The sequence below is a fragment of the Sphingomonas gellani genome, assembly GCF_900110035.1.
Classification (GTDB): domain Bacteria; phylum Pseudomonadota; class Alphaproteobacteria; order Sphingomonadales; family Sphingomonadaceae; genus Sphingomonas; species Sphingomonas gellani.
Genome location: NZ_FOCF01000004.1, coordinates 295,857 through 353,527, shown reverse-complemented (window position 1 = coordinate 353,527; position 57,671 = coordinate 295,857). Strand labels below are relative to the sequence as shown.

The following is a 57,671-nucleotide window of genomic DNA, read 5'->3' as shown; positions in this document are numbered from 1 at the left end:
CGGTACCTCGTTGCCGCCGAGCCAGCCGTTGTTGAATTCATACGCCTTGCGCGCCGCCGCCGCCTTTACGTCGAGGAAGCTGACCTGCTTTTGCTGTGCGTTGGCGATCGTCGTCCGCTCTGCCAACGGGTACAGATAGAAATCGCCCAGCCGCTGGCGGGTCCCCGATTCCGTGCCGGCCTGTTCGATGGCGGCGCCATCGCCCACCGATGCGAAGCGGTTGGCCGCACCCCCGACATTGCCCGCCACCAGCAGCGTGTCCGCCCTGGTGAAGGTCGTGCCGGTGTTGTTGGTCAGCGTCACCCAGCCCTGGACGTCGATCGTGCCCGCCTTTTCATCGAACATCGCGACGTAATCGCTCGTCCAGCCGAGCCCGGGGGTCAGGTAGGACAGCCGCACCGGTACCGGCCCGGCACGTGCCGCGTCGATCGTCACCGACAGCGTGGGCCGCGCGCGCAGATTGTCCGGCACCTTGTCGAAGACAACGCGCACGGGCAGGCCGTCGTCGCGCAGCACCTCGATGCGGTTCCCGATCTGCAGCACGATGCCGCCGTTCGCGGCCAGTACGCGCGCTTGCTCACGCGTCTCGACGCCGGTGGCCGGGTTGGTGCGAACGATGGTGATGACCTGACCGACCGCCTTTTCCATCAACTTGTCGGGCGACAGCAGGTCGAAGTCGAAATTCTGTTCGACGATGCCGATGCCCGGGCCGCTCAGGGTCACCGTCTCGGGCCGGATCTGCGCCGATACATCGGGGAACTCCTGGCGGCTGCGCCCCTGCGCCACGGTCAGTGTCCGCGCATCCTGAACCAGCGATACGCCGCTGTTGTAGATGGTGACCTGCACGTCGCCCTGCGTGCTCTGAGCCAGCGATGCCGCCGGCCACAGCGCGGCGCCCAGAACGAACCACTTCCGCATTGCGACTTCCCCTTTCCGCCGAAGCTAGCGGCTGCTTGCGCGAGGCGAAAGCCCGAGCGGCGACCCTGGCTTCACGACCGATTTTCTGCCGAGCGAAGAAAGTGCAGCGTACAGGTTGACCAGGCCCACCTTCGCGACTTGCGAGCGGACGGTCTTACCCTCAACGCAGGAACACGATGGAGCAAGAGGAAGTATGATGCTGTTGATCCGCGCGGCCATCTTCACAGCCGTTGTTGCCGGCGGCGCCTTTGCCCCAGCAGCCGTTCGATCGGCTCCGGCGGATCGCGCGAGCAGCCCCCTCCTCCCGCTGACCAACAGCGACGAGGAGTCGACGACCGAGACGGGCTGCACCTCGACCTTCCATGTCGCCAATCTCGACCATCTCCAGCTTGTCGGTACCGAACTCGTGCTTCGCGACACCCGCGGTCTTCACGCCTGCCGGCTTACGGAAGCGAACACCCGAGCGCTCGACGAGGGACAGCGCGCCATCGCTTGTTCGCAGTACCGGCTGCAGGTCCGCAGGGTTGGCCGAACCTCGACAAACGCGGCGTCCGATAGCAGCAGCACGAGGGCCTTCCTCACGATCGATCGCGGCGGCACTGTGGCCACAATGCTGGGCCGCTGGACCGTGGCATGCTGAGCCGGTCGGCCGCGCGCTCCCGGTGACGCCCTTCAAGGATGTCGGTCGTAGCGCCCTCGAACAGCACCGTTCAGCAGCAATGAACCATGATCGATCCGCAGCCGCAGCTGCCGAAACGCTGGCGAGGCGCCTGAACCCGGCTGCGCTTCCAGCAGCACGGCGCCGCCATCGACCCGCCACTTGCCCTGCACCTCCTGATCGACCGCGCCGTAGCTCATGATCCAGGCGAACCGTCCATCCGGGCGGAGCAGCAGTTCCGACGCGGTCTCCATCACGCCCGACAAATAGTAATGGCCGGCCAGTCGGCGCCGCTCCTCCGCGTCCGCCTCCGTCACCATGGGATCGTAGCGGGCGGTGCACTGAAGCTTCCGCATCTCGTGTGGCGACCCGTACAGGTACGACGTGAACGGATCGCCCTCCCCGACATCCTTGTGCACATAGAAGCTGCCGTCGCCCAACTGGAAGGTCATGAAGCCCTTCTTTGTTTGCAGCTCCGTGATCGCGCCCCGATCGTGCGGCGCCTGGTACGTCATCGCCGCCAGGTCGAAGCTATAGCTTTGCCCGACATCGCCGTCCGCGGACCGGCAGGCCTTCGCCTCCACGCACGCCGGGGATTTCACCACCTCGCACTGGAGGCTGACGACGGAAGGCGACGCGGCGGCACCTGCGGCGCAGATGATCGATCCGGCGGCGACCATCACGGATCCAGCCCACCGCTTTGCCAAGAGCCTCCCTGCCTGGCGGACGATCAGACCCTGTTCTGGCCTGGCGACGTCCCCGGATCCAGCTGTAGCACCAATGATTTGGTCAAGCCGCATGAGCATGGCTCAGCACCACAGCGCGCCCCGCTCCAGATGTGGCCGTGCGCATCCACCGTCGGGCAAGGGCAAGGGTTGTCCCTGCCGCCAGAGGCCAAGCTGCCGCACGATGTTCGGCATTTCGGAATCGATCACCGCCAGGCGATTGCCGTCGCCATAGGTCGTCGCGCTGCGGTACCGCAGCACCTGCTTGTAGCGTCCCGGCCGGACGAAGCGGTCCACCGTCACCCAGAAGGCGAAGGGTGCGTCGCTGGTCGGCTCCGCCGAGATGACGGCACCGCGCAAACTGCCCCTGGTGACGTAGCGAACCTCCTGATTGTTGTTCCTGCCGGTGACGTGCGCATAGACCCGCGAGACACGGTCCGCTGCGCGATCATAGCCGAACAACAGCGTTGCGGTTCGCTGGTCACCGTTCATGGCAGGCTGGCTGGCGATCTGCACGAGCAGCAGCGTCGTCGTGTCGCCCGGATGCACGAGCAAGGCCTTGTCGAGAAAATGCGGTTCGGAGAACAGGTCCGGGCCGGCCCGCAGGACCAAGCTGTCGGCGAGCCCCGCGGCGCAGGAGCGGCCCTTGTCGTTGCTGATGTAAAGGTTGATCTTGCCGTCCTGCGGTTCACCGGAAAGCCCCTCGACTGGGGGCCCCTGGGTCGCCGTGAACCGCCACGGCGAGCGTGCCGCGAACGGCCGGGCCAGATCGAGATCCGCTATGGTCTTCGTCGATGTCGGCGCGCCAAGCGCCACGGATGCGGCCAGTGCATTGAGGATCAGCGCGGGCAGTCCAAGGCGCAACGTCACCGCCATACGCGTCCTTCCTGATCGATCCCGAAGCGCCTCGATGCCAGAACCCCAGGGAATAGTTGCAGTCCGTCTTTTGTGCATGGAAGGAGGCACGATGATCAAGAAGATTGCGGTCTCGGGCTTCGTTGAGACAGCGGATCCACACCAAACCAACCCTGCTTGACGGACGCACTTAACCAAGACCTTGCACTGACCCGGTGTTCGGCGGAACCACCGGGTCAGTGCGATATGGCTCTACTTCGCGTCAGGACGGACCCGTTGACCGCAGCGCTCGACCCATTGGCGGATGGCCGGATCCGCAGGCGTCATATCGGCAAACCATAGGAACGGAGAACTGCACAGCATATCGGCCGCGGAGAAACGGTCGCCGAGCAGCCACGGCCCGCGACGGAGCGGCTCGGCCAGTCGCTCGACCATCGTATCGAAGTCGCGCAGGCTCGCGGTGAGCGCGGGATTGCTGACGTTCGCCCCTTTCAGGATCAGCAGCGGTTCCATGACGCCCTGATAATAGAATAGCCATGACAGATAGGCACCGCGCTGCGCCTCGCCCGACAAGGGCCCCAGACCTGCATCGGGATAGGCGTCCGTCAGGTAGAGCATGATGGCGCCGCGTTCGCGAACGGCGTCCTCGCCATCGGTCAGATAGGGTACCTTGCCCTCGGGGTGCGGGTTGGCGGGATCGCGGCTGCCTGACCCGTCCTGTCGCGCGATGGTGACCTCGCGCATTTCGAGGTCGGCGGAGAGCATGCGTGCGAGTGCGACGACCGTGTCGGACCGCGAATTGGGCGAGTAATAGAGCGTGCGCATCGGCTTGTTCCTTGCTTCGAGTGACGCAGTCGATCTACGAAGACGCTCCTGACAATTCCGGGCAGCAGGGATGGCACGATCGGACCGCCTGATGCGATTGCTCGAAGCGTTGCGGCGGCTTCCCAAGCCGGTGACGGCGATCCGGTTAGCGGCGGAGACGGAAGTCTCGACGCGGCAATTGTACCGCGACATCGCGACGTTGCGCGCGGGCGGGGTGCTGGTCGACGGGGCGGCGGGCTATGGCTACACGCTGACCGAGGATCCGGCTTTGCCGCCGCAGAGCTTCTCGCGTCTTGAAATCGAGGCGCTCATGCTGGGTGTGGCGAGCCTGGGCGATCTGGGCGACGATGCGCTCACGACCGCGGGACGCAACGCGCTTGCGCGGATCGTCGCCACCTTGCCGGATCGGCAAGCGCGGCAGGCGGCGCATGCGACGATACGGTCCTGGCGCCCGGCCGAACCCCGCGCCGTCGTCACGATCGATCTCGATCTCTTGCGCGAAGCCTGCTGGGACGAGTTCAGCGTTCGGATCGCCTATCGGGACACACATGAGCGGCGGACCGAACGCGAGATCCTGCCGCTCGGCATGTCCTACAGCCCCCGGACCTTGATGCTCGTCGCCTGGTGCCTGGTACGCGGGGCCTACAGGACGTTCGAGGTGCCCCGGATCGAAGCGCTGGAACGAGGTGCAAGCAACTTCCGCCCACGACGGGTGCAACTCCTACGGGAATATGTCACGCTGCGCACTGCGGAGTGGAAGATGAGGGAGCAACAGACGCGTCCGCCAACCTGATGATCCAGAAATCGCTCTTTCGGCCACCTTCTCCGCGTGCGAACCCGCACGCGAGCCGAGGCTGGCCTTCGCATCGCGCGTAGTGGGATCTACGATCGGCCGCACGCACCCACTCCCTTGCTCCGAGCTTCAAGCGGGTGCATCCCCCGCGCCGTACCCCGTTGATGGAGCATCCATGCGCTTTCTCGCCGCCGCTGCCACGATCATGCTGATGTCGACCACCACGCTCGCCCAGAACGCCGCGCCTGCCGCTGCGTCGCCTGCGCCGCTGCCCGCCTCTAGTCCATTCGCGCAGCCGAGCACGCTGCCGTTTCAGGCGCCACCGTTCGATCGCATCAAGAGCGCCGACTACGCACCCGCGCTCCTCGCCGGCATGGCCGCGCAAAGGGCGGAGATAAAGGCAATCACGCGCGCGCGCAGTGCACCGACGTTCGAGAACACGATCGACGCGATGGAGCGGTCGGGCCGCCTGCTGGAGCGTGCCAGCATGGCCTTTTACGGTGTGGTCGGCGCCAACACCGACGACACGCTGCAGAAGACGCAGGCCGATCTGGCGCCGAAGTTCGCCGCACACCAGGACGCGATCAACCTCGACCCGGCGCTCTTCGCGCGCGTGAAGACGCTGTACGACGAGCGCCAGTCGCTGGGGCTCGATCCGGAGCAGGTGCAGGTCCTTACCCTGACTTACGAGGGCATGGTGCGGGCGGGGGCGCAGCTCTCACCCGCCGACAAGGTGACGCTGGGGAAGTACAACGCGCAGCTCTCGACGCTCGAAACCGCCTTTCAGCAGAAGCTGCTCGCCGCGGCCAAGGCCGGCGCGCTGATCGTAAGCGATAAGCAGAAGCTGGCGGGCCTGTCCGATGCGGAGATCGCCGCAGCGGCCGACGCCGCCAAGGCACGTGGCCTGGCGGGCAAGTACGTGCTGACGCTTCAGAACACGACGCAGCAGCCCGAGCTCGCCACCCTGAAGGACCGTGCGACGCGTGAGGCACTGTTCCGCGCCAGCTGGACGCGCGCCGCGAAGGGCGACGCGAACGACACGCGCGACACCATCGCGCAGATCGCGTTCCTGCGCGCGCAAAAGGCGAAACTGCTCGGCTACCCGACTTGGGCCGACTACGTGCTCCAGGATCAGATGGCGAAGAACCCGAAGACCGCGCTTGGCTTCATGCAACAGCTCGGCACGCCCGTCGCGGCAGAGCAGCGCCGCGAGGCCGCGGAGTTGCAGGCGCAGATCAAGGCGACCGGCGGCACCTTTCCGCTCAAGCCATGGGACTGGGACTTCTACTCCGAACAGGTGCGCAAGGCGAAGTACGACCTCAATCAGGACGAGCTGAAGCCTTATTTCGAGATCAACAAGGTGCTGACCGACGGCGTCTTCTACGCCGCCAATCAGCTCTACGGCCTGAACTTCAAACGCCGCACCGACATTCCCGTCTATCAACCTGACGTGATGGTCTATGAGGTTACGGAGGCGAACGGCACGTCGGTCGGCCTGATGTACTTCGACTACTGGAAGAGGGACAACAAGAACGGCGGCGCGTGGATGTCGAATTTCGTCAACCAGTCGCGACTGAACGGCACCAAGCCGGTGATCTACAACGTCGGCAACTTCACCAAGCCGGCAGCCGGGCAGCCGGCGTTGATCAGCTACGACGACGTGATCACGATGTTCCACGAATTCGGCCACGCGCTGCACGGCCTGTTCGCGAACCAGACCTATCCCAGTGTGTCTGGTACCAACACCGCGCGGGACTTCGTCGAGTTCCCGTCGCAGTTCAATGAGCATTGGGCGCTCGATCCCAAGGTGCTGCCGCACTATGCCGTCAACTACCGGGATGGAACCGTCATCCCGCAATCGCTGGTCGACAAGATCAAGCGCGCCGGGACGTTCAACTCGGGCTATTCCTTCGGCGAAGCGCTGGCCGCAGCCGAAATGGACATGAGCTGGCACTCGCTGACCACGGCGCAAGGCAAGCAGAACCCCGATGCGTTCGAGGCGCAGGCGCTCGCCGCCACCGGGCTCGACGTGGCAGACGTCCCGCCCCGCTACCGCTCCAGCTACTTTCTCCACATCTGGGGCAATGGCTATTCGGCGGGCTATTACGCCTATAGCTGGACCAAGATGCTGAGCGCGAACGCATTCAACTGGTTCGAGCAGAATGGCGGAATGACGCGCGCAAACGGCCAGCGTTTTCGCGACATGGTCCTCTCCAAGGGCCACACTGAGGATTACGCGCCGATGTTCCGCAACTTCAACGGCGCCGATCCGCAGGTCGGGCCGCTGCTCAAGGATCTGGGCCTCAATGCCGATGGCTCACGCATTAGCACGGGCGACGCGGCAACCCCGGTCAGCGACGGTCCGGTGACGAGCGCGCCGTCCGGAAAGCCCGCAACGGCAGGCCGAACGGGGAGGTAGCATCTCCAGCAGGGCCGCAAGTCGAAGCTGAGTTGCTCCGCAGAGGCTTGGGCGCTGCGAACTAATGCAAGGTCGTCTCGCACCGAAGCGGGTCGGCCCACAGATCATCGACCGAAAAAAGGGCCCGGCATCGCTGCCGGGCCCCAGGTTACGCCGGGAGCTTCACCGCGCGTGTTCGAGTGATCGGTCGATCGTCCGGTTCAATTCGCAGTAGCCGCCGCGTTGGCAGCGCCTGCTTTGGCAAAGGCTTCGTTGGTAATAGGCGTGTCGGCGGACGTGTTGAGGTCGCTTGCGGCATCGTTGAAGTCGCTCGTCTCGTCGGTGACCACCGTGTCGTTGGTGGTGACGACATTGGCTGCGTCTTCGTGCTTCGCGCATGCGGCCGTCATCAACGCTGTCCCGAACAGCAAAGCGACACGCGATTTGACCATCTTCATCCCCGCCTCCTTCTTGCTGGATCAATGACCGACGTACCGGCCGCCCGTGAGCGGACGCGGGGTGCGAATGGCGGGCGTCACGGCGCGAGCCCGGCGGGCGCTATCGCCGACATGCGCGAAAAAGGCGCGGCTTGCCGGCGAGTTGCCGACGTCGCATTCCGGATGCCATTGCACCGCCAGCACCTCTGCCCCGCAGGCGGTGCCGCCGAAAGCCTCGACCAGACTGTCATGAGTCGCCACCGCCTCGACCTTCAGGCCGGAGCCCAGCCGATCGACGCCCTGCTGGTGGACGGAGCTGACCGACAACCGCCCGGCGCCCGTGATCCGCTCCAGCACGCCTCCGCCCGTCAGGTCGACATCGTGGCGATGTTCGAACAACCGATCGTACCCGTCCTCCCACGATCCGCCATGATGACCGCGCCCTGCCGCATCATCGGTCAGCGTGCCGCCGAACAGCACGTTCAGTTCCTGCATGCCGCGGCAGATGCCGAAGACCGGCTTGCCCGCCTCGATCATCCGTTCCGCCAGGCGCAGCGCCACCTCGTCGCGCTGCTCGTCGACCTGATCCGGCGGAGCGGTGACATCCGACCGGTAGCGGGAGGGTGCGACGTGCGATCGTGAGCCGGTGAGGAGAAGCCCGTCCAGCAGCGGCACGACCGCAGCCGGATCGGTCACCGCCGTCAGCGCCGGCACCAGCAGCACGGTCGCGCCGGCGATCGTCGCGAGGGGCTCCACGAAACGGCTTGCGACGACCTGCACCGCGCGGCCGGCGACCTCGTTGCAGCACAGCACGCCGATGACCGGGGAAGGAGTGGCGCCGATCATCGGCCCGTCTCCGCCAGCGTCTCGCGCACGATGGTGGCGTGCCTCGCAGACAGGCTGCTCGCCGCCGGTTGCACGACCACCGCGCCGGCCGCGACATCGTCGAGCAGCCAGACGTTGCCGCCGATGGTGGCGCCATTGCCGATCACGACCCGGCCGAGGATCGTTGCGCCGGCGTAGATCACGACATCGTCACCCACCACCGGATGCCGCGCATGGCGTTCACGCGGACCGACACCGGCGACCGCCGGCGGCGTGCGCGCGCCCAGCGTCACGTGCTGGTAGAGCCTGACCCGGTCGCCTACGATCGCGGTCTCGCCGATCACGACGCCGGTGCCGTGGTCGATGAAGAACGCCTCTCCGATCGTCGCACCGGGATGGATGTCGATTCCCGTCGCGGTGTTGGCGATGGCGGAAATCAGTCGCGCGACGATCGGCAGGCCGAGTTCGTTCAGCACATGCGCGAGGCGATGATGCAGCATCGCGATCACGCCGGGATAGGCGACCAGGATCTCGTCAACGCTCTGCGCCGCGGGATCGCCGATGAAGGCTGCATCGATATCGCCGTCGATCAGCCGACGGACCTCGCCCAGCGACGCCAGCAACAGCCGCACCACCGTGGACGCGTGATCCGGCTCGAAACGGACGCCCGGCCGTTCTTCCTCCCAGTAGCGCAGCTCGGCCACGACCTCATGCTCCAGGTCGGACGCGGCGGCGAGCAGCTTTGCGGCGACGAAGCCGTCCTCGTCCTCCACGCGTCCGCGCATGCCACCCAGCCGGCGCGGATAAAGCGCAGCCGCCAGCAGCGCCACAACGCGCTCCACGGCGGCGCGTGAAGGGAATCGCTCGACCTCCCGCCGCCCCGTCTGCGACCGAGCAGCCCGACGCGCGATCCCGAGCGCCTCGACGGCGTCGGCGATCGGCAACGAAGACGCGGTGGATGCCATGCCTCACCTCCAGGCAGGAAGCATACTCCATTAGCAGAGTAGGAATTGAAAGAAATGCTTCGTGCCGCCGCGTCTGTGGCTTGGATCGGCGGCCGAACGTTCGGTTGGGTGCAAGCAGCGGCTGGTCCGATCAATGGTTCGGTCTGGGCCTGCGGACAACACGCCGGATCGCACGAGCAGCGGAACCAACGCTCCACCCGGCGCTACGCTAGAGCACGCTACGCTCCGCTGCCGCCTTACAAAAACAGCAGCGGTGGGCTTGAGGCCTTCTGGGCCGTTCCTAGAGCGCCTCACGCAGAACATGCGGCTTGGTGTCGGCCAGATGCACGATCAGCTCGCCCAGAAGACCATTGGCCCAGGCGAACCAAGGCCTGGTGAACCGAGTGGCGTCGTCCTTGTGAAACGTCTCGTGGACGAAGCCGGTGTCGGCGTCGGTGTCGCGCAACGACTTCAGGCAGGCTCGGATCAGCCGGTCATCGTTGCTCGAGAACGCGCGCACGATGGTCGCCATCGGCCAGATCAGGTCGAAGCCGGCGTGCGGTCCCCCCAGCCCCTTCCCCGCGCGGCCACGCACGAACCAGGGGTTGCGCTCGCTCCACGCCGCCGCCTCCGTGCGCCGCCACACCGGATCATCCGCCGCGACGCATCCGAGAAATGCGAGGCCGGACAACGACAATTCACAGCAATCGTCCATGAAGATCGCGTTGCCGAACCCATCCACCTCGAAGGCCCAGACCTCCCCGCCATCGGCCAATCGCATCCGGCCGTGCGCCGCAAGCGCGGCCTCGATCTCTCCGGCCAGCGCCGCTGCGTCGGCGGCGAGTTCGCTGTCTCCGCGCGCCTGCGAAGCCACGTCAGCGAGTTCGCGAAGCGTCCGTGCCGCGAACATGTTGGCCGGGATCAGGAAGGGCAGGATCGTCGCATCGTCGGAGGGACGAAAGCTGGAATGGATCAATCCCACCTTCCGAGTGGGGTTGCCGACGCCCCACAACAGCGTCTCAGTCGGCTGCACGTCGCGTCGTTGGAAGCGATAGGGTCCTGCATCGCCCCTGCGCTGTTGCTCGCGAAAGGTGCGGATGATGACTCGCGCCGACTGGGCCCATTCGGCGGTGAACGGAGCGCGGTCCTTCGTCGCGCGCCAGTAGCTCGACGCCAGTCGAAGAACGTAACAAAGCGAGTCCACCTCCCACTTCCGCTCCGCCACCCCTGGCTTCATCGTCGTCTGGTCGTGCAAAGAGGATTCGAGGTCGGAGCGCGCGTTCGGGTTCTGCAGAAAGGCGTTGGCGTACGGATCGATCAGGACGCAGCGTGCGTGACGCGCGATCAGGCCGCGGAACAGTCGCGTCAGGTCGGGATCGGATGCGGCCAGGTGAAGATAGGGCCTGAGCTGGGCCGAGGAATCGCGCAGCCACAGGCACGGGATGTCGCCGGTGATCACGAACCCGTCGTCCCGTGTCACCGACAAAACGGTCGTGTCGAGTGTGTTGGGGAAGCAGTTCTCGAACATCCACGCCAGTTTCGGGTCGGCGATGATGGTCTTCACCCGGCTGATCTCACGCTCCGCCGCTGCGCTGTGGAAGCGCCGGTCGGCAGGCTTCGGGCGCTTCGACGCGAACGATGGGGTGGCGGCCCAAGTCGGCTGGACGGCCAGAGCCGCGGAGGCGGCGAGGATTGTGCGGCGGTCGATCATGAATACCGGGCCTGCTGCTGAGCACTGTGCCTGTGGTGCATGCCATCCTCTCCTCATCTGGTTCGGGCCCGCCGGCCCGGCAGGCTCGCGCGCGGTCGCTGCCGGCCTGCGTCGCGTCGACGCTAGCACATGCCGCCGTCAATCCTCTACTTACTTTGTTTTTGATTGCGGCGATGGGATACGCGTGCCACACCGACCATGTCACGGACGCAGCGAAGCCGTGACGTGCCAGGGAGAAGGATATGCAACCGACGCGTCGCGCAGTCATCGGGGGCGTCGCCGCGCTGACGGTTGCGGGCACCAGCGTGGAGCAGGCATCTGCCGCCACCTTCGTCAGCAAGCGGCCACCTGTGACCAAACGCAGGTTCGTCAGTGCCGCCGTCGAACGCGAATTGTTGCGCCTGAAGGCCCGGATCGCCGACCCCGAACTCGCCTGGATGTTCGAGAACTGCTACCCGAATACGCTCGATACTACAGTGTTCACCGGAGAGATCGACGGCAAACCCGACACCTTCGTCATCACCGGCGACATCGATGCCATGTGGCTTCGAGACAGCGCGGTTCAGGTGGAACCTTACCTGCATCTTGCCGGGACCGACCGGGGATTGCGGGTCATGCTGCACGGGTTGATCCAGCGCCAGGCCCGCTGCATCCTGATCGACCCCTACGCCAACGCGTTCGTCCGCGATCCGCAAGCGAAGTCGAACCTGGATTCCGCCACCCTGGACGCCACGGAGATGAAACCTGGCGTGGCCCAGCGCAAATGGGAGATCGATTCCCTGTGCTATCCGATGCGCCTGGCGCACGATTACTGGAAGATCACCGGCGACCGAACCCCCTTCGACGACGTGTGGAGCCGATCGGCCGCGTTGATCGTCGACACGTTCCGCGTACAGCAACGCAAGGACCATCCCGGACCGTACACATACCAACGGCTGACGAAGATCCCCACGGACAGCCTGATGCTGGATGGCTATGGGCCGCCATCGAACAAGGTCGGCCTTATCCACTCGGCGTTCCGACCCTCCGACGACGCCTGCGTCTATCCGTTCCTGGTGCCCGCCAACCTGTTCGCCGTGTCCAGCCTGCGCCAGGTCGCCCGCGTCCACCGCGAGGCGCGCGGCGACACCGCAGCCGCGGCGGCGGCAGAGGCGCTGGCGAGCGAGGTGGAGGCTGCGCTGCGCGCGCACGCGATCGTTCCCGATGGCCGCGGCGGCCAGGTCTGGGCGTATGAAGTGGATGGCTTCGGCAACTGGTTGTTCGCCGACGATGCCGGCAATCCCAGCCTGTACGGGTTGCCGTTGATCGAAGCGGCCGGAGTGGAAGATCCGCTCTATCAGCGGACCGCTGCCCTGGCGTGGAGCCCGCGCAACCCGTTCTTCGTGCAGGGTCGCGCCGCAAGCGGCATAGGCAGTCCGCACATGGGCCTGGACCAGGTATGGCCAATGGCAATCATCGCCCGTGCGATGGTGACGCGGGATGAGGATGTCGTTCGCGCGTGCCTGCGGACGCTGAAGGCGACCCATGCGGGAACGGGCTTCATGCACGAATCCTTCAACAAGGACGACCCGGCGATCTTCACGCGGTCGTGGTTCGCCTGGGTCAACGGCATGTTTGGCCAGATGATCGCCGCTGTCGCCGACCGCTATCCGAGACTGCTCACCGAACGCTTCTGACCCGCGCCGGCTCAGCCGCCCGCCGACAGGAAGACGAGGTCGTTGAAAGGCAGGATCGCCGCCCCGATCGCAGGCGCATCGGCGGCGAGTTGCGCCGTTATGACGGGGGCCGAAGGTACGATCGACTCGTCCACGGTCTGCGTGCGGCGAGCGACCGCCTCGGCCAGTTCCGCGATCAGCGGCACCGGCAGCCGGCCCCCGATGACGATGGCGCCCGGATCGATCAGGCAGTTGATCGTGGATACCGGCTCGGCCAGCGCATCCGCCGCACGCTCTATCCACTGCCGGATCACCAACATCGCGGCAGGCTCCGCGTTCGCCAGATCGGCAGGCGGGATGGGCGCGAAGCCATGCGACGCCAGGTCCGCTTTCAGCGCGGATAGCGACACGATGGACTGGAGCGAGCGACCCGCCGCATCCGCGAGGAAGCCGATGCGCCCCGCCCTGCCCGTCACGCCGTGATGATAGTTACCGGCGACCACGATGCCGCCGCCCAATCCCGCCGACAGCAGGATGTAGAAGAAGCTGCGATGGGCGACCCCGCTGCCGAACCTGGCTTCGCCGATCGCGGCGGCGGCGGCATCATTCTCCACCACGACCGGCCAGGGTCCGACCTGCCTCACGAGAGAGGTCAGATCGATCGTGTCCCATTCGGCGTATTCGGGGGTGAGCCCGGGCAGGTCGACGTGACCGAGCCCGCCGGGCAGTGCGACGCCCATCCCGATGATCCGGTCGCGCGCGACCGAACCGCTTGCCAGCAGCGATGCAACGGCATCGCCCATGAACGTCAGCACGGCCTTCGGTGAGGCGAAGTCGATCTCCTGCGTGTAGCGGGCGCGGACGGCGCCGGTGAGATCGAGCGCGACAAGGCTGACATGGTCGCGGTCGATGTTGACGCCGTAGCTGAAGCAGCCATCGGGGTTCACGGCAAAGCGGATCGCGGGCATGCCGCGAACCCCGGTGCGACGTCCCTTTTCAAAGATGAAGCCGCGATCCGCCAGCCGTTGCGTGATGTTCGCGATGGCGGCGGAGGAAAGTCCGGTCTGTTCGGCCAATTGCAGGCGGGTGCACTCCCCGGCGCGCAATATCGCCTCCAGCACCAGACGCTGATTCCGCTCCCCCGCTCGGGCCGGGTTCGTGCCGTGCAATGCGCGCGATCCCGATCCGCCCTCTCCTGCCGACGCGTGTTTATGCAGAGACAAGAGACTTACTCCGGAGGGAAAGGAGGCGCTGTTCGACAGTGCAGGTAACCCCCTCCCCGGCTTCACACAACGGCAACGCGACAGCCCCCCCGCTTAAACTTCTACTTACTTGTTTTTTGGATTGACCTAATCTGTCCTTGGGTCGATTGTGCCCTCCTTCCGCTGCGTCATGGCGCACCGGGCCGCGCGGCGTTGGTCACGCTGGAATGAAGCAAAACAAGCAAATGGCGGGCCGTCGGGACCACCGCCATGAGAACGGGAGAGGCGCGTGGTAAGCAGTGGAGCAGTACGCCCGCGCCTGTTGTTCACGGCATTTGCCGTATCGCTCTCGGGTCTGCTGTTCGGCTTCGACACCGCCGTGATCGCGGGCGTGACGGAGGCTCTGCGTCAGCAGTTCGGGCTGTCCGCCGCCGCGCTGGGCGTCACGGTGTCGTCCGCGCTTCTTGGCACAATGGTCGGCGCCGCCCTGGCCGGTGTCTATGGCGACCGCCGCGGCGCACGCGCCGGATTGCGGTTGGCGGCGGCGCTTTACCTGTTCTCCGGGTTCGGGTGCGCGTTCGCCTGGAGCTGGAGTTCGCTGATCCTCTTTCGGATCATGGCCGGCGTCGCCATCGGCGCGTCGTCGGTTCTCGCGCCGGTATATCTCGCTGAAATAGCGCCTGCAGAGCGTCGCGGCGCGGTCGTGGGAAGCTTTCAGATCAGCATCGTTGTCGGCATTTTGGTCGCCTATGTCAGCAATGCTGCGGTTGGGGCGACGGTCGGCGCCGGGGACGCCTGGCGATGGAAACTGGGGCTGACCGCGCTTCCTGCAATCCTCTTCCAGGTCCTGCTCGTCTTCGTTCCCGACAGTCCGCGTTCGTTGATGCTGCGCGGCCGACGCGAGGAGGCGGCACAGGCAGCGATGCTGCTGCACGGCCACCAATTGGTTGACGATCCTCATCCAGCTCCGGCCGCAACCGTGTCACTGTCCGCCCTGTGGACCGAAGCGCGCCGTCCTGCGATGCTCGCGATCGTCATCGGCGCGCTGAACCAGCTCACCGGCATCAACGCGATCCTCTATTATCTTAACGACATCTTCGCGGCGGCGGGCTTCAGGCAAGTGTCCGCCGACCTGCAGGCGGTTGCCGTGGGTCTTGCGAACCTCGTCTTCACTGCGGTCGGCATGCTGCTCATCGACCGGCTGGGCCGACGGCCGCTGTTGCTGGCGGGGGGCGCCGCGATGTCGGTGCTGTTGCTGGCCGCGACCGCGATCATGCTGGGCCTGTTACCCCGCTATCTGATGGTCGGCGTGCTCGTCGGCTTCATCGCGGCCTTCGCCACGTCGCAGGGTGCGGTGATCTGGGTCTATCTGAGCGAGATCTTCCCCGCGCGGTTCCGCGCCGCTGGACAGGCGCTGGGCGCGGGGACCATCTGGCTGTTCGACGCGCTGGTCGCCGCGCTCTTCCCGATCGCCGCCGCGGCATCGCCGGCTGCGCCCTTCCTGTTCTTTGCGTTGTGCATGGCGACGCAGTGCGTGCTGGTGTTCCGCTGGTTTCCCGAGACCAAGGGTGCATCGCTGGAGCAGATCGAGCGCGAGATGCATCCGGGTGCGAGGCTGGCGCGATGAAGGGCTATCTCGCGGTGGACATCGGCGGCTCGCACATCGCCTGCGCGCGCGTTCGCGGCTCCGCTGTCGAAGACCGCCGGGAACTGAAGGTCGGGTCGACCGGCTCGATCGCCGCGATGCTGCCGATGCTTGAAGCCGCCTTGGACGAAATGCGGCTGGGCGGCGCCGTGACGGGCGTCGCCCTCGCCTTTCCCGGGCTGATCGATCCGGCTTCGGGGCGCGTCGTGTCGACCCCGGCCGGTAAATATGAGGACGCGGTCGATCTCGATTTCGACGCCTGGGCACGCGACAGTCTCGATCTGCCGATCCTGCTCGAGGTCGATGGTCGCATGGCGCTTCTGGGCGAGCATCGCTTCGGCGCGCTGAGGAACGAGGACGACGCCGTCCTGCTGAGCCTCGGTACCGGCATCGGATCGGCGGCGTTGATGGGCGGCGCGGTGGTTCGGGGCAGAAGCGGCCACGCCTCCGTCCTGGGCGGCCACCTGACAATCGCGATGGATGGCCCGACCTGCCTGTGCGGCAATATCGGGTGCGCCGAGGCGCTTGCATCCAGCTGGGCCGTGCCGCGCCTGATAGAGGCCCTGCCCCGACCCAGCGCGCTTCACGACGTGGCCGCGCCGAACCTGAAGGCCGTATTCGATCTCGCGCGGACTGGCGACGATGGTGCGATCGTCGTTCGGGACATGTGCCTGACAGCGTGGGCGACGGCCGCGCTCAACCTGGTCCACGCCTATGACGCCACGCGCGTGCTGGTCACCGGTGGCGTCGCGGCGGCGGACGAGGTCGTGCCGTTCATCCAGGACCATGTGCGCCGCCATGCCTGGTGCCCGGGGGAGCCTCCGCGTGTGCTGCGCGGCACGCTTGGCGCCGACGCCGCGCTGCTCGGTGCCACCCCGCTTTGGGAGAGTGTGTCATGACCCGCTATGACAAGCGGCCGGTCGTTCGCGTGGACGAACGGTCGGACCTGTGTATTGGGGGATGGGACGCGATCCTGCCCCGCCTGGCCGGCGCCGGGGACCTGTGTGTCGAATGCTATCCGGGCGCGCCGGTCGCCGCCATTGTCGACGCGATGCGAGGCGCGTGGCCCGAGGCCGAGATCGTGGACACCATGTCGTTGTTCCGGGAGCCGGAACAACTCGATGCGGACCTGCGCACGCTGCTGGGGGACGACCCGGTGTTCGCGCGCTTTCCCTCGATCGATATCCACGCGTTTCTCGACACCGCAGCGGTCGCGGCGTGGAGGGCATCGCGCGTGCCGGGCCGTCGCACCGTAGTCGTCGGGCCCGGTGCGGCGGTTGTCATGCCTGTGCGCGACATGCTGGTCCATGTCTCTATGGCCAGATGGGAACTGCAACAGCGCCAGCGCGGCGGAGCGATCGCGAACCTGGGGAGCCTCGACTATTCGGTCCGGCCCGCCGAGAAGTACCGACGCGCGTTCTTCATCGACTGGCGGATTGGTGACGAGATCAAATACGCGCTGCTGCCGGACGCGCACTTCGTCATAGAGATGAACGGGCCGGAACCGCGCATGATCGCGGGGGAGACGTACGTCCACGCGCTCGACATCGCGGCGAGCTGTCCGTTCCGCACCGTCCCCTTCTTCGACGCGGGTCCCTGGGGCGGTCAGTGGATGCGTGAGAGGTTCGACCTGCCTGACGGGCCGCCAAATTATGCCTGGTGCTTCGACTGCGTGCCTGAGGAGAACAGCCTGCTGCTGGGGTTCGGCGACCGGCAGTTCGAGATCCCGGCGCTCGATCTGGTCAGGCTGCGTCCCATGCCGCTGCTGGGGCGCGACATCGTGGATCGGTTCGGGGCGGAGTTCCCGATCCGCTTCGACATGCTCGACACGATGGGCGGCGGCAACCTGTCGCTTCAGGTGCATCCGCGTGCCGACTACGCGCGCAACGCGTTCGGCCTGACATATACGCAGGACGAAAGCTACTATCTGCTCGATGCCGGCGATGATGCGAGCGTCTATCTGGGGCTGACCGACACGGCCGATCCGGACATGGTGTCCCAGGCCCTCACCACGGCCCAGGCGGGCGGTCCGCCGCCCGACGTCGACGCCTTCGTCAACCGACTGCCGGCCAGACGCCACGATCACTTCCTGATCCCCGCTGGGACAGTCCATTGTTCCGGACGAAACGCCATGGTGCTGGAGATCAGCGCGACGCCGTACATCTTCACCTTCAAGCTGTGGGACTGGGGTCGGCTGGGCCTGGACGGTCGCCCGCGTCCGATCCATCTGGAACACGGTCTCGCCAACATTGACTGGACACGTCGCGAGGACTTCACGCGCGGCGAGTTGGTCAATCAGGTGCGCACGATCGATGCGGGGAGCGATTGGCGGCGCGAGCGGACCGGGTTGCATCCGCTGGAGTTCATCGAGACCGAACGAAGCTGGTTCGCCACGACGATCGAGCTCGACACCCATGGCACGCTCAACGTCCTCAACCTCGTGGCCGGCAATGCTGCCATCGTGGAGAGCCCGTCGGGAGCGTTCCCGGACTACGAGGTCCATTACGCCGAGACATTCGTGATCCCGGCGGTGGTGGGACGGTACCGGCTGCGCTCGCTCGGTCCGCCAGGCGAACAATGCGCCGTCATGCGCGCCTGGGTGCGCCCGCTTCAGAACTAAAACACCAACGACAAGAATACATGGGAGAGTGACGATGACGACATTGCAGGAGCTTGCCCGAGTCTCCGGCCTCGCGATCGCGGTTGCCTCATTATGGCCGGCGGCCGCCTCTGCGCAGGCCAACCCAGCGGCCGAGCCTCAGGACAGCACGCCAGCACAGGCCGCCGCACAGGCCGGGCCGCCCGCCGCTGCGGATGGTGCCGTCGCCGCGGCGCCCGACGCCTCGCCCGCCAACGGGGACATCGTCGTCACCGGTCTGCGCCGCAGTCTCCAGACGGCTCAGGCGCTCAAGCGCAATTCGGACCAGATCGTCGACGCGGTGGTGGCCGAGGATATCGGCAAGCTGCCCGACAACAACGCCTCGGAGGCACTGGCACGCATCACCGGCGTGCAGGTGAACCGCAGCAGCGACGAGGCCGGCGGCGTGCAGGTGCGCGGGCTACCCAACCTCACCACGACGTTCAACAGCCGCGAGATGTTCACCGCGGAACTGCGCAACGTCGCCTTGCAGGATTTCCCCGCCGGCGCGCTGGCCGGGCTGGAAGTATACAAAACCACCAGTGCCGATCAGATCGAGGGTGGCATCGCCGGCCTCATCAACGTGCGTTCGCGGCGCCCGTTCGACTTTGACGGGTTCCAGATCGCGGGCGCGGTTCGCGGCACCTATGGCGATCAGGCGAAGACATACGATCCCAATTTCAACGTGCTGGTGACGGATCGTTGGGACACCGCGATCGGCGAACTCGGCGCATTGGTGAACGTGTCCTACACCCAGCTCCATTACCTGACCTCGTCCCGCTACATCAACGGCAACATCGTCAGCCCGGGACAGAACCAGCCGGTCGACGGCGACCGCAACTTCGTGCTGCCGGAATCCGCCGGCGTCTATTACGATCGCGGAAAGCGCTGGCGGCCGTCGGTGAACGGAACGCTTCAATGGCGCCCGGCCGACAACCTGGAATTCTACATCGACGGCCTGTTCCAGGGCGCGCGCACCGATGTCGCCAACGACTTTGCGGGATTGAACCTGGTCAGTGACAATCCGCGGCTGAGCAACATCGTCCGCAACGCCGCCGAGCCCGGCACGCTGGAAAGCGTGACCGTCACGCCCGATTTCGCCAATGGCCGCGGCATCGACTTTTCGCGAAGCACGCGCGCCGGGCGCACCAACGCGTTCCAGGGCGCGATCGGGGGCTCTTGGAAGGGAGAGCGCGCGACGATTTCCACCGACTTCGCCTATACCGACTCCAAGGCCGAATATACCGACTACAATCTCGACTTCGCGCCGGGTAGCGCCCAGTCGGCGGACGTCGTGTTCGACATCGGGGGCAAGGATGGCGGCGCGGCATTCGGCCTGCCGGGCTTCAACGCGAACGATCCCAACAACTACATCCTGCGCGGCATCTACGACCGACGCTCGCTGGCCACGGGCAAGGGTATCCAGTGGCGGATCGACCTGAAGCTTCAGACCGAGTTGCCGGTCATCAACCAGATCGACGTCGGCTTTCGCCTGACCGACCGCGACGCGCGGCTGCAGAGCGGCGGGCGCTACGCCACGTTGCGGCCACTCAACCTGCGGCTGACCGACATACCCGGTGGCGACTCGGGTGAGCCGATCGACGCCGGATTCCGCGGCGGCCAGGCACCACCGCTCAGCCAATGGTATGCGCCCACGCGCGATGGGATCGTCGGCAATATCGAGGCGCTTCGCGATCTGGCACGCCGGGGCCTGGCGCAGATCGGCACCCCGGCGGCTCAGGCTGAACTGGCGCTATGGGCGTCTGACATCCCCGCCTATGTCCGCAACGAACGGCTCGACGCTCTGGAGCGCTCCTACGCCTTTTACGGGCAGTTCCACTATGGCTTCGACGTGGGCAGCACGCCGGTGGACGGCGTGATCGGCGTGCGACTGGTCAATACCGCGGCCAAGCTGACCGGAAATGCGCTGGTCGGGGGCGACGTGGTCACCAGCACATCGCGCCAGAACTATGTCGACGTGCTCCCCAGCGCGTCGTTCCGTGCCAAGTTCACCGACCAGTTGCAGCTGCGCCTGTCGGCCACCGAGACGCGCACCCGGCCGGAGTATAATCAGCTCAATCCCGCGATCACGATCGGCAACCCCAACGGCACGCCGCCGATCACCGGCAACAGCGGCAACATCAACCTGCAACCCATCCTGTCGAAGAACTACGATGCGTCGCTGGAATGGTACTTCTCGAAGACCGGCTCCCTGACCGGCGCGATCTTCCGCCGCGATGTGCAGGGCTTCATCACCAACCTCAACGTGCCGACCGATGTCCCGCCCTATGGCCAGATCGTCGTCAACCGGCCGGAGAATGGCGGCAAGGGACGGTTGCAGGGCGCAGAGGTCGCCTTCCAGACCTTCTTCGACTTCCTGCCGGGCTGGCTGAGCGGTTTCGGCACGCAGCTCAACGCCACCTATATCGATGCCTCGCAGGCGTTGCCGCTGTCGCTGGGTGCGACCGGACAGGACAGCGATATCCCCGGCGTGTCGAAGTGGAGCTACAACGCGGTCGGCATCTATGAAAAGGGGCCGGTATCGGCACGGCTGGCGTATAACTGGCGGTCGCGGGTCACCAATTTCTTCGCCACCGACAATGCCGGGCAGTTGATCGGTGCCGAGTTCAACCGCCCGATCGAGCGATTGGATTTCTCGCTGTCCGTCGCCGCGATCGAGGCGGTGACGCTGACCTTCGACGTCAGCAACATCACCGGCTCCCCCTATCGCGCCCTGCGCGCTGTGCCGGGGCTGGCGAACGCCAGCTATCCCCGCGACGTCCGTTACGAGAGCCGCGTGTTCGCCCTTGGCGCGCGGTTCCGCTTCTGATGCAGGCGCCCCTCCCCACGCGCCGCACCGTTCTGGGCGGTGCGCTGGCGCTCGCGGCGACGCCCGCGGGTGCTGCGTTAGCGCCCTCGCCCATGGCACGCGCACTGGCGTGGCACGGGGCGCTGGAGAAGGCGTTCGCGGTCAACGACGGCACCGGCCTGTACCGGGAATATCATCCGACACGGCCCGGCGACGAGCGCTATTCGACCGAATGGCCCTTCTCCCAGGCACACATCGCGCTGCTCGACCTGGCGATGATGCCGGACGCGGCGGGACGTCGTTTCTCGCCCGCGCTCGCCAAGGTGCGCGCGGCGCAGCAGCGGTACTGGTCGAAGACCTCGACCACCGGTGTCGCGGGTCATCTTGCCAAGGTGGTGCCGCCGCTCGGGCACGGAGACGACCTGTATTACGACGACAATGAATGGGTCGGGCTGGCGGAGGTGCAGCACCACCTGTTCCGAGGCGACGCTCCATCGCTGGCCAATGCCCGTGCGATCTTCGCGCTGATCCGCTCGGGCTGGTCCGAGGAGAAGGGACTGAAGTCGCCCGGCGGTGTGGTATGGACGCAGAAACGCGACAATGGCGACCGCAACACCGTGTCGAACATGCCCGCGGCGGAGCTGGGCCTGCGCCTTTACCTGCTGACGCGGGAACGCGGTTACCTGGATGATGCGCTGCGCTTTTACCGATGGACCAACGCGACGTTGCAGCGTCCGGATGGGCTCTACGCCGATCACATCAAGCGGGACGGCACGATCGAGGGCCGGGTGTGGACGTACAACCAGGGGGTCCCGGTCGGCGTCAACGTGCTGCTATGGCGCGCGACCCGCGACGCGCGCTACCTTGCCGAGGCGCGCCGCATCGCCGCAGCGAGCCATCGCTGGTTCGGTGCCGACGGACGGCTCGACGATCAACCCCCGCCGTTCAACGCCATATACTTCAAGAACCTGCTGCTGCTCGCCAACGCGACGCATGATCGCCGCGATGTCGAAGCGATGCGCGGCTATGCCGATCGCATGTGGCAGCGCCGACGCAACGATGTGGGGCTGGTGCAGTTTCCCGACCGTCGCGCCGAACTGATCGACACCGCCGCTTTGGTGCAGATCGAGGCGGTTCTGGCGTGGCGGGAAGACGACTGGAAGATGCTCTACTGAAGTTTGCCCGATGCCCGTCGAGGTGTGAGATGGCTCGCGAAGAGCCGCACAAGAGGGCGCGTTGATCGGCGACCGCTGGCCGTTCGGCCGTACGCAACCAAACGGAGCATTACAGCCTGTTTGGCACGGATTGCCCGTCCGGCCAGCGCCGTTGCGCTCGCATTCCACAAGACGCGCACGACAAAGCCCAGCCGCCATACGGGCTACAGTTGCGCTTCCGCGCCATCCCGTACGCTGCCCACCTCGCCCCGTTGGGACGGCCAGCCCATCATCGAAATCGCCGATAAGGTCATGATTGTTGGGAGATATCGTGAGTCACCTCACCCCGCGCACGGGTGAGTTGGAGGAGGGTTTCTGCTACCCTTCCCACCCTACTGCTAGCCTCGCCACTCTCTGAAAGCTTGCGCCCGCCACGGCCTATTTACCGCCAGTCGCGCCTGCCACCAGCTTGTCGAACTCGGCCTTGGTCAGGTCGATCATCAATCCTTTGGACCCCTTGCCGAACGCCTCTGCGGGCACGGCAACCGCGCCACCGTCGGCGGCGACGACGACGCTTGCGCCGCTGACCGCCTGGATCGATCCCACCTGCTTTCCGCGGCGATCGAAGACGGACGCGCCGGTGACCAGATCGGCCGCCGCAGCGACGCCGCCGTTGGACGCCTTGCCGGGCGCGCGGCTGGTGTTCTGGTTCTGCCTGGCGCGATCGACCTGATCCGCGATCCCGCCATCCCGGTCGCCGTCATGAGCCGACAGGCCCGATCCCAACCCCGCGCCGGTCGGCATCCCGCCGGGCGTGCCGACCGGGATCTGCGCCGAAACGCCTGAGCTAAATGCAAACATCACGCCCATTGCTGCACACGCGACGACCTTCACATGCCCCTCCCTTTTTCGTTGCGACCAGTATCAGCCCAAGCGGCCGTGCACCGCAACCTCTACTGCCAAGTGCCCACTGCTTCGACTTCGATGCTGGCTGTCACGAAGGCACGTGCGAGCCGCTTACCGGATTTGCATGCCGTCCGGTTCCACGCCGGCCGCACCCCGCGTTCGTGCCGCGAAGGAGGAAAGTTCGGGCATTGCCGGAGGCTCGTCGGCGCCCGCAACCCATTCCAGAAAGGCGCCGACCCGCTTCGCCCCCTTCGCCGCGTGGTTGTCCGCGATGTCGGACAAGCGGTGGTCAAGGAACGGGTTGTCGAACCGCGGCATGGTCTGTGCGACATAGGCCGACGCCGCCTCCCCCAACCTATGCGCGGCGAAACCCGGCACCACCTCCTGCCCGTAAAGCCGTTCGAGCGCAGCACGCGTCGCCGGATCGGCCACCATCTGGCGCACCGTCGCACCCGCCGACCTTCCCGCATCGATCCAGCGCTGCGCCAGCCAACTGTGGCCGAGGTTGAGGATATGCAGCTTCAGCCGCTCGTATCTGTCGAGATCGTTCGTCATGACCACAGCGGCATGCGTGAACGGCATGACCAATCCCGGCTGATCCTCCACGGCCCACAGCGCATAGGGCTCCGTCACCGCACCGACGGGCTCGATCGGTTCGGAGACGATGCGATCGACCAGCGTGTTGACCCAATGGCACGCGCCTTCGAGCCAGCGTAGGAATGCGTCCTCCCCGCCGACAGCACGCGCCAGATCGACGACGGTACGCCTCAGCACATCGCCGTTCCGCAGCACCAACTCGCAGGGGAACAGCGTGACTGGCGCTCCCCCGGCCCGCCAGCGCGCGTGCAGCAGCGCGAGCAGCATGGCGGGAAAGCTGCGCGGCGGATTGCCGCCATCCAGCACGGTCGGCGCCCTGTCCGCCGGGTCGACCTGATAGCCGCTGTCGCCGGTGTTGCAGGCAACGTAGCAGGCACGCTCGACGAACAACGTTTCCAGGTCCGCCCAGTCCCGTGCGGCGGACAGGCCGCGTGCGATGCTTGTCACCGTGACGGTACGGTCGATGCGCGCACCCCCCTCCCCCAACCCGCGGATCAACACCGGATACCCTTCCGGCCTGCCGAAGGCGCCGATCCGCCCCGCACGTGCCGGGTCGCCGGTGGTCTGGACGACGATGATAGGCGGGACATCCTGCCCCTCCGCCATCGCTTCGGAGGCGAAGAGGTCGACATGCGCCTGCAGGAAGCGGCTGGTGCCGAACTGGACGATGCAGGGCCTTGTCATTTATCTATCCGTGCGAGGCGATGGAACGCTCCGGCGGGTTCGCCGCAGACCGTCATCCGACTAGACGCCATGATGGCTTGGCCTCGCTTGCGCCGCGAAGCCGCCGGCGATCAGCATGGCGACCCATAGTGGGGCCGCTGCCATCGCCTGCCGCGCGCCAGCAGCCGTTCCGCAGCGGCGTGGGGTGGCATGAGCCTTGTCTCAGGGCCGCCGAGAAGACGACCGGAGACTCAGCCCGGCTGCCCTGCCTACCTCGCGTTCCATTGTCTCGCGCCGTGAGAAGCACCCGCGCAATGGTTGGACGACTTCCGCGTGGCGGAATGACCATCACGCCCCGTGCAGCCCGTAGAATTCGGCGGCCGCGCCCGAAAACAGCCGCTCGCGCGCCGGTCCCACCAGGCCGGTCATCGCGTCGCCCCCCTCCGCCCAGTCCCGGTACGTGTCGCCAGCCATCAGCAGGACCGGCCAGTCGCTTCCCCACATCAACCGATCGCCGAAGCTGCGCACGAGATGATCGACATAGGGCTGCAAATCGCTGGACGGCTGCCCCGCGCCCTGTTCGGTGCGGAGCCCCGACAGCTTGCACCACAGGCCACGCTTCGCCAGCGCCGCGATGTCCTCCCGCCAGGGGTCCAGCATTCCATCCCTGGCAAAGGGCTTTGCCGCATGGTCGATCACGATCGGCAGGTCGGGCCAGCGCGCCGCGAAGGTCGCCAGCATCGGCAGGTGACGGGGCTGCACCAGGGCATCCAGGCGGAGGCCATGCGCGATCATCGCGCGGATCGCCGGGGCGAGGTCGTCCGCCAGCAGCCAGTCGGTCGCCGGGATCGACTGAAGCATCGGGCGCAGCGAACGCAGCTTGGGATGACCTGCCAGCGCTGCGATCCTTGCGGGTGCGTGCGCCGATTGCAGATCGACCCAACCGACCACGCCCGCGACCATCGGCGTCCGATCGGCAAGGGCGAGCATCCAGTCGGTGTCCGCGTCGGTCGGCTGCGATTGCACCAGGATCGTCGCGCGGAGCGGCAGACCCTCCGCCTCCGTCGACAGGTCCTTCGGACCAAAGTCGCGGTAAATGGCTCTCTCGGCCTTTGTAGGCCATTCATGCCCCGGCGTAGCCAGTGACCAGAAGTGTTGATGCGCGTCGATCATCGCGCAACATCCTCACGCAAGGCGGCACGCCGCACGCGATGCGCGTAGACGGCAATGACGACGAAGCAGGCGAGCGGCAGCACCAGCGCGCCCGGCATCCCCGCCCCGCCCCCCGCCAACAGCCCCATCAGCGGCGGAAACACCGCGCCGCCGATGATTGCCATGATGATGGACGACGACCCGAGCGGCCGCGCCTCACCCAGATCCTCGACACCCAGCGCGAAGATCGTCGGGAACATGATCGACATGAAGAAGCTGGTCAGCATCAGCGCGACGACCGCCGCCCATTCCATCCCGCTCGCCGCAATCGCGCACAGCACCACGTTGGCCACCGCGTAAACGCCGAGCAGGGTTGCGGGCCGCACACGGCTCATCAATCCGGTGCCGATGAAGCGCCCGGCCGTGAAGAGCAGCAGGCTGGCGGACAGCATATAAGCGGCGTTGCGCTCGCTGACCTCGGGCCGCACGTCCTTCACGAAATCGATGAAGAAACTCCAGATGCCGACCTGCGCGCCGACATAGAAGAATTGCGCCACGATCGCACCGCGCAGCGCACGATGGCGCAACAGCCGGGCAACCTGCGGCCCCAGCGGCGCGGGGTTCGCGACGCGCAGGTCGGGCAGGCGCGCCAGCGTCACCGCGCCCGCGATCGCCAGCGCGACGACCGCCAGCAGGACATAGGGCAGTTGCACGGTGGATGCTTCGGCGGCCCGGTATGCGGCAAGCTCCGCCGGTGTCATGCTCGCAAGGGCGGTCGCCGAATGCTCGACGCCTGAAAAGATCAGCAGGCCGCCGACGATCGGGGCGATAAAGGCCCCCAGCCCGTTGAATGCCTGCGCCAGGTTCAGCCGCTGCACCGCGGTCGACGCGCTGCCGAACGCGCCGATATAGGCGTTGGCCGTGGTCTCCAGGCAGGCCGCGCCCGACGCAATGACGAACAGCGCGAACAGGAACATCGGATAGCTGAGCGCGAGAGAGGCCGGATAGAACAACAGCGCGCCGGTCGCGTACAGCCCCAGCCCGACCAGAACTCCGGCGCGATAGCCGAGACGCCGGGTCAACAGCCCCGCCGGCAGGGCGACGACGAAATAGCCGATGTAGAAGACGAATTGGATAAACCCGGCCTCCGCGCGCGTCAGGCCGAGCGATTTCTGGAATTGCCGGATCAGGATGTCGTTGAAGTTGTTCGCGATCGCCCACAGGAAGAACAGGGCGACGATCAACGCGAAGCCCCAGCGGAACCCCTTCAGGACGAACGTGCCCGACGATGGCCCGGGCTGAGCCGTTAAGGGACCGGGATTAATGGGCAAGCTGGTCCTCCTGATCGTCCGATCGTCAGCCGCACGCCATCGGCAATGGGGCCGCGAGCGGATCGCGCATGTGCAATTCCTGCCACAACGCGGGCGGGATCGTCATGCTCCGTAACGCCGCTGTGCGATGCACCTGATCGGCGGAGCGTAGCCCGACCAGCGTCTGTGTCACTGCCGGATGCAAGGCGGCGAAGGCGAGCGCCACTGCGGGCAGCGGAACGTCGTGTCGGCGGCACACCTGCTCGATCGCGGCAACCCGTGCGCGCACGGTCGCGGAGGCTGGCGCATAGTCATGGTGCGCGTGCGCGTCGGCCGAGCCGGTCGCGAGAATGCCGGAGCTGAACACGCCGGCCGCGACGATGCCGATCCCGGCCGCGTGGCAGCGATCAAACAAGGCATGGGCGCTTTGATCCAGCAGGGTCATCCGGCCGGCGATCAGGAACAGGTCGACATCGACATGGCGCATGCTTTCGGCGCAAACCTCGACCTCGTTGACGCCCAGTCCTATCGCATCGACCACGCCGGTGTCGCGAAGCTCCGCCAGGGCGCGGAACCCGCCCGAGACTGCCTGATCGAAGTAGCGCGCATGATCGGCTCCATGCGTCGCGCGGCCGAGATCGTGCAGCAGCAGGATGTCGATGCGAGCCAGGCCGAGCCGTCCCAGGCTTTGCTCGACGGATCGCATGACGCCGTCATAGCTGTAGTCGAACACCGGCCTGAACGGCAGTGCCGACCGAAAACCGTCGGTCGTGCCCGCGTGCTCCGTCGGCACCAGCAGACGCCCGGCCTTTGTCGACAACAGGTACTCGTCACGCGGCCGATGTCGCAGCGACAGGCCCAGTCGCCGTTCGCTCAGGCCATATCCGTAAAAGGGTGCCGTATCGAAACAGCGCACGCCCAGCGACCAGGCCGCATCGACGGCCTCGACCGCCGCCATGTCGCTCACCTCGTCGTACAGATTGCCGAGCGAGGATGCGCCGAAACCGAAGGGGCCGCTTTGCTTTAGTCGGTTCAGGAGCTTGGCGCGTCGCGTGTTGACGTCCCAGGCTGACGATGGCGTCGGCGGCATGGTCAACGGCCTGTATCCGGGCGCGCTGGCATGGCTGTGCCGGCCGTCATGCTGCGGCGGCCACCGAGGAGGCCCGCGCCCAGGTCACGCGAACGCACGACCGCTCAGGGTCAGCGGCCGGCTCGGGGTCAGCGAAACCGTCACGCTCTTACCGCCCGCGGATACGGTCCGCTGGCCGGCGATCCGCGGCCGAAGCGTGACCCGCGCCACCCTGCCGGAACGCCAGCTGAGGTCGACGCCGCACGCGCCCCGCGCGCACAGGCCGGTGATGCTGCCGCTGGGCCAGCTTCGCGGCAGGGCGGGCAACAGGTCGATTACGTCGCCCCTGCTCTGCATCAGCATCTCCACGATCCCCGCAGTGCCACCGAAATTGCCGTCGATCTGGAAGGGCGGGTGCGCGTCGAACATGTTGGGATATGTCCGCTCCGACCCCAGCAGGAAGCGCAGGATGTCATGCGCGTGATCCCCCTGCCGCAGCCGCGCCCACAGGTTGATCCGCCACGCCGTCGCCCAACCGGTCGCGCGATCGCCGCGCAGTTCCAGGCTGCGCCGTGCGGCCGCCGCCAGCGCCGGCGTCCCGTCCGGGCTGATCTGGTGCGACGGATAGAGGCCGTAGAGGTGGGAAACGTGGCGGTGATTCTGTTCCGGCGCGTCGGCGTCCCAATCCTGCTGCCATTCCTGCAACTGACCCTGTCGGCCGATCTTGTACGGGGCCAGCCGTGCGCTTGCCGCGCGCATCTCCACGATCATGGCCGGGTCGCTGCCCATCAGCGCCGCGGCCTCGCTGGTCTGGGCGAACAGGTCGCGCAGGATCGCCATGTCCATGGTGGGTCCGGCGCATAGCGAACCACCATGGCCGTGCTGGTTTTCCGGGCTGAGGGACGGGTTGGTGACCAGATAGCCGGTGCGCGGATCGACCTGCAGCGTGTCCAGGAAAAAGCGCGCCGACCCGGCCAGCAGCGGATACACGGAGCGCAGGAAATCCAGGTCGCGCGTGTAGTCATAATGCTCCCACAAATGGGTGCACAGCCACGCGCCACCCGTCGGCCACATGCCCCATGGCGCGCCGTCGATCGGGGCGGTCGCGCGCCAGATATCGGTGTTGTGATGCGCGACCCATCCGCGCGCGCCGTACATCTCACGCGCCGTCCGCTCTCCCGTGATCGCCAGTTCGCGGACAAGGCGGACCAGCGGCTCGGCGCATTCGGCAAGATTGGTGCTGTGCGCCGGCCAGTAATTCATCTCCGTGTTGATGTTGATCGTGTACTTCGACTCCCATGGTGGCCGCAGGCTGTCGTTCCACAGCCCCTGTAACGTCGCGGCCTGCCCCCCCGGCTGAGAACAGGCGATCAGCAGATAGCGGCCATAGTTGAAGTACAGCGCCGCCAGTGCCGGATCGTCCGCGCTCTGCGACGCCCTGATCCGCTCGTCGGTCGGCGCATGGGCAGCGGCCGAGCTGCCCAGATCGATAGAGACGCGACGGAACAGGCGATCATGCGCGGCGCTGGCGTCGGCGGCGATGCGCGCGAAGGGCCGCGACCGGGCGTGCGCGATCGCTGCGGCGGTCAGCACCAGCGGATCGCCCGACACATCGTCGAACCGGCGAAAGCTGGTCGCCATCGACAGCAGCAGCGTGACCGCGTCCGCGCCGCGGATCGACAGCCTGCCCTCGGGCGTGACTGTGACCTGCCCGCCCTCGTTCACAGCCAGCAGGCGTGCCGCAAAGGTCAACGCACCCGGCACACTCTCCGCCGCGCCGTTCCGTCCGCTCAACAACAGCCCCGACACGCCATCGGCCCGGCTGGTCGCTCCCACTTGCGGAGAGGTGAGCATGATGTCGACGGCCAGCTTGCCGCGACCGGACGCGCTCAGCCGGATGGCGATCACCTTGTCGCCCGGCGATGCGATCACCTGTCGGACATGCTCGCGGCCATCTGCAACGAAGCGCGTGGTGGCCATCGCGGTCGCAAGGTCCAGTTCACGGCGGTAGTCCGACACTTCGCCCAGGCCCGGGAAATCCAGCACCAGGTCGCCGAGCGCCTGGTACGGCATCTGCTTTGCCGGGGTGCCGATCAACGCCGCGTTGACCAGTTTCTCCGCTTCTTCGATCCTGTCGGCGAAGACCAGTTGGCGTACCCGAGGAAACGCCGCCTTGGCGGCCGGGTTGACCGGATCGTAGGGGCCGCCCGCCCACAGCGTTCCCTCATTCAGTTGCAGCCGCTCATGCCCGGTGCCGCCGAACACCATCGCGCCGAGCACGCCGTTGCCGATGGGCAGGGCCTCGGTCCACACGGTTGCGGGCTGCCGGTACCATAATCGCGGCGTGTCCGCCGTCGATCGCGCGGACGCCTTGCCGGTCCCGACTGCAGCCACAGCCGTAGAGGCGGCAGCGATCGCCATCGTCTCGCGTCGGGTGAACGCCATTACTTCCCCCCGCCAACGGTCGCGTCAGGCTGTATCGTGACCGGCACGCTCATCATGCGGATAACGGACGGATGCTTCGGCACCGGTCCGAAAAGCGGGCGGAGGTCGATACCGGTGTCGCAAGCGGCTGGGGCGGAGGTCATGATTCCGCGAGCCAGGCGACCGGCGACGGATAAAGAAGCGGTGGCGATCGTCCGCGGCATCCCTGTCTCCTGCGCCCATTCTTATCTGGTAACGATACCAGCTAAAGTCACCCATACAAGCACGAAGGGACGCATGAGATCGCGCCGAGACGCAGCGGGGTGGCCATCGGCTACATCCAGGCGCCGAGCTGCCATGGCACGAACTCGTGATCGCCCACACCCAGCCCCTCGGACTTGGTCGGCCTGCCCGATGCGACCGCGAGCAGGCTGCCGACGATCTCCCGACCGATCGTCTCGATCGGGATCCCTGTCAGGATCGGAGAGGCATCGACATCCATGTCGTCCGCCATCCGCCGCGCCAGTTCGGCATTGGACGCGATCTTCAGGCACGGTGTCGGCTTCGCACCGAACACCGACCCGCGACCGGTGGTGAACGCCAGCAGGTTCGCGCCCGCTGCGACCTGACCGGTCGCGGAGCAGGGATCGTAGCCGGGCGAGTCCATGAACACCAACCCGCGCGCGGCGGAGCGCTGGGCGTATAAGGTCACATCGTTCAGCGGCGACGTTCCCGCCTTTGCGACCGCACCCAGCGACTTTTCGTAGATGGTCGTCAGGCCGCCCGCCTTGTTGCCGGGCGACGGGTTGTTGTCGAGGCTCGCCCCGTTGCGGGCGGCATAGGCTTCCCACCAGTCCAACCGCGCGCGCAGCGCCGCCGCGACGGCTGGTGTCGTGGCGCGCTCCAGAAGCAGGTGTTCGGCACCGGAGATTTCGGGTGTTTCGGACAGCAGAACCGTCGCACCCTCTGCCACCAGCAGGTCCGCCGCCACGCCGAGCGCCGGGTTGGCGGTGACGCCGGACCAGCCGTCCGATCCGCCGCATTGCAGCCCCAGCACCAGTTCCGATGCGGACACCGCCTCACGACGATCCGTCGCCGCGACGGCAATCAGGTCCTGGAAGATGTCGATCCCCGCCGTGATCGCGGCGGCGGTTCCGCCAGCTTCCTGTATGGTCAACAGGCGCAGCCGCTCGCCCGGAACCAGCCCGTGCCGTTCCACCATCTCCCCCGCCTGCGCGACCTCGCAGCCCAGGCCGATCATCAGGACGGCGGCGAAGTTAGGGTTCGCGGCATAGCCGGTCAGCGTGCGTTCCAGCACGTCGATCCCCTCGCCGGTCTTGGACATGCCGCACCCGCTGGAATGGGTGATGGGCACGACCCCGTCGATGCCGGGGAGGTCGCGGTCCTCGAAGTGGCGAGCGATGCGGCGCACCACCGTGGCCGAACAGTTCACGCTGGCGATGACGCCGATATAGTTGCGCGTGCCGACCCGACCGTCGGCGCGACGATAGCCCTGAAAGGTCATTCCGCCGGGCTGGTGACGGGCCGGGCGTGATCCGCCTGCCGCGCTAGGGCTGGCGCTCCCCTGCCCCACCGACAGGTTGTGGCTGTGAACGTGATCGCCCGCCCTGATCGGTTGCGTGGCGACACCGATCGACTGGCCGTATTTCCTCACGGTCGCGCCATGATTGATGTCGTGAAGCGCAACCTTGTGACCGGCGTCGATCGCGTCCCGCACGTTCACCGAAAGGACGACGCTGCCAACCGGCGCATGCTCCAGCAGCACGGCGACGTCGTCATCGGGATGCAGGCGCAGCGCGGGTATCAACAAGGGTCTCCTGACAGGCGCTTTCCGGAGCGTCAGACCCTATCACGGTGCCGCACTTTCAGATAGACGTGTCCGCTATCAAATATGCTATTGAATATCGCTACCCGATCGTTGGAGTGTCCGGTGAAGGCTGTTGTCTGTGAAACGCCTTTCGACCTCCAGCTGGTGGAGCGCGCCGTGCCGGTGCGGGGCGCGGGGGATGTGCTGGTACGCATCCGTCGCGTCGGCCTGTGCGGCACGGATTACCACATCTATGGCGGCAACCAGCCGTTTCTCAGCTACCCGCGCGTCATGGGCCATGAACTCGCGGGCGAGATTCTGGAGGCTCCGGCGGGATCGACGCTGCGGCCGGGACAGATCGTGACGATCAACCCCTATCTCGCATGCGGCACCTGTCACGCCTGCGGGCGGGGCAAGCCCAATTGCTGCTCCCGCATCGCGGTGCTGGGCGTCCACACCGATGGCGGCCTGTGCGAACAGGTCGCGGTGCCGGAAAGCGCGATTGTCGATGCCGCCGGTCTGTCGCTGGATCAGGCGGCGATGGTGGAGTTCCTCGCCATCGGCGCCCATGCGGTCGCGCGGGCGCGGCTGCAGCCGGACGATCGCGTGCTGATCGTGGGAGCAGGACCGATCGGCGTCGCGACGGGGCTGTTCGCCCGGCTGGACGGCGCGGCCGTGACGCTGATCGACACACGCCGCACCCGCCTGGACCGGGCGCGGGATCATCTGGGCTTCGCGGACGTGATGCTGGTGGGTCCGGACACCCCCGACCTCCTCGTCGAGAAGACGGGGGGTGCCCTGTTCGACTGCGTTTTCGATGCGACGGGCAACATCCACGCGATGCGTGCGGGGCTGGGCTATGTCGCCCATGGCGGCAGCTATGTGCTGGTCAGCGTGGTGAAGGACGACCTCGTCTTTCCCGATCCCGAATTCCACAAGCGGGAGACGACGCTGATCGCGAGCCGCAATGCCCTGCCGCCCGACTTCGACCGCGTCATCGCCGCGATCCGCGATGGCGCGATCCCGACCGACGCGCTGCACACCCATGTCGTCACGGCGGACGAGCTGCCGACGCGCATGCCGCAGCTCATCGCGGACGCGGACCACGTCATGAAGGCCATCGTGCAAATCTGACCCGCCGCCTCGCGCTCGCAGAGCGTATCCGCGTCGTTCTCGCGCCCCCCTCGCAAAACCGCTCCATTCACGGCAGGATCGTTGCGCGTGGCCGGCCCGATCGGCGACGCGGCAAGGTGAAGGACTGCTCCCCCGATGGCGACAGGTGGCAAGGAACGGAAGCGGCAATATGCGGCGCCCGCGCTCGACAAGGCGTTCATGATCATCGAACTGCTTGCCGACGAGCCCAAGGGTTTGCTGGCGAGCGAGATGGCGGTGGCGCTGGGTCGATCGCTGGGCGAGCTGTTCCGCATCATCGTGGTGATGGAGGATGCCGGCTATCTGCAGAAGTCGCCGGTCGATGACCGGTATACCGTCACCTACAAGTTCCTGGACGTGGCATACCGCGCCACCCCTGCCCATGGCCTGGTCCAGGCGGCGCAGCCCGAGATGCAGCGGCTGGCGCTGGCGACCGGCCAGTCCTGCCATCTGGTCGTGCCGAAGAATGGCGAGGGACTGGTGATCGCGCGCGAAGAGAACCCCGGGATCCGCGGCTTCGCGCTGCGCGTGGGCGCCTCGATCGAGTTGCTGCGAAGCTGTTCGGGCGGCGTGATCCTGGCCTTTTCAACACTTTCCGTCGCGGAACGGATGCTGGATCGCGCGGAGATGATCGCGGCGGCGCCCATCGGCCGACCCGCCTTGCTCAAGCGGCTGGAGGACATCCGTCGCGACGGCTTCTACTCACGCGTCAGCCCGATCACGCGCGGGGTGACCGATATCGGCGGCCCGGTGATGGGGTTCGACGGTGAGTTCATGGCGGCCCTGACCATCCCCTATCTGGAGCTGATCGACGGGTCGCAACTCGTATCGGTCGAGGAAGCGCGCGTGCTGCTCCTGGAGACCACCAGGCGCATTTCGGAACAGCTCGGCTATTCGGCCGATGGTCCCTCGACCGGCAGGTGAAAGACCGACGCGCCGTTCAGAACGCCGCGTCCAGGCCCACGCGCACCGTCCGGGGACGCAGGGGCGTCACCTGAGCGCGGCCGGTCGTGAACGGCGTGCCCAGCGCGAAGCGGTTGCCGCGCACATTGGCCAGGTTCGTGACGCCCATGCTGATGCCGAACGCGCCGAGCCCCAGACGTGCGGTGACGCCGCTGTCGAGATAGCTTCCCTGCGCCTGCCCCAGCGTCGGGCCGACGCCCAGCCGGGACTGGCCGACATAGCGGACCCAGCCATCGACCTTCATGTCCCTGCCCCCCGCCAACGGCCGCTGGTAGACTGCGCCGGCGCGGGCGGTGACGCGGGCGATGTTCGGAATCTGGCTCAGCCGGGCGGCAAGCTGCGCGCGCGCTGTCGCCGGGTCGGTCGCGAAGCTGCCGACCAGATCGAACAGCCGCACGGTCGATGGCTCGTCGATATGGCTGTCGTTGAACGAGGCGGCCGCCTCGATGCGCAGCGCCGGGGTCACTTGCGCGCCCAGCGTCGCCTCTATCGTCCATAGCTGGCCATCGCCGATATTGGCGGTACTCGGCAGGCCCGACCCGTCGATGAAATCCGCCTGGATGTCGCGCCAGGAGGTATGCGCCAGCGTCAGGGCTCCGTCGAAACGATTGGCACCCGCCCTGCCCCACCGCAGGCCAGCCTCGATGGTCGCGACCCGGTCGTTGCGGAAGCGTCGGACGAAATCGCCCTCGATCGCAAGGCCGCCGGGGCGAAAGCCCTGCTGGTAGCGCAGGAACATCTGCACGTCCCGCGTCAGGTCGATCAGCGCCGATGCGGACGGCAGGACGATCGTCTGCGCACGCTGCGCGGTCATTGCCGCCTGCACCGCGGTGATGCGCTGCACGATATCGGCCCCCTCGCCGTCGAGCACCGATCGGGTCACGCGCAGACCGGCGGTCGTCAACAGGCCGGGCAACAGCCGCACGCTGCCCTCGCCGTACAGGGTCGTCTCCGCGATCCCGTTGGTCACGCCCGTGGTCGGCTGCAAGGCACCCGGCGCACCGTACAGCCGTGTCAGGCGAGTGCGACTTTGGATGTAGCTGAACCCCGCCAGCCAGCCCGAACCGTCGGCGCGCGACGACCACAGCCGCGTCTCATTCGCCTGCATGCGCGTCCGATTGCCTTGCGCGAACACCCGTATCGGCTGGTCCGGCGCGGTCGCGTCGTACCGCTCCATCAGGTCGTGCGCGGTGACGCCGCTGGTCGAGCGGAAGCGCACGTCGCCGAACGCCCCGGCAAGAACCAGTTGCGCCTGTCCGAAATCGGCCGAGAAGCCCTCCGTGACGGGCGCGGAGCGCGTGAGCGGGCGACCGTCACGGTCGGCATATTGGCTGTCGGCCCCCCGGATGCGCTGACCGATGCCGATCAGCTCGGCACTCCAGCCCGACGCGAGGTCGAGATGGGCGGCGACGCGCCCCCCTTCGATGCGGGTCCGGTTGACGTCCGTCCGGTCGAGCAAAGGCTTGTCGATATAACCGCCCTCGCTCGCGGCGTTGGCGACGATGCGGATGGCGAGGCGATCGCGGATGACGGGCATGTTCGCCACCAGCTGCGTATCCGCACCCGGAGCACCATGTTGCGTGGCCGATCCGCCGAGCATGGCCGAACCGCTGAAGCGCGAGGGGTCGGGGGCATTGGGCACCAGACGGATCAGGCCACCGAGCGAACCGGCACCGTACAGCGTGCCCTGCGGCCCCTCCAGCACCTCCACCGCGGCCAGATCGGACAGGCGCAAGTCGGGATCGGGCGCATTGTAGCTGAGCCGCAAATCCCCGAAATACTGGCCGACCGTCGCCTGGGTCGGGCCGGTGAAGCTGGAATCGGCGATGCCGCGAATGAACAGCTTGTTGCGGCCCGCCCCCAGATAGGTGGACGCGACGCTGGTCAGCCGGTCGGCGAGCCGCTCGGTCCCGCCGGCGCCGCCAAAGGTCAGATCGGCCCCGGCCACGCGCGCGAACTGGCCGGCGAAATGGCCGCGCGTGGTGTCGCGCTTGCTGGCGGTGACGACCACGTCGGGGCCGGTCTGCGGCTGCGGCGCCTGCTCCGTGCGGATCGGCCTCTGTACATCCCGGCGCTTGGGTCGCGGCACCAGGCGCCAGCTGCCCGGCCCCAGATCCTCGACCCGCGCGTCCGCGTGCCGCGCGATAAGGGCTATGGCTGCGGCAGCGCGCATGCGTCCTCGCAGCGCCGGCACGCGCCGGGACCATAGTCGCGGATCGGGCACGACGATGCTGATCCGCGCCACGCGGCCGAGCGCCATCACCTGCTGACCGACACTGCCCGCGGGAAGGTCGACGCTCAGCGTTTCGGCAGCCGCAGGTGCCGCCATCAGGAGTGCCGCGACGGCGCCCCCCACCATCCTCACCGGCGCGGCTCCAGCGTCCAGCCCTCCGCATCCTGTCGCACGGTCACATCGAGCAGCGTGCCGAGCAGCGCCGGCTTCCGTCCGACCGTCGCCATGTCGAGCGTGCCGCGGAATTTTCGGCGGGCTAGCGACGGAGCCACCGCGACCCGCCGGCCCAGCTGCCGCGACAGATCGGCCGCGACCTCCGCCAGCGGGGCGTCGTCATAGGCAAGTCGCCCCTGACGCCATCCGCCGATATCGGCCGTCGCCACGGTGCGCCGCTCCAGCGTCGTTCCCTCCGCGACCATCGCCTGCCCCGGCCCCAGCCGCATCGCGGCACCGTCGGGATCAACCATCACGGCCCCCTCCGCCACCGCCACCTGGGTGTGGCCGGCGGCCGTCTTCACGTCGAACACCGTGCCGAGGTCGACGACCTTCAGCCCGGCGACCTGCACGGCGAAGGGGCGATCGGCATCGTGACGGACCCCGAACAGCATCTCGCCGCGCTCGACCGTGGCCACCCGCGCATCGCGGCGGTCCAGCCGCACCGTCGACGCGCCGGCCAGCGCGATGCTGCTGCCGTCCTGCAGAGCTACGACGCGCTGTTCGCCGGGCGCGGTGCGGACCGTATAGGGCTGCGGCATCTGGGTCCACACGCCCAGCCCGACCGCGCCGGTCACGGCCGCCGCGATCGCGCCGCCGATCCACCGCCGCCGCGAGGGTCGCGCGACGATCGGGGACGGCACCGCAAGCATCGGGGCCGCTGGTGCCGGCACCGCCTCCCGCGTCATCGCCGCCGCCGCATCGTCCAGCATCGCGACTGCGCGGTCGTAGCGGTCGGAGCGGCCGGCATCGCCCTCCAGCCACGCGACGAACGCGTCCCAATCGGCGTCCGGTTCCGCCATGCGGATCGCCCAACCGAGCGCCTCGTCATCGATATGCCGGTCGGTCATCGCATCCGTTCCTTCAGATCCGCGAGCGCACGGGCGGCGAGGCGCAGGTCGCTTTCGACCGTGCTGACGCTGATCCCCAGTTCCGCCGCGATCTGCCGCTGCGTCACGCCATCCATCCGGGCGCGGCGGAAGATCGTCTCTACCCTCGTTCCCAGCGTCGCCAGTGTTTCCGTAACCCGCGCCGCCTCCTGCCGTGCCGCGATCACACGCTCGGCAGGTGGTTCGGTGTCCCCCTGCCCCTCGCTCCAGTCATGGTCGCGCCGCTCCGCCTGCCGACGCGCGCGATATCGGTCGATCATCAGCATGTCGGCGGCGCGGAACAGATAAGCGACCGGGTTGCCGATCGGGCCATCCATCCGCCCCGACACCTTGATCCACAAATCCTGCACCAGATCCTCGGCCGCATCCCCTGCACCGCGCGCGGCGAGGAAGCGGAGCAGCTTGTCCCGATTGGCGAGGAAGACGGCCTCGATCCCTGTGGGAGATCCGGGGGGCGGCATGACGTTGACCGGTCGCAAGGGGTGGATGGCCAGCCGTCTAGCCGAACCGTCATCAAGAAAGAAGGAGCTCCACCGTGGGGACGGTGGAGCTCCCGTAGTGCACGCGTGCGGGGGGTGACGCACGGGTGCTTCGCCTAAAAGGCGAACTGAAGGGCGGCGCGCGCGGAAAGCGCCACATCGCCAAGGCGTTGTTCGGCGCCGACCTCTCCGCTCAGGCGGATCTCGGTGGTGCCGGTGATCGCGCGCACGCGGCCGGTCCAGCCGCTGTCGCGCTTTTCGGGATCGAGCGTGAAGGCGGCGCCGCTGCCGAAGCTGGCCGTGGTACGGCCCAGCGCGCCCGCGATATGCTCGCGGCGGCCGCCCTCCACCTCGATCCGGCTCCACTGGTCGTACCGGTGAGCCCCGCCGAAGTTGATGCCGGCGGCCAGGCTGGCGGTCAGGGCCAGTTCGTCGCTGCTCCGCTTGCGCACCGTTAGGTCGTATGCGTTGCCGCCGCCGGTTTCGCGATAGGCGTCCTCGTTAAGCTTGTAATAGTCGATCGCCAGGACCGGGCGCAGGCTGAACTGCCCGACCGCCTGTTCGTAGGAGACGGCGGCCGACCCGGAATACAGCATGCCGTCCCAATCGGCATCGGCGCGACGCTGCACCGCCTCCGTGCCCAGCACGCCATCGAACTGGCGGACGCTGTCGAACGACACGAACGCCGCCGCCCCGCGCACCTGCGCCGCCAGCCCGCCCCAGTGCCCGCGCCAGAACCCCGCAACCTCATATTGCTTGTGCTTGATGCGGTTGACCGCCAGCCCCTCCTTGTCGCGGCCACTGAGATAGGCGAGCGAGACGCCGAAATTGCCGATGTCGGTCTTGCGCTCCAACCCGCTGCTCAGGCCCCAGCCGCGCACGTCGTAGCTGGTCGTGCGCCGTTCGTCCTTCGACGCATCCCATCCGACCGGGCTGAGCCAGAAGCCCCAGCTGCCTTCTTCGGAATAGCTGCCCGCCGGCTCTCGCAATTGCGAGGCCGCCGCGCGGGAGGCCAGGGTGACGCTTTCGAACAGGCCGCCAGAATAGTTGGGCAGCATCTGGTCAATCGCCGCGCGGAAAGCGACGCCGTCATAGATGCCGCGGATCGCGGAGGCGAGCTTCGCGTCGCTGCCGATCGCCGTGTCGACCGCATCGAACGCGCTGGTCGCCGCGGCATTGAGGCCCAGCTCCGTCTTCGCCTTGCGGATCACGTCCACCGCGATCTCGTTCGGCGCCGCCGCCACGATCGCCCCCTTGTAGAGGAAGGGAACGGCGGTGTTGGACAGGGTCAGGTTCTGGCCGCCCGTCAGCGTGCCGGAGCGCAGCACGACATAGCGCCCCGTGACGTCCGCGCCCCCGGCCACGCGCAGGGCCAACTGGCTGCCCGCCCCGATCGTGGTCGCGCCGTTGACCTGGATCAGGTTGGCCGTCGGGTTCGCCTTGTCCAGCGCGACGGACAGGATCGATTGGTCGCCCAGCGCGAGCGAGCCGATCGTGGCGCCCCCGCTAACCGCGAATGTGCCGCCGCCGGGAGCGACCGTCACGGCCAGGTTCTGGGCGTTGATCAGGCGGCCGGCGAACACGCCCTTGCCGCTGATCGCAAGCGTATCCGCGCCGCCGCCGGCGAAATCGGCCGTTCCGTTGAAGCTCGCGGTGCCACCGATCGCGATCGTGTCGGCGCCGCCGCCAAAGGTCGCGGTGCCGCCGAAGGTGCTCGCGCCGCTCATGTCGAGCCGGTTGTCGCCCGCCCCGAACGCCACGTCACCGCCGATCGATCCGGCCGCCACATCCAGCCGGTCGCTGCCGGTGCCGAAGCGGATTGCGCCGGTGATCGTCGGTGCCGCGCCGGCGCTGGGGGCGGTCTGGCGCACCACCGCACCGCTGGTGTTCGCCGACAGGTCGATTGCAATGGAGCGCGCCGCATCGGCCCCGGCCGCCGCGATGGTCCCGCTGTTCTCGATCAGCGTCAGGCCCCCGGTGCGGTCGACGATCGCCGCCGCACCGGCGCCCGTCGCGGCCGCGCGGATCGTCCCGGTGTTGCGGATCGTCGGCACCGATGCGCCTGTGTCGATCAGCACCGCCACCGACTGCGTCGTCGCCATGCCGCCGCCGGTGGCGCTGACCGTGCCGCCCATCCTCAATTCCGGCGTGGTGGCACCAGCCCCGAAGCGGATCGCCGTTGCGGAAGCGGCGTTGGCGACCGCCTGCACGGTGCCGCCGACCGACACGCCGCCCGCGATCGTCACCCGGCCGCCCAAGCCACCGATCGCCAGCCCCGTTGCGGCGACCCCGCTATAGACGGCGCTGCCCGTGACCCGGCCGTTGATGGCCAGCCCCGTCGCGGGGTTGCTGCCGCTGACCGCACCGATCGCCACCGCCCGGTCGGCGGCCCCGATCTGGAACGCCGGAGCGGCGCCATAGGTGATGACATCGCCCAGCTTGTCGGTCGCGCCCGACAGGGTGATCCCGCCGGCCACGTTCCCTGCCACGATCAGCGCGGAGCCGCCTTGCAACAGGTCGTCCGCATCCAGCTTCGACGGATCGGCCGGCATGGTGGTGTAGCGATAACCGGTCGAGCCGATCAGCCCCTCCACCACCAGCGCGCCGCCGACATCGCCGTCCAGTCTTGCGCCGACCGCGTCGCGTCCAACCGCGCTGATGCTGCCACCCAGCGTGACGGTGCCACTCACCGGAGCGAGGCGTACGCCCACCGTGCGGTCGCCCAGCACGCTGATCTTGCCGGAGTTGGAGACCGTGCCGGTCAGCGGCCCGCCCAGATAGATGCCGGCGGAATCGTTGCCCTTCACCGTTATCTCGCCACTGTTCGCGATCGCGCCGGTGAAGGCGCCGGCCGTGCGGATGCCGGTGCGCCCGCTGCCCTGCGCGAACGGGCCGTCCAGGTCGCCGTCCTTGTCGGCGTCGGTCGGCGCATAGGTTTCGTCGACGATGATCTTGCCGCTGTTGGTGATGCCGCCGCTCACCCCCGCCTGGACCAGGATGCCGGTCGCGTTGTTCGAGTCGGTGACCTGGATCGTGCCGCCATTGGTGACGCTGTTGTTGCTGTCGATGGTCACCGCCGGGCCGGACGTCGGCACGATGCTGCCCGCCGCGACGATGCTGATATTGTCGGCGGCGCCGTTCTTGACGGTGGAGGTACGCACGGCGGCGGTCCGCTTCGTGTCGATAACCGTCTGCGCGGAGGCTGCGGCCGTCATGGCGAGCGTGGCGGATGACGCGAGAAGCACACGGTACAGCAATTCGATCCCCTTCGGATGTCTTCTGACACCCAGACGGAGCCGACGAACGAATGCCTTGATGCCCTCAGATTAAAGGCTCCCGGTGCCTTTGATCACCGGGTGACAGAGCGCGGGATCGTGGGTAGGCACCGGCGCGTGCAGGCGATCCGGCACCTTTTCGCGCAACGCCAGCTGACGGTGCTGATCTGCGCCGCGACACTGCTGCTGAAGCTGTTGGTGCCGACCGGTTACATGATCGCAACCGATCATGGCCGCATCGCCATGACGGTCTGTTCGGGCATGGCGCCTGCTGAGGACGCGGCGAGCATGCATGGCGGCATGCCCGATCACGATCGACCGCGCGGCCATGACAAGCCGGATATGCCCTGCGCCTTTGCCGGGCTGTCTGCGGCGGCGCTGGATGCAGTCGATCCCATTCAGCTGGTCGCGTTCCTTGCCTTTGTCATGGCCATCGCGCTTCACGGCGCCCCGCTGCCGGCACCGGTCGGCCGAACGCATCTTCGCCCACCCCTGCGCGGGCCGCCGGCGACGCACTGACCCGTCCTTCCGTGCCGATCCGCTCGGCGCGGCCATGAACACGGGCCCGTGCGTGTCGCGCACCGGGCCGGCGCGAGTTCCGTCGATGGTCCAAGTCCAATCCCGCGAGGCCGCAGCAGGCCCCCTGCCGATAACGGTGCGTGCGGATATCCCTCGCACACGAAACCAGTCCGAAGATCGAGCGGCACTCACCGCCAATCTACACGCGCCCTCGCGCTCCGCCGCTTCTCGTACGCGCATCCTCCTGCGGCGCCTGCACCTGTGCCTCGGGCTCAGCCTGGGACTGCTGTTCGCGCTGCTCGGCGCGACGGGATCGATGCTGGTGTTCTACACCGACATCGACGCGGCGCTGCACCCCGCCGTCCATTCGGACCATGCCGGTTCTACGCCCGACCTGCGCTCGCCCGCATGGGACCGCGCGCTGGCGACGGGCCGCGCGCGCTGGCACGATGCCGGCGGCAAGTGGTCGTTCGAGGTGACCAATGCCGGCGAACCGATCCAGGCCCGCTACTACCCCGCGCCCGGCCATCGGGGTGAGCGGGAGATGGTGTGGTTCTCCCCCGACGGGTCCCGCATCCTGCGCGCGGAACCCTGGGGCGGCTATCTGATGAGCTGGATCTACGAACTGCACATGCAGTTGCTCGCCGGGGCGGCGGGGGAACAGGTGGTCGGCTGGTCAGGCGTCGCAATGATGTTCCTGCTCGTCAGCGGCATGGCGGCGTGGTGGCCGCGCGGCACCTGGCGCAAGGCGATCGCGGTCAAGCGCGGTGCCGCGCCGATCCGCCGCATCCGCGACCTGCACAAGCTGTCCGGCCTGGCAAGCTTCGGGCTCCTCCTCGTGCTGGTCGCCACGGGAGTCCTGCTGGCGCTGCCACCCGTGACGCAGGCGCTGTTCAGGCCCACCGCCATTCCCGACCCGAAGCCGATCGTCCACCGCGCCGAACCGATCGACATCGTTCACGCGCTGGCCGTCGCGCAACGCGCGATGCCCGACGGCCGGCTGCGTTTCTTCGACATGCCAAGCGCTCCCGATGCGCCGATCAGGGCGCGGTTCCAGGTGCCCGGCGATCCGCACCGACGTTTTCCAGGCAGCTATGTGTTCATCGACCGGTTCTCCGCCAAGATACTGGCGGTGCATGATGTGCGGAACGGCAATACGGGCACACAGTGGGTCAGCTGGGTGCGCCCGCTGCATGACGGGTCGGTCTGCGGGCTGGCGACGCGCATGCTGGCGGTGCTGATAGGCCTGACGCCCGCGTTTCTGTTCGGCAGCGGCCTGCTCCACTGGCTGCGCCGGCGCTCCGCCGCCCGTGCGGCGCGCGGGGCCTGATCGAAACTGATGCGTTAGCTGGCGGCCGCTGGAACCATGGTGGCTGTCGACGCGCTCAACGACCATACACAGGGGGGAGCCAAGCATTGCTGACAACGACCGGCGGATCAGGAGCCGACGCGACGGTGCACAGGATCCGAGCGCTGGCCCGCGAATGGGACCGGCAGAATGGCCCGGAAACCTTCCCGCAGGAGCGTCTGGCCGCGCTGGGCGACGCCGGCGCACTGTCCGCCTTTGCCACAATCGAGGATGAAGACGCGGTGGATCGCCTGCGCACCGCATTGCGGCTGGTGGGCGGCGCGGACCTGAGCCTGGGTCGCGTGTTCGAGGGGCACGTCAACGCGATCCAGCTGGTTCGTTGCTATGGCGACGACGAACAACGGCAAGCGTTGGAACGATCCCTGGCGGATGGCCTGACCTATGGCGTGTGGAACACCGAACCGCAGCCGGGCATGACCTTGCAAGCGGCGTCCGGCGGATACCGCCTGACCGGCGCGAAAAGCTTCGCCACGGGCGCTGGGCATCTCGACCGCGCGTTGATCACGGCGCGAGACGGCACGAGGCGCAAGCGCATGGTGCTGGTCGACATCGCGGCAGAGCCTGCCCGCGCCGACAACACGGCGTGGCAGGTGCGCGGGATGCGTGGCACGATGAGCGGGATCTATGATTTCGACGGCATCGCCATCGGCGCGGAGGCGCTGATCGGCGGCCCGGACGATTACGAGCGGGAGCCGCGCTTTTCGGCGGGCGCATGGCGCTTCACGGCTGTGCAGCTTGGCGCGGCGGAGGCGTTGATGCGCCATTGGCGGGACCATCTGGTCGCCACGGCCAAGGGCGACGACCCGATCCAGCGAGCACGCTTCGGGCGGTCCGTCGCCGCCACGCGATCGGCCGGCCAATGGGTCGCGCGTGCCGCCCACCTGGCGGAAGCGGCCCGGCCGGAGGCGATCGCGCATGTGCTGATGACTCGTGGCATCGTCGAGGACGCGGCCTTGCAGGCGATGGAGGGCGCAGCGCGGGCGATCGGAACCGCGTCCTTTTTCGATGGCAGCCGCGTCGACCGGATCACCCGCGACCTGGGCCTTTATCTGCGCCAGCCGGTACCCGACCAGGCCCGCGACCGTGCGGCGGCCGCGTGGTTGGAGGGCGACTGCTGGGGCGACGATCCGTGGTGGTGAGCCCGGAACGGTTGAACACGGGGCGGAGCAGTTGGGGACGGTTGTTGCGCCGCGCGCAGCCGATGGCGGCTGGGTCTGCGGCCCGGTCCGGCGGATGGCTGGTGCTGGCACCGCATCCCGACGACGAGACGCTGGGCGCCGGCGGGCTGATCGCGGGGCTGTGTGCCGCACGCGCGGACGTCACGGTCGCGTTCCTGACCGACGGGTCGGGCAGCCATGTCGGTGCGCCGAACTGGTCACCCGCCCGGATCGCCCGCGTTCGTGCGGCGGAGGCCGGTGCGGCGCTTCGGACGCTGGGTCTGGACAGACCGGCAGTCGAGCTGGGCTGGTCCGATGCCTCGCCCTTTACCCCCGACAGTCCCGAGTTCGAACGGACCGTTCGCCGTCTGGTCGCGCTGTGCCGCCGTCGCCGCATCCGCCAGGTGGTGGCGAGTTGGCAGGGCGATCCGCATTGCGACCACGAAGCGGCGGCATGGCTGGCGGAGGTGGTGGCGCGGCGTCTGCGTACCCGGCCGCTCTTCTATGCGGTGTGGGGCTGGACGGTGAAGGACCTGGATCGGCGCCTGTCTGGCGTACGCGTCCATGCGCTGCCCGCGACCCGGTGGCGCGGCGTGCAGCGCGTTGCGCTCGAGAAGCATCGCACGCAGCTCGGCGGCCGGATCACCGGGGCGGAACAACACTTCGTTCTGCCCCGCCCGATGAGGCGGCTGGTGGACGCCACGCATACCCTTTTGCTGGAGCTACGCGATGCGGCGTGAACGATCGATCGACTCGGATTATTTCGAGGACCTGTACCGCGAAAAGGGCGACCCCTGGGAGTTCGAGACCAGTCCCTATGAACGCGCGAAATACGACCACACGCTGGCCGCCCTGCCGCGCGACCGCTTCGCGTCGGTGCTGGAGGTGGGGTGCGCGAACGGCGTCCTGACCGAGCGCCTGGCACCACGCTGCGACCGCCTGCTCGCCGTCGACGTATCGGACACGGCGCTGGCCGCCGCGCGGAGACGCTGCGCCGCGCTGCCCCAGGTTTCCGTGGAAAAGCGGCGCCTGCCCGAAGAAGCGCCGGAGGGTTCGTTCGACCTCGTGCTGTTGTCGGAGGTGGTTTATTACTGGGACGATGCCGACCTGGATCGGATGGCGCGCTATTTGCGCACGGCCGTGCCGTCAGGCGGCCACCTGCTGCTGGTCCACTGGACGGGGGAGACCGACTATCCCAAGTCCGGGGACGACGCCGTCGCCACACTCCGACACCTGCTGGACCGGGCGGTCGAGATCGTCGCGGAGGAGCGGCGGGATCGCTATCGGCTGGACCTGTGGCGCCGCGCGTGAACGGCGCGCGCGGATCGTCGCGCCAGCGGTCGCGACCGCGGTCGGCAGGGTGCGAAAGCTGAGCTGATCGGCCGGCACCGCGTTTTCGGGGTCCAGCGCGGCGGGAAATGCATAGGTTTCGTGCAACGGCTCGCCCTCGTCCTGCGCGATCCAGCGGGCGAACGCATCCGCCATCCCTCCGGGCGCGCGCCCCTCCAGCCGGCTGGACGTGAACACCCGCACGTCCAGAGGATGACGCACCTGCCCGCCCGCCGCCCGCACCGCCGCGAACAGGGCACGGTCCTCGGCCAGCGAGGGTGTCGGCGCGCCGCCGATGCGCCGATACAGGTCCAGGGTCAGCGCGATGCTCGCCCCCCCTTCGTAGAAATGCCGGGGCCAGGGATCATGGGCCTCCGGCGTCATGTCGGCGCGCAGCCAGTCGAGCGCGGTGTAATAGCGGCCCAGCATGTTCAGCCGTCCGGCCGCCCGCTTACCCAGGCTGGCGCGGTCGGCACGGCGGGTCAGGGCGCGACCCGCGACGGCGTCCGCCCCGGCATCGCAATGCGCCAGCATCCGCACGATCCAATCGGGCGCGACGCAAGTATCTGCGTCCGTGGAAGCGAGGATGTCGCCCGGCTGCACCAGCAGGTCCGCCGCCGCATCGAATGCGAGCCGCCGCGCCCAGCCGGCGTGTCGCGCGCCCGGCAGCAGCGACACCGCACGCCAATCAAGCCGCGCATGTCGCAGGCGCGCGGCTCGCAAGGTGCCCACCGTGCCATCGGTGCAGTTGTTGGCCAGCACGACCACCGTCACCGGGCCGCCGTAAAACGCCGCCGCAGCATCGAGGGCCGTGAGGCAGGCGGGCAAACACCCCTCCTCGTCCTTGGCCGGCAGCGCGATCGCGACATGGCGTATCGAAGAAGAATGCGTTGTCATGAAAGGGCTTAACCCTCCGCCGCCCCGCGACGTTCCGCAGCGACCGCCACCATTGCGGCAGAGTAGTATCCATTGACACCAGATCGTCCGAGCCGCACATTGGTATCAATAGTTACCACAGGAGCCGTGTCGGCATGGAACACATGGACGTCAACCCGATGGGCCTGGCCGGATTCGAGTTCTGCGAATTCACCTCGCCCGATCCCGACCGCCTCGTCACCTTGTTCGAGCAGATGGGCTTCGTGCCGACGCATCGGCATCCGGAGCGGAACATCACGCGGTACAAGCAGGGTCGCATCAACCTGTTGCTGAACCGCGAGGACAGCGGCCAGGCGGCGGCCTTTCGCGCGGAGCATGGCCCGTCCGCGAACGGCATGGCGTTCCGTGTCGCTGACGCGCAGGAGGCCTTCGACGCGGCTCTCGCACGCGGTGCGCCGGCCGGCGATCCCGCGACCGGCGCGCTGGGCACGGGCAGCCATGTGCTTCAGGGGATCGGCGGATCGAACCTATATCTGATCGACCAGCATGGCGACTCCGGCACGCTGTACGACACCTGGGACGAGATCGCCGGCTGGCAGGATGCTGAAGCGGCGAACAATGTCGGCCTCGACCTGCTCGACCATTTGACCCACAATGTCCGGCGCGGGCAGATGCGGGTCTGGTCGCAATTCTACAACCAGATCTTCGGTTTCGAGGAACAGAAGTATTTCGACATCAAGGGCAAGGCGACCGGCCTGTTCAGCCAGGCGATGATCGCGCCTGACAAGGCGATTCGCATCCCCTTGAACGAAAGCCAGGACGACAAGAGCCAGATCGAGGAGTTCATCCGCGATTACAACGGCGAGGGCATCCAGCACCTCGCCTTCACGACCGACGATATCTTCGCCACCGTGGAAAAGCTGCGCGAGCGCGGCGTGCGGTTGCAGGACACGATCGAGACCTATTACGAACTGGTCGACAAGCGCGTGCCCGGCCATGGCGAGGATATGGAACGGCTCCGCCGCAACCGTATCCTGATCGACGGCAATGTCGGTGACGAGGGCATCCTGCTGCAGATCTTCACCGACACGATGGTCGGCCCGATCTTTTTCGAAATCATCCAGCGCAAGGGCAATCAGGGCTTCGGCAACGGCAACTTCCAGGCGCTGTACGAAAGCATTGAACTGGATCAGATCAGACGCGGCGTCATCACGGTGGATGCGTAAGCTCCGCCGAATGCCGTGCGACGGCACGGCGCCCCGCCCGGACGGCATGAGCGAAGCCGGGGCACAGGACCCGGCTTTGCCGGGACCGACGCGCCGGGTTCACCGGCGGTGACGGACAGGATATCCCGATGACCAACTACCTCCCCGGCTTCGCCAACCATCATGCGACGGAAGCGGTGTCCGGCGCGCTGCCGATCGGCCGCAATAGCCCGCAAAAGGTGCCTTTCGGCCTGTATGCCGAACAGCTGTCCGGCACCGCCTTCACCGCACCGCGATCCGAGAACCGGCGGGCGTGGCTGTATCGTTTGCGCCCGACCGCCAACCACGCGCCCTTCACGGCGTACTCTGGCGGCAAGCTGGTCCGGTCGGGACCGTTCGACGAGGTACCCCCCTCTCCCAACCGACTGCGCTGGGACCCGCTGCCGATGCCGGCAAAGCCGACCGACTGGCTCGACGGGCTGGTCACCTATGGCGGCGGGGGCGACGTGGGGGCGCAGACCGGCGTGGGCATACACCTGTATGCGGCGAACCGGTCGATGGAGCGCGCCTTCTTCTCGTCCGATGGAGAGATGCTGATCGTGCCCGAGCGCGGTCGGCTGGTGATCGACACGGAAATGGGACGCATCGAGGTGGCGCCGCTACAGATCGCGTTGATCCCGCGCGGCGTGAGGTTCCGGGTCGCGCTGCCCGATGGCGAGGCGCGTGGCTATGTGTGCGAGAATTACGGCGCGCTGTTCCGTCTGCCGGACCTGGGGCCGATCGGCGCGAACGGCCTAGCCAACCCCCGCGATTTCGAGACACCGGTCGCCTGGTTCGAGGATGACGACCGCCCCGTTCAGGTGGTGCAGAAGTTCGGCGGCGGACTGTGGGAGACTCAGCTCGACCACTCGCCGTTCGACGTGGTCGCCTGGCACGGCAACCTTGCCCCGTGCCGATACGACCTGACCCGGTTCAACACGATCAACACGGTCAGTTTCGATCATCCGGACCCGTCGATCTTCACCGTCCTGACCAGCCCCAGCGACACGCCGGGCACCGCCAATTGCGATTTCGTGATCTTCCCACCGCGCTGGATGGTGGCGGAGGACACGTTCCGGCCGCCCTGGTTCCACCGCAACGTCATGAGCGAGTTCATGGGGCTGATCCAGGGCGCCTATGACGCGAAGGAAGGCGGCTTCGCGCCCGGCGGCGCCTCGTTGCACAACCAGATGAACGGCCATGGGCCCGATCAAGCGAGCTACGAAAAGGCCGTGGCGGCGGAGTTGAAGCCGCAGAAGGTCGACAACACCATGGCCTTCATGTTCGAAACTAGGCTGCCCGTCCGCCCGACACGCTGGGCCAGCGAGACGCCGACAGCCCAGCTAGACTATGACGATGTCTGGAGCGGCTTCGCCAAGGCGCGCCTGCCGGAATGAGCGACGGGCCCATCCCCGACGCGGGCGAGCGACTGACCTCCACGCCCGCCGGTGTTCGGCTCGCGACACTTGAAAGCCTGACGGACGGGGCCGCACGCAATTTCGTGCTGCAGATGCGCGCCGGGCGCTTCCATGGCTTCGTCGTTCGGCGCGGGGAGCGGGTGTGGGGGTATGTGGATCGGTGCCCGCACATGGGCCTGCCGCTGGCGCAGGTGCTCGACGAGTATCTCACCCCGGACGGACAGCTGATCGCGTGCAGCTGGCACTCCGCGCTGTTCGAGGTGGAGGACGGCCGATGCGTCGGCGGCCCGTGCAGTGGTCAGCGGCTGACGACATGGCCGGTGGCCGTGGTGGACGGGATCGTGGTGACGGCGGACGCGGCATCGGCCTGACACCCTGCCCCACGGCGCCTTCAGCTGCGTTCGCGTTCCACCTGATCGATCAGGTCGATGACGTCCTGGATCAACCCGCGCATCGCCTCTCTCGCGCTGGCCGCGTCGCCGGACGCGATGGCGTTCGCCACGGCTTCATGATCGCGGATGCTGGCCGAATGCCCTTTCATCCGGTTGGTGAAGCGGATCGACGTCCTGAGCGCCGTCGATACGACATCGCGGAACTGGGCGTAGAACGGGTTCTTGGACCCATGCAGCACCGCCACGTGAAAGGCGATGTCCGCGTCCAGCGTGTCCTCATGCCCCAGCTCCGCCTCCCTCATCCGGCGAAGGCCGTCGGCGATGGCGGTCCGATCCGCCTCGCCGGCGAAGCACGCGGCGAGCGCCGCCGCCTCCGGCTCGATCGCGACACGCAACTGGCTGAACTGGCGCAGCAGGTCGATCGAGAACTTCCGCTCCAACAGCCAGCGCAGCACGTCGGGATCGAACAGGTTCCACGAACTGGCCGGCTGCACCACGGTGCCCTGTCGTGGCCGGGCGCTGAGCAGCCCCTTCGCGGTCAGCATCTTCACCGCCTCACGCGTGACGGATCGGCTGACGCCGTTCTGCTTGGCCAGTTCCGCCTCGGTGGGGAACCCGACCGTTTCATACTCGCCGATGACGATGGCGCGACCCAACGCGTCGAGCATGCCATAGGTCAGGTTGCGACCAAACGCCGGTCGGTCCGCGGCATGGCTGTTCGAAACGGGCAACGGCATGACCCCAGTGTGACCCGGCCCTGCCCGCCTGTCACGCCAAATTCATGTCGCGGCTGGACAGTTATTTTAAATCATATAAATCCAGAGGCTCGGCCAGCGACCGTGCGGTGATCCGTCCGCCTGACCGGGGGAGGAACAGACCGACATGACCCTATCGATGATCGACGCCGCCGTCGTGCTGCTGTACGCGATCGGCATATTCGGGCTGGCGCAGTGGGTCAGCCGCGAAAAGGCCGGGCACGCCAAGACCACGTCCGACTATTTCCTGGCGTCCAAGAACCTGCCCTGGTGGGCGATCGGCGCATCGCTGATCGCGGCGAACATCTCCGCCGAACAGATCGTGGGCATGTCGGGATCGGGCTATGCCATCGGCCTGGCCATCGCATCCTATGAGTGGATGGCGGCGCTGACGCTGCTGATCGTGGGCAAGTTCTTCCTGCCCATCTTCCTGCGCAACGAAATCTACACCATGCCGCAGTTCCTGGAGCGGCGGTACGGCCCGCGCATCCGGACGCTGATGGCGCTGTTCTGGCTGGCGCTGTACGTGTTCGTGAACCTGACCAGCATCATCTGGCTGGGATCGATCGCGGTGACCAAGGTGGCCGGCGTCGACCAGACGCTGGCGCTGGTGATCCTGGGCGTGTTCGCGCTGCTGTACCAGATCAAGGGCGGGCTGAAGGCGGTTGCGCTGACCGACATCGTGCAGGTCACGCTGCTGGTGCTGGGTGGCCTCGTCGTCGCGTACCTGACGCTGGACAAGATCAGCGGCGGTGAGGGCGTGACGGCGGGCTGGAGCAAGCTGACGCAGACGATCCCCGACCATTTCCACATGATCCTGAAACAGGGCGATCCGCACTACATGGACCTGCCCGGCTTGTCGGTGCTGATCGGCGGAATGTGGATCGCCAACCTCAGCTATTGGGGGTTCAACCAGTATATCATCCAGCGCGCGCTGGCCGCCAAATCGATTGACGAGGCGCAGAAGGGCGTGCTGTTCGCGGCGTTCCTGAAACTGTTGATGCCGATGATCATCGTGCTGCCGGGCATCGCCGCCGTGCTGCTGGCGCCGGGTCTGGCAAAGCCGGACGAGGCGTATCCGACCATGATGCGGCTTTTGCCGACCGGGCTGCTGGGCTTGGTGTTCGCTGCACTGGTCGCGGCTATCATCGCGTCGACAGCGTCGAAGATCAATTCGATCGCGACCATCTTCACCCTCGACCTTTATGCCAAATTCCGGCCGCAGCCGGCAGAGAATGGCGAGGGTACGATCGGGTCCGAGCGCCATCTGGTGAAGGTAGGGCGTATCACCGCGATCGCGGCGATCGTCATCGCCATTCTGACCGCGCGCCCGCTGGTCGGGTCCAGCGAGCAGGCGTTCCAGTTCATTCAGGAATTCACCGGCTTCTTCACGCCCGGGATCACCGTGATCTTCCTGGTCGGCCTGTTCTGGAAGCGGGCGAACGAAGCGGGTGCGATCACGGCGGCGGTCGCTTCCGTCCTGCTGTCCTACCTGATGAAGGTGGCGGCCCCGACCGTACCGTTCATGAACCGCATGGGGCTGGTGTTCCTGATCGCGCTGGCGCTGTGCGTGCTGGTGTCGCTGGTGACGCCTAGCCGCGCCGGCACGGACACGATCGAGACGGGCGATGTCCGCTATGCGACCCGCACCGGGTTCAATGTCGGTGCGATCGGCGTGATCCTGATCCTGATCGCGCTGTACGCGACATGGTGGTGAGCGACGCGATGCGGATCGGCGAACGCTTTCTTGCGGTCGATTGGGGCACGACCAACCGGCGCGTCTACCTGATCGAGGACGGCGTAGTGATCCGCAGCGAGCGGGACGATCGCGGCGTGAAGGCGGTCGCTGCTGGCGCCTTTCCGGCAGAGGTGGCGACGATCCGCGACAGCTTCGGCGATCTGCCGATGCTGCTGGCCGGCATGGTCGGATCGACCATCGGCTGGCAGGTCGCGCCCTATGTCCCCGCCCCCGCCGGGATGATGGACCTGGCCTGCGCGCTGAGCTGGGTGGACGAGCGCACCGCGATCGTGCCGGGTGTCTCCAGCGTCCAGGGCGGGCGCGGCGACGTAATGCGGGGCGAGGAGGTCCAGTTGCTGGGCGCCGTCGCAGCCGGATTGGCGCCGCCCAACGCGCTGCTGGCGCAACCTGGTACGCACTGCAAATGGGTCAGCATGGAGGACGGGCGCATCGCCGGCTTCACCACCGCGATGACGGGTGAGCTGTTCGCAATGCTGCGCGGCCACTCGATTCTGGCCCCGCAGCTGGGCGGGTCGGTGTCGCCCGGCGATGCGTTCCGCGAGGGCGTCGAGCATGGCAAGCGCCGTGACCTCGCCGCCGACCTGTTCGGCGTCCGTGCCGCGGCGATGCTGAACCTGCGCGACGATGCCGATGCCGCCAGCTATGTCAGCGGGCTGTTGATCGGCAGCGACGTCGCGGCCCGTCTCGCCGACAGCCGGCACGATGCCGTCCACCTGCTGGCCGATCCCGTGCTCGGCGCGCTTTACACCATCGCGATAGAGGCCAACGGCCGCGAGGCGTTCGCCATCGACAGCCATGCCGCCTTTGTCGCGGGAATCGTCCGGATCGGAGCCATGTCATGACCACCCCCTCGCCCCATGTCGCCGCGTTCGACGACGCGTTCGCACGTTGCCCCCTGGTTGCGATCCTTCGCGGGGTCCGCTCGGACGAGGTGGAGGCGATCGGGGATGAGCTGGTCGATGCAGGCTTCACCCTGATCGAGGTGCCGATGAACTCCCCCGACCCGCTGGACAGCGTGGCGCGGCTGGCGCGACGGTTCGCCGGGCGCGCGGTGATCGGCGCCGGAACGGTGCTGCGCGTGCAGGACGTCGCGGCGATGGCGGACGCCGGCGGGACGATGGTCATCTCCCCCAATGCGAACACCGCCGTGATCGCGGCGAGCGCTGAGGCCGGCCTCGCCTCCCTGCCGGGCATCGCGACCCCGACAGAGGCATTCGCCGCACTGGAGGCGGGCGCGACGGCACTGAAGCTCTTTCCGGCAGAAGCGGGCGGCCCGCCTGTGCTGAAGGCGATGCTGGCCGTGCTGCCGCGCGGCACGCGGGTGCTGCCGGTCGGCGGCATAGCGCCCGACACCATGGCGGCATGGCGCGGCGCCGGGGCGGCAGGGTTCGGCCTCGGGTCCGCGCTGTACAAGCCCGGCATGACGGCGGCGGAGGCGGGCCGCAACGCGCGGGCGTTCGTGACCGCACTGAACGGCTGACCACCCTTGGCAGAGCGGTTCGGCACCCCCACATCCCGCTGTGTCGCGGGTCGCCGAGCGCTCGCCGCACCGATTCCGGAACGACGCCGCGGAGAGTTTGTTTTCACTCGGCCATAATTTAGGCGTTGTTTTGCGTTGGGACTGCACCGATGAACATTCTTGTGCGGTCCCGGAGTAACGTCCCGGACCTTCTCCTCCCTCCCTTCCCGGCCGTGGCCCCCACGGACTTCCGGGTCGTGTTTGAGGCGCCGTCGCAGCCGGTCGGCGTGATCCTGAACGGGCGTGCACACCGCAATGCCGGCCTCAGCAATGCGCTGGACGGACTGCCCGCGCATGTCGCCGGCGTCGCACCAGTCAGCCGGCGCGAGATGGACGACGCGCTGGCGCGCTTCGCTGCGCGTGGCGTGGAGACGTTGATCGTCAGCGGCGGTGACGGAACGGTGCGCGACGTGTTGACCGCCGCGGCCATGCATTTCCGCACCATGCCGCGCGTCGCCGTGGTGCCCTCGGGCAAGACAAATGCCCTCGCGATCGACCTTGGCGTGCCGAAGGGCTGGACGCTGGACGATGCGATTCGGGCGGCCGATACGGGCAACACCGTGTCGCGCGCGCCGATCGTGGTGGAGCGGATCGGCCGCCGGGAGCCGGCACTGCGTGGCTTCCTGTTCGGGGCGGGCGCCTTCGTGCGCGCAACCGCGCTGGCGCAGGACACGCACAAGCTGGGCGCGTTCAACGGCCTCGCGGTCGGCCTGACCCTGACCGGTGCGGTGGCGCAGACGCTGTTCGGCGGACGCAACAACAACTGGCGTCGCGGTGATCGCATGCGGATCGAGCTGGCCGATGGCCGCTGTACCGATCGCAACATGTACCTGCTGCTCGGTTCCACGCTGACCCGCCTGCCGCTGGGCATCAAGCCATTCGGTCGGGCACGCGGCGGGCTGAAGCTGCTCGGCGTCGATGCGCCGCCAAAGCTTCTCGCCGCGACCGTTCCGGCGGTGCTCGCCGGGTCGGAGGCACGCTGGATCGAGGCGCGGGGTTATCACCGTGCCGACACGTCCGCGATGCGTCTCCATATCGATTCGGGCTTCGTGCTCGATGGTGAGCGGTATGAGGGCGGCGACATGATGATCCGCGAGGGCGATCCCATCGAGTTCCTCGTTCCCGCGCACGCATGATCCCGGCACGATGATCGTCGGGCGATGATCCTGGATCATGTCCGGCGGGAGCTATCCCAGCCGCTGCCCGCGCAGGTCCGTGAAGCCGCCGCACGTCTGGGGAAGGAGTCGGGCGCGGAGGCGGTGCTGTTCTACGGCTCCGTCCTCCGGTCGGGGCAGTTGGACGACGTGCTGGACTTTTACGTCCTCACGCGGCGAAACGACGGGTCGGTGGTTAGACGAGCCGCATCACGCGCGGTGTGGCCCGATGTAGGCTGGCGCGAGTTGGCGGTGCATGGCCGCACGATCCGGGCTAAGGTCGCGACCATGACCCTGGCCACCTTTCGCCGCGCCGCGTCGGGACGGACGCTGGATACGACGATATGGGCCCGCTTCGCGCAGCCCTGCGCACTGGCGTGGTCCGCCTCTCCCGCCGCGGCCGACATGGCGGTGGACGCAGTGGCGGAGGCGATCCGCACGGCGGCGCGCTTCGCGGCCGCGTTGGGGCCGACACGCGGCACGCCGATCGATTTCTGGCGAGCGCTGTTCGCGGAAACCTATCGCAGTGAGTTGCGGGTAGAGCGGCACGGTCGCGGTGACCAGATCGTCGATCACGCGGCGGATCGTTATGCGGCACTGCTGCCCATGGCGTGGCGCGCCGACGGCCTGCCCTTCCGGGAGGCGGAGGGACAAGTCTCTCCCCAACTCCCGCCGGGCCAGTCGCGGCGGTTGAAGGCGGCATGGGCGCGGCGCCGACGTGCGGGCAAGGCGATCAACATAGCCCGCCTGTTGAAGGCGGCCTTCACCTTCGACGGCGCGACCCGATACGCGCTGTACAAGATCGAGCGGCATACCGGCGTCGCGATCGAGGCGACGCCGTGGCGCGAGCGTCATCCGGTGCTGGCCGCGCCGGGCGTGCTGTGGCGGGTGTTTCGTGCCCGGGCGAGAGCGGACGGCGGGTCTTGAGCTTTTCCGCCCTGGTGCTAGCCGGCTCGCGTGGCGGCGGCGACCCGCTGGCTACTTATGCCGGCGTTCCCGACAAGGCGCTGATCGAAATCGACGGCACCACCATGCTGGCACGCGTGGTGGCCGCCCTGCGTGAGGCGGGTGCGGACCGCATCCATGTCAGCGTGTCGAGCGAGGCGGTGCGGCGACATGCGGAGGCGCTCGGCACCATTCCCCTTCAGGCCGCCGCCGGCCCCAGCGCCAGCACGTGTGAGGGGCTGGCTTATGCCGGCGCGCCGCTGCTGCTCACCACGGCCGACCATGCGCTGCTGAGGCCCGAATGGGTCCGCGAATTCCTGGATCGGGTGCCGGATGCCGATGTCGCCGCGCTGCTGGCGGAACGATCGGTGGTGGAACGCGACGCACCGACCACACGCCGCACCTGGCTGCGCTTTGCCGATGGTCATTGGTCGGGGTGCAACATGTTCTGGCTGGCGACGCCTGCGGCCGACGCCGCGCTGGCCCTGTGGTCGGACGTGGAGCGGGACCGCAAGCGGCCGTGGCGGATCGTCCGGCGTCTCGGGCCCGGCCTGCTGCTGCGATATCTGTCGGGACGGTTGACGCTCGCCGATGCGGTGGCGGCGCTTGGCAGACGTGCGGGCGTAAAGGCGCGGATCGTCGCCAGCCGACATGGATTGGCAGCGGTCGACGTCGACAAACCCGCCGACCTCGACCTCGTGCGCAGCCTGGTGGAGCAGGGTGCAGCGTGATGAGCGCGCCGGTGAAGCTTGCGATCTACGACCTGGACCGGACGATCACGCGGGTGCCGACGTGGAGCCTGTTCCTGCTGTTCGCGTCCCGGCGGATCGCACCCTGGCGGCTCGCGACGGTGCCGCTGCTGGCCCCGGCGGCATTGCTCCGCATGACGGGGGCGATCGGTCGCGACGACCTGAAGCAGGTCATGCACCGGCTGCTATTGGGTCACGCCGTGGCCCCGGAGCGGCTGGAACGCGTAGCGGAGGCGTTCGCGAAGCGGTTCGTGGCACGCGACATCCTGGCGGGCGCGCGCCATCGGATGGCGCGGGATCATGCCGATGGCTGGCGCGTGGTCATCGCGACCGCCGCCCACCGCTTCTACGCGGAGCCGATCGCGAGGCGGCTGGGCGTAGACGATGTGGTCGCGACCGACGCGGCACGCGCGCCGGGCGGCGCGATCCTGTCGACGATCGATGGCGGAAATTGTTACGGATCGGTCAAGCAGGCGATGATCGCGGATTGGCTGGCGCGGCAGGGGATCGCGCGCGAACAGGCGCGCATCCGCTTCTACTCCGACCATGTCTCCGACCGGTACACCTTCGACTGGGTCGACGAGGCGGTCGCGGTCAATGCGCACCCTCCCCTCGCCCGGCTCGCCGCGTCACGCGGGTGGCAAGTGCTCAACTGGCGCAAGGGCCATCAGGGATAGCGCATCTTCATGCGGACCGACGCGCCACCGGCCGGCAGGGTGAAGCGCGCGTCGCTCAGCTTCGGCAGGCCGAACGTGGTCGGCGCATCGTTGCTGAACGCATAGCCTTCCTTCGGCATGAACAGCGTGCGGTTGAAATGCTGGTCGCCATTCTCGTCATGGTAGACCGCGACCTCATACTGCCCCGCCGGCAGCCAGAAACACGCACGCGTCGTCGGCGCGCCGGATGGGACGCGGGCCCGCAACAGCTTCCCACCTTTCGCCAGGAACTTCTTGGGATCGTTGGCATAGATGGTGATCGCCACCTCCCCATGCGCATTGCGCACGTCCGTCACCACGGTCTCCAACCGAACCGCGCCCGCGACACGGTCGCCCGTGCAAGTCTGCGCCGAGGCGACGGACGGCACGGCCAGCAAGGAGGCGAGGACGGCAAGGCTTGGGAAAATGCGTGTCATGCGAGCCC

The 57,671-nt window shown here is 67.6% G+C and carries 48 protein-coding genes and 1 pseudogene (1 of these 49 only partly in view); 26 read left to right on the top strand and 23 right to left on the bottom strand.

Going from position 1 to position 57,671, the window contains the following annotated elements:
• On the bottom strand, positions 1-918 hold the 5' portion of the coding sequence (locus BMX37_RS10265; RefSeq protein ID WP_093665623.1) for a DUF4139 domain-containing protein. The gene continues 450 nt to the left of window position 1, outside the view; the window shows 918 of its 1,368 coding nt (coding positions 1-918); the start codon lies at positions 916-918; its stop codon lies beyond the left edge, outside the window.
• Between the two features lie 193 nt (positions 919-1,111).
• Here BMX37_RS10265 and BMX37_RS10260 point away from each other — a divergent pair, with 193 nt between their 5' ends.
• Positions 1,112-1,558, top strand: a complete 447-nt coding sequence (locus BMX37_RS10260; protein ID WP_093665622.1) for a hypothetical protein — start codon at positions 1,112-1,114, stop codon at positions 1,556-1,558.
• A 32-nt stretch (positions 1,559-1,590) separates the two neighbouring features.
• Here BMX37_RS10260 and BMX37_RS10255 read toward each other — a convergent pair whose 3' ends face one another.
• From BMX37_RS10255 to BMX37_RS10245, 3 genes are all read right to left on the bottom strand, one after another.
• Positions 1,591-2,259 (bottom strand): hypothetical protein, encoded by a 669-nt coding sequence (locus BMX37_RS10255; protein ID WP_139198068.1) that lies wholly within the window; start codon positions 2,257-2,259, stop codon positions 1,591-1,593.
• A gap of 126 nt (positions 2,260-2,385) precedes the next feature.
• On the bottom strand, positions 2,386-3,177 hold the full coding sequence (locus BMX37_RS10250; protein WP_212611428.1) for a hypothetical protein: 792 nt from the start codon (positions 3,175-3,177) through the stop codon (positions 2,386-2,388).
• A gap of 231 nt (positions 3,178-3,408) precedes the next feature.
• A complete protein-coding gene (locus BMX37_RS10245; RefSeq protein ID WP_093665620.1) occupies positions 3,409-3,981 on the bottom strand; it encodes a glutathione S-transferase family protein in 573 nt (190 codons plus the stop codon).
• Between the two features lie 91 nt (positions 3,982-4,072).
• Here BMX37_RS10245 and BMX37_RS10240 point away from each other — a divergent pair, with 91 nt between their 5' ends.
• Together BMX37_RS10240 and BMX37_RS10235 are read left to right on the top strand one after the other, a co-directional pair.
• Positions 4,073-4,774, top strand: coding sequence for a helix-turn-helix transcriptional regulator (locus BMX37_RS10240; RefSeq protein ID WP_244501529.1), 702 nt, complete (start codon positions 4,073-4,075; stop codon positions 4,772-4,774).
• Positions 4,775-4,949: 175 nt separating this feature from the next.
• Positions 4,950-7,193, top strand: a complete 2,244-nt coding sequence (locus tag BMX37_RS10235; protein WP_093665618.1) for a M3 family metallopeptidase — start codon at positions 4,950-4,952, stop codon at positions 7,191-7,193.
• Between the two features lie 200 nt (positions 7,194-7,393).
• Here BMX37_RS10235 and BMX37_RS10230 read toward each other — a convergent pair whose 3' ends face one another.
• The 4 genes from BMX37_RS10230 to BMX37_RS10215 form a co-directional block, all read right to left on the bottom strand.
• Positions 7,394-7,630 carry a hypothetical protein gene (locus BMX37_RS10230; protein ID WP_093665617.1) on the bottom strand — a complete coding sequence of 79 codons (237 nt, stop codon included), beginning with the start codon at positions 7,628-7,630 and terminating at the stop codon, positions 7,394-7,396.
• Between the two features lie 21 nt (positions 7,631-7,651).
• Positions 7,652-8,455 (bottom strand): gamma-glutamyl-gamma-aminobutyrate hydrolase family protein, encoded by an 804-nt coding sequence (locus tag BMX37_RS10225; protein WP_170841921.1) that lies wholly within the window; start codon positions 8,453-8,455, stop codon positions 7,652-7,654.
• Entirely contained in the window at positions 8,452-9,399 is a 948-nt protein-coding gene (gene epsC, locus BMX37_RS10220) for a serine O-acetyltransferase EpsC (protein ID WP_093665616.1), read from the bottom strand. The genes BMX37_RS10225 and epsC overlap by 4 nt, the downstream gene beginning before the upstream one ends.
• A 280-nt stretch (positions 9,400-9,679) precedes the next feature.
• Positions 9,680-11,089 carry a glycoside hydrolase family 125 protein gene (locus BMX37_RS10215; RefSeq protein WP_093665615.1) on the bottom strand — a complete coding sequence of 470 codons (1,410 nt, stop codon included), beginning with the start codon at positions 11,087-11,089 and terminating at the stop codon, positions 9,680-9,682.
• A gap of 242 nt (positions 11,090-11,331) precedes the next feature.
• On the opposite strand from BMX37_RS10215, the gene BMX37_RS10210 reads away from it, so the two are divergent.
• Positions 11,332-12,765 carry a glycoside hydrolase family 125 protein gene (locus tag BMX37_RS10210; RefSeq protein WP_093665614.1) on the top strand — a complete coding sequence of 478 codons (1,434 nt, stop codon included), beginning with the start codon at positions 11,332-11,334 and terminating at the stop codon, positions 12,763-12,765.
• An 11-nt stretch (positions 12,766-12,776) separates the two neighbouring features.
• On the opposite strand, the gene BMX37_RS10205 is transcribed toward BMX37_RS10210, so the two are convergent.
• On the bottom strand, positions 12,777-13,967 hold the full coding sequence (locus BMX37_RS10205; RefSeq protein ID WP_093665613.1) for an ROK family transcriptional regulator: 1,191 nt from the start codon (positions 13,965-13,967) through the stop codon (positions 12,777-12,779).
• Between the two features lie 268 nt (positions 13,968-14,235).
• Between BMX37_RS10205 and BMX37_RS10200 the strand changes: the two genes are divergently transcribed.
• From BMX37_RS10200 to BMX37_RS10180, 5 genes are read left to right on the top strand one after another with little or no spacing between them, the layout of a single operon-like run.
• A complete protein-coding gene (locus BMX37_RS10200; protein ID WP_244501520.1) occupies positions 14,236-15,573 on the top strand; it encodes a sugar porter family MFS transporter in 1,338 nt (445 codons plus the stop codon).
• Complete coding sequence (locus tag BMX37_RS10195; RefSeq protein WP_093665612.1) at positions 15,570-16,490, top strand: ROK family protein; 921 nt, start codon at positions 15,570-15,572, stop codon at positions 16,488-16,490. The genes BMX37_RS10200 and BMX37_RS10195 overlap by 4 nt, the downstream gene beginning before the upstream one ends.
• Entirely contained in the window at positions 16,487-18,211 is a 1,725-nt protein-coding gene (locus BMX37_RS10190; protein WP_093665611.1) for a class I mannose-6-phosphate isomerase, read from the top strand. Before BMX37_RS10195 ends, BMX37_RS10190 begins: the two co-directional genes overlap by 4 nt.
• A gap of 34 nt (positions 18,212-18,245) precedes the next feature.
• Entirely contained in the window at positions 18,246-21,059 is a 2,814-nt protein-coding gene (locus BMX37_RS10185; protein ID WP_093665610.1) for a TonB-dependent receptor, read from the top strand.
• Entirely contained in the window at positions 21,059-22,213 is a 1,155-nt protein-coding gene (locus BMX37_RS10180; protein ID WP_093665609.1) for a glycoside hydrolase family 76 protein, read from the top strand. The genes BMX37_RS10185 and BMX37_RS10180 overlap by 1 nt, the downstream gene beginning before the upstream one ends.
• Before the next feature lie 417 nt (positions 22,214-22,630).
• Here the strand turns inward: BMX37_RS10180 and BMX37_RS10175 are convergent, their stop codons facing one another.
• From BMX37_RS10175 to BMX37_RS10140, 7 genes are all read right to left on the bottom strand, one after another.
• Positions 22,631-23,056: a hypothetical protein gene (locus BMX37_RS10175; RefSeq protein ID WP_139198067.1), complete on the bottom strand. Its 426-nt coding sequence runs from the start codon at positions 23,054-23,056 to the stop codon at positions 22,631-22,633.
• Positions 23,057-23,209: 153 nt separating this feature from the next.
• A complete protein-coding gene (locus BMX37_RS10170; RefSeq protein ID WP_093665607.1) occupies positions 23,210-24,379 on the bottom strand; it encodes a mannitol dehydrogenase family protein in 1,170 nt (389 codons plus the stop codon).
• Between the two features lie 327 nt (positions 24,380-24,706).
• The gene (locus BMX37_RS10165) at positions 24,707-25,531 is read right to left on the bottom strand and encodes an amidohydrolase family protein (RefSeq protein ID WP_093665606.1); all 825 of its coding nucleotides are present in this window, start codon (positions 25,529-25,531) and stop codon (positions 24,707-24,709) included.
• Positions 25,528-26,841, bottom strand: a complete 1,314-nt coding sequence (fucP, locus tag BMX37_RS10160) for an L-fucose:H+ symporter permease (protein WP_244501519.1) — start codon at positions 26,839-26,841, stop codon at positions 25,528-25,530. Before fucP ends, BMX37_RS10165 begins: the two co-directional genes overlap by 4 nt.
• A gap of 25 nt (positions 26,842-26,866) precedes the next feature.
• Positions 26,867-27,910 (bottom strand): aldo/keto reductase, encoded by a 1,044-nt coding sequence (locus BMX37_RS10155; protein ID WP_093665605.1) that lies wholly within the window; start codon positions 27,908-27,910, stop codon positions 26,867-26,869.
• A gap of 84 nt (positions 27,911-27,994) precedes the next feature.
• Positions 27,995-30,334, bottom strand: a complete 2,340-nt coding sequence (locus BMX37_RS10150) for a glycoside hydrolase family 95 protein (protein ID WP_093665604.1) — start codon at positions 30,332-30,334, stop codon at positions 27,995-27,997.
• Between the two features lie 313 nt (positions 30,335-30,647).
• A complete protein-coding gene (locus tag BMX37_RS10140; protein WP_244501518.1) occupies positions 30,648-32,141 on the bottom strand; it encodes a UxaA family hydrolase in 1,494 nt (497 codons plus the stop codon).
• A gap of 123 nt (positions 32,142-32,264) precedes the next feature.
• On the opposite strand from BMX37_RS10140, the gene BMX37_RS10135 reads away from it, so the two are divergent.
• A complete protein-coding gene (locus BMX37_RS10135) occupies positions 32,265-33,275 on the top strand; it encodes a zinc-binding alcohol dehydrogenase family protein (RefSeq protein WP_212611427.1) in 1,011 nt (336 codons plus the stop codon).
• A 135-nt stretch (positions 33,276-33,410) separates the two neighbouring features.
• Positions 33,411-34,217 carry an IclR family transcriptional regulator gene (locus BMX37_RS10130; protein WP_093665600.1) on the top strand — a complete coding sequence of 269 codons (807 nt, stop codon included), beginning with the start codon at positions 33,411-33,413 and terminating at the stop codon, positions 34,215-34,217.
• Positions 34,218-34,233: 16 nt separating this feature from the next.
• On the opposite strand, the gene BMX37_RS10125 is transcribed toward BMX37_RS10130, so the two are convergent.
• The 4 genes from BMX37_RS10125 to BMX37_RS10110 all read right to left on the bottom strand — a co-directional run bounded on the left by BMX37_RS10125 (position 34,234) and on the right by BMX37_RS10110 (position 41,328).
• The gene (locus BMX37_RS10125; protein ID WP_093665599.1) at positions 34,234-36,615 is read right to left on the bottom strand and encodes a TonB-dependent receptor; all 2,382 of its coding nucleotides are present in this window, start codon (positions 36,613-36,615) and stop codon (positions 34,234-34,236) included.
• A 2-nt stretch (positions 36,616-36,617) separates the two neighbouring features.
• A complete protein-coding gene (locus BMX37_RS10120) occupies positions 36,618-37,553 on the bottom strand; it encodes a FecR family protein (protein ID WP_093665598.1) in 936 nt (311 codons plus the stop codon).
• A complete protein-coding gene (locus BMX37_RS10115) occupies positions 37,550-38,053 on the bottom strand; it encodes an RNA polymerase sigma factor (RefSeq protein WP_093665597.1) in 504 nt (167 codons plus the stop codon). The genes BMX37_RS10120 and BMX37_RS10115 overlap by 4 nt, the downstream gene beginning before the upstream one ends.
• Before the next feature lie 134 nt (positions 38,054-38,187).
• Complete coding sequence (locus tag BMX37_RS10110; protein WP_342027855.1) at positions 38,188-41,328, bottom strand: autotransporter outer membrane beta-barrel domain-containing protein; 3,141 nt, start codon at positions 41,326-41,328, stop codon at positions 38,188-38,190.
• Between the two features lie 117 nt (positions 41,329-41,445).
• Between BMX37_RS10110 and BMX37_RS10105 the strand changes: the two genes are divergently transcribed.
• The 5 genes from BMX37_RS10105 to BMX37_RS10090 all read left to right on the top strand — a co-directional run bounded on the left by BMX37_RS10105 (position 41,446) and on the right by BMX37_RS10090 (position 45,702).
• Positions 41,446-41,865 (top strand): hypothetical protein, encoded by a 420-nt coding sequence (locus tag BMX37_RS10105; protein ID WP_244501517.1) that lies wholly within the window; start codon positions 41,446-41,448, stop codon positions 41,863-41,865.
• A gap of 136 nt (positions 41,866-42,001) precedes the next feature.
• Positions 42,002-43,195, top strand: coding sequence for a PepSY-associated TM helix domain-containing protein (locus BMX37_RS10100; RefSeq protein WP_170841920.1), 1,194 nt, complete (start codon positions 42,002-42,004; stop codon positions 43,193-43,195).
• 125 nt (positions 43,196-43,320) lie between these two features.
• Complete coding sequence (locus BMX37_RS18800; protein WP_170841919.1) at positions 43,321-44,373, top strand: acyl-CoA dehydrogenase family protein; 1,053 nt, start codon at positions 43,321-43,323, stop codon at positions 44,371-44,373.
• 62 nt (positions 44,374-44,435) lie between these two features.
• Positions 44,436-45,131 (top strand): PIG-L deacetylase family protein, encoded by a 696-nt coding sequence (locus tag BMX37_RS18795; RefSeq protein WP_170841918.1) that lies wholly within the window; start codon positions 44,436-44,438, stop codon positions 45,129-45,131.
• The gene (locus tag BMX37_RS10090) at positions 45,121-45,702 is read left to right on the top strand and encodes a class I SAM-dependent DNA methyltransferase (protein WP_093665594.1); all 582 of its coding nucleotides are present in this window, start codon (positions 45,121-45,123) and stop codon (positions 45,700-45,702) included. The genes BMX37_RS18795 and BMX37_RS10090 overlap by 11 nt, the downstream gene beginning before the upstream one ends.
• A gap of 477 nt (positions 45,703-46,179) precedes the next feature.
• On the opposite strand, the pseudogene BMX37_RS19495 reads toward BMX37_RS10090, so the two are convergent.
• Positions 46,180-46,617, bottom strand: a pseudogene (locus BMX37_RS19495) (glycosyltransferase family 2 protein); the annotation flags it as partial.
• A gap of 134 nt (positions 46,618-46,751) precedes the next feature.
• Here BMX37_RS19495 and hppD point away from each other — a divergent pair.
• The 3 genes from hppD to BMX37_RS10070 all read left to right on the top strand — a co-directional run bounded on the left by hppD (position 46,752) and on the right by BMX37_RS10070 (position 49,629).
• Positions 46,752-47,822: a 4-hydroxyphenylpyruvate dioxygenase gene (gene hppD, locus BMX37_RS10080; protein ID WP_093665592.1), complete on the top strand. Its 1,071-nt coding sequence runs from the start codon at positions 46,752-46,754 to the stop codon at positions 47,820-47,822.
• Positions 47,823-47,950: 128 nt separating this feature from the next.
• On the top strand, positions 47,951-49,237 hold the full coding sequence (gene hmgA / locus BMX37_RS10075) for a homogentisate 1,2-dioxygenase (protein WP_093665591.1): 1,287 nt from the start codon (positions 47,951-47,953) through the stop codon (positions 49,235-49,237).
• Complete coding sequence (locus BMX37_RS10070; RefSeq protein ID WP_093665590.1) at positions 49,234-49,629, top strand: Rieske (2Fe-2S) protein; 396 nt, start codon at positions 49,234-49,236, stop codon at positions 49,627-49,629. The genes hmgA and BMX37_RS10070 overlap by 4 nt, the downstream gene beginning before the upstream one ends.
• A 20-nt stretch (positions 49,630-49,649) precedes the next feature.
• On the opposite strand, the gene BMX37_RS10065 is transcribed toward BMX37_RS10070, so the two are convergent.
• Positions 49,650-50,387, bottom strand: coding sequence for a FadR/GntR family transcriptional regulator (locus tag BMX37_RS10065; RefSeq protein ID WP_093665589.1), 738 nt, complete (start codon positions 50,385-50,387; stop codon positions 49,650-49,652).
• Positions 50,388-50,532: 145 nt separating this feature from the next.
• On the opposite strand from BMX37_RS10065, the gene BMX37_RS10060 reads away from it, so the two are divergent.
• The 7 genes from BMX37_RS10060 (at position 50,533) to BMX37_RS10030 (ending at position 57,208) form a co-directional block, all read left to right on the top strand.
• Positions 50,533-52,122 (top strand): sodium/sugar symporter, encoded by a 1,590-nt coding sequence (locus tag BMX37_RS10060; RefSeq protein WP_093665588.1) that lies wholly within the window; start codon positions 50,533-50,535, stop codon positions 52,120-52,122.
• Entirely contained in the window at positions 52,113-53,006 is an 894-nt protein-coding gene (locus BMX37_RS10055; protein ID WP_244501516.1) for a 2-dehydro-3-deoxygalactonokinase, read from the top strand. The genes BMX37_RS10060 and BMX37_RS10055 overlap by 10 nt, the downstream gene beginning before the upstream one ends.
• Positions 53,003-53,644 (top strand): 2-dehydro-3-deoxy-6-phosphogalactonate aldolase, encoded by a 642-nt coding sequence (locus tag BMX37_RS10050; protein ID WP_093665587.1) that lies wholly within the window; start codon positions 53,003-53,005, stop codon positions 53,642-53,644. Before BMX37_RS10055 ends, BMX37_RS10050 begins: the two co-directional genes overlap by 4 nt.
• Positions 53,645-53,880: 236 nt before the next feature.
• Positions 53,881-54,819, top strand: coding sequence for a diacylglycerol/lipid kinase family protein (locus tag BMX37_RS10045; RefSeq protein WP_170841917.1), 939 nt, complete (start codon positions 53,881-53,883; stop codon positions 54,817-54,819).
• A 24-nt stretch (positions 54,820-54,843) separates the two neighbouring features.
• Positions 54,844-55,764 carry a hypothetical protein gene (locus BMX37_RS10040; protein WP_093665585.1) on the top strand — a complete coding sequence of 307 codons (921 nt, stop codon included), beginning with the start codon at positions 54,844-54,846 and terminating at the stop codon, positions 55,762-55,764.
• Positions 55,761-56,513: a nucleotidyltransferase family protein gene (locus tag BMX37_RS10035; RefSeq protein WP_093665584.1), complete on the top strand. Its 753-nt coding sequence runs from the start codon at positions 55,761-55,763 to the stop codon at positions 56,511-56,513. Before BMX37_RS10040 ends, BMX37_RS10035 begins: the two co-directional genes overlap by 4 nt.
• Entirely contained in the window at positions 56,513-57,208 is a 696-nt protein-coding gene (locus tag BMX37_RS10030; RefSeq protein WP_093665583.1) for an HAD family hydrolase, read from the top strand. The genes BMX37_RS10035 and BMX37_RS10030 overlap by 1 nt, the downstream gene beginning before the upstream one ends.
• Here the strand turns inward: BMX37_RS10030 and BMX37_RS10025 are convergent.
• Entirely contained in the window at positions 57,199-57,663 is a 465-nt protein-coding gene (locus BMX37_RS10025; protein WP_093665582.1) for a DUF2141 domain-containing protein, read from the bottom strand. The genes BMX37_RS10030 and BMX37_RS10025 overlap by 10 nt on opposite strands.
• Between the last annotated feature and the right edge of the window lie 8 nt (positions 57,664-57,671).

Coding starts and splice junctions, on each gene's coding strand:
- BMX37_RS10260 (WP_093665622.1), top strand. CDS start 1,112: ATGATGCTGTTGATCCGCGCGGCCATCTTCACAGCCGTTGTTGCCGGC.
- BMX37_RS10250 (WP_212611428.1), bottom strand. CDS start 3,177: ATGGCGGTGACGTTGCGCCTTGGACTGCCCGCGCTGATCCTCAATGCA.
- BMX37_RS10245 (WP_093665620.1), bottom strand. CDS start 3,981: ATGCGCACGCTCTATTACTCGCCCAATTCGCGGTCCGACACGGTCGTC.
- BMX37_RS10240 (WP_244501529.1), top strand. CDS start 4,073: ATGCGATTGCTCGAAGCGTTGCGGCGGCTTCCCAAGCCGGTGACGGCG.
- BMX37_RS10235 (WP_093665618.1), top strand. CDS start 4,950: ATGCGCTTTCTCGCCGCCGCTGCCACGATCATGCTGATGTCGACCACC.
- BMX37_RS10230 (WP_093665617.1), bottom strand. CDS start 7,630: ATGAAGATGGTCAAATCGCGTGTCGCTTTGCTGTTCGGGACAGCGTTG.
- BMX37_RS10225 (WP_170841921.1), bottom strand. CDS start 8,455: ATGATCGGCGCCACTCCTTCCCCGGTCATCGGCGTGCTGTGCTGCAAC.
- epsC (WP_093665616.1), bottom strand. CDS start 9,399: ATGGCATCCACCGCGTCTTCGTTGCCGATCGCCGACGCCGTCGAGGCG.
- BMX37_RS10215 (WP_093665615.1), bottom strand. CDS start 11,089: ATGATCGACCGCCGCACAATCCTCGCCGCCTCCGCGGCTCTGGCCGTC.
- BMX37_RS10210 (WP_093665614.1), top strand. CDS start 11,332: ATGCAACCGACGCGTCGCGCAGTCATCGGGGGCGTCGCCGCGCTGACG.
- BMX37_RS10195 (WP_093665612.1), top strand. CDS start 15,570: ATGAAGGGCTATCTCGCGGTGGACATCGGCGGCTCGCACATCGCCTGC.
- BMX37_RS10190 (WP_093665611.1), top strand. CDS start 16,487: ATGACCCGCTATGACAAGCGGCCGGTCGTTCGCGTGGACGAACGGTCG.
- BMX37_RS10185 (WP_093665610.1), top strand. CDS start 18,246: ATGACGACATTGCAGGAGCTTGCCCGAGTCTCCGGCCTCGCGATCGCG.
- BMX37_RS10180 (WP_093665609.1), top strand. CDS start 21,059: ATGCAGGCGCCCCTCCCCACGCGCCGCACCGTTCTGGGCGGTGCGCTG.
- BMX37_RS10170 (WP_093665607.1), bottom strand. CDS start 24,379: ATGACAAGGCCCTGCATCGTCCAGTTCGGCACCAGCCGCTTCCTGCAG.
- BMX37_RS10165 (WP_093665606.1), bottom strand. CDS start 25,531: ATGATCGACGCGCATCAACACTTCTGGTCACTGGCTACGCCGGGGCAT.
- BMX37_RS10155 (WP_093665605.1), bottom strand. CDS start 27,910: ATGCCGCCGACGCCATCGTCAGCCTGGGACGTCAACACGCGACGCGCC.
- BMX37_RS10150 (WP_093665604.1), bottom strand. CDS start 30,334: ATGGCGTTCACCCGACGCGAGACGATGGCGATCGCTGCCGCCTCTACG.
- BMX37_RS10130 (WP_093665600.1), top strand. CDS start 33,411: ATGGCGACAGGTGGCAAGGAACGGAAGCGGCAATATGCGGCGCCCGCG.
- BMX37_RS10125 (WP_093665599.1), bottom strand. CDS start 36,615: ATGGTGGGGGGCGCCGTCGCGGCACTCCTGATGGCGGCACCTGCGGCT.
- BMX37_RS10120 (WP_093665598.1), bottom strand. CDS start 37,553: ATGACCGACCGGCATATCGATGACGAGGCGCTCGGTTGGGCGATCCGC.
- BMX37_RS10115 (WP_093665597.1), bottom strand. CDS start 38,053: ATGCCGCCCCCCGGATCTCCCACAGGGATCGAGGCCGTCTTCCTCGCC.
- BMX37_RS18795 (WP_170841918.1), top strand. CDS start 44,436: ATGGCGGCTGGGTCTGCGGCCCGGTCCGGCGGATGGCTGGTGCTGGCA.
- BMX37_RS10090 (WP_093665594.1), top strand. CDS start 45,121: ATGCGGCGTGAACGATCGATCGACTCGGATTATTTCGAGGACCTGTAC.
- hppD (WP_093665592.1), top strand. CDS start 46,752: ATGGAACACATGGACGTCAACCCGATGGGCCTGGCCGGATTCGAGTTC.
- hmgA (WP_093665591.1), top strand. CDS start 47,951: ATGACCAACTACCTCCCCGGCTTCGCCAACCATCATGCGACGGAAGCG.
- BMX37_RS10070 (WP_093665590.1), top strand. CDS start 49,234: ATGAGCGACGGGCCCATCCCCGACGCGGGCGAGCGACTGACCTCCACG.
- BMX37_RS10065 (WP_093665589.1), bottom strand. CDS start 50,387: ATGCCGTTGCCCGTTTCGAACAGCCATGCCGCGGACCGACCGGCGTTT.
- BMX37_RS10060 (WP_093665588.1), top strand. CDS start 50,533: ATGACCCTATCGATGATCGACGCCGCCGTCGTGCTGCTGTACGCGATC.
- BMX37_RS10055 (WP_244501516.1), top strand. CDS start 52,113: ATGGTGGTGAGCGACGCGATGCGGATCGGCGAACGCTTTCTTGCGGTC.
- BMX37_RS10050 (WP_093665587.1), top strand. CDS start 53,003: ATGACCACCCCCTCGCCCCATGTCGCCGCGTTCGACGACGCGTTCGCA.
- BMX37_RS10040 (WP_093665585.1), top strand. CDS start 54,844: ATGATCCTGGATCATGTCCGGCGGGAGCTATCCCAGCCGCTGCCCGCG.
- BMX37_RS10030 (WP_093665583.1), top strand. CDS start 56,513: ATGAGCGCGCCGGTGAAGCTTGCGATCTACGACCTGGACCGGACGATC.
- BMX37_RS10025 (WP_093665582.1), bottom strand. CDS start 57,663: ATGACACGCATTTTCCCAAGCCTTGCCGTCCTCGCCTCCTTGCTGGCC.